Annotated in this window: 43 protein-coding genes, 1 other RNA gene and 1 pseudogene (1 of these 45 running past the window's edge); 21 read left to right on the top strand and 24 right to left on the bottom strand. The window is 71.8% G+C overall.

What is annotated here, in order from left to right; all coding sequences use genetic code 11:
* Window positions 1-164, bottom strand: the 5' end (the start) of a protein-coding gene (locus H0H10_RS01875; RefSeq protein ID WP_188179022.1) for a TetR family transcriptional regulator. It extends 466 nt beyond the left edge of the window; the window shows 164 of its 630 coding nt (coding positions 1-164); it begins with the start codon at window positions 162-164; its stop codon lies beyond the left edge, outside the window.
* A 182-nt stretch (window positions 165-346) separates the two neighbouring features.
* On the opposite strand from H0H10_RS01875, the gene H0H10_RS01870 reads away from it, so the two are divergent.
* The 3 genes from H0H10_RS01870 to H0H10_RS01860 are packed head-to-tail and all read left to right on the top strand — an operon-like array spanning window position 347 to window position 3,548.
* On the top strand, window positions 347-1,744 hold the full coding sequence (locus tag H0H10_RS01870; protein WP_188179011.1) for a glycosyltransferase family 4 protein: 1,398 nt from the start codon (window positions 347-349) through the stop codon (window positions 1,742-1,744).
* Window positions 1,738-2,472 (top strand): class I SAM-dependent methyltransferase, encoded by a 735-nt coding sequence (locus H0H10_RS01865; protein WP_188179010.1) that lies wholly within the window; start codon window positions 1,738-1,740, stop codon window positions 2,470-2,472. The genes H0H10_RS01870 and H0H10_RS01865 overlap by 7 nt, the downstream gene beginning before the upstream one ends.
* Window positions 2,469-3,548 carry a prenyltransferase/squalene oxidase repeat-containing protein gene (locus tag H0H10_RS01860; protein WP_188179009.1) on the top strand — a complete coding sequence of 360 codons (1,080 nt, stop codon included), beginning with the start codon at window positions 2,469-2,471 and terminating at the stop codon, window positions 3,546-3,548. Before H0H10_RS01865 ends, H0H10_RS01860 begins: the two co-directional genes overlap by 4 nt.
* An 18-nt stretch (window positions 3,549-3,566) precedes the next feature.
* Here the strand turns inward: H0H10_RS01860 and H0H10_RS01855 are convergent, their stop codons facing one another.
* The 5 genes from H0H10_RS01855 to H0H10_RS01835 form a co-directional block, all read right to left on the bottom strand.
* The gene (locus H0H10_RS01855) at window positions 3,567-3,860 is read right to left on the bottom strand and encodes a hypothetical protein (RefSeq protein ID WP_188179008.1); all 294 of its coding nucleotides are present in this window, start codon (window positions 3,858-3,860) and stop codon (window positions 3,567-3,569) included.
* Between the two features lie 100 nt (window positions 3,861-3,960).
* Window positions 3,961-4,797, bottom strand: a complete 837-nt coding sequence (locus H0H10_RS01850; RefSeq protein WP_188179007.1) for a DUF5336 domain-containing protein — start codon at window positions 4,795-4,797, stop codon at window positions 3,961-3,963.
* 158 nt (window positions 4,798-4,955) lie between these two features.
* On the bottom strand, window positions 4,956-5,939 hold the full coding sequence (locus H0H10_RS01845) for an N-acetylmuramoyl-L-alanine amidase (protein ID WP_188179006.1): 984 nt from the start codon (window positions 5,937-5,939) through the stop codon (window positions 4,956-4,958).
* 23 nt (window positions 5,940-5,962) lie between these two features.
* Window positions 5,963-6,613 (bottom strand): class I SAM-dependent methyltransferase, encoded by a 651-nt coding sequence (locus H0H10_RS01840; protein ID WP_188179005.1) that lies wholly within the window; start codon window positions 6,611-6,613, stop codon window positions 5,963-5,965.
* Between the two features lie 125 nt (window positions 6,614-6,738).
* Window positions 6,739-8,478 carry an MFS transporter gene (locus H0H10_RS01835; protein ID WP_188179004.1) on the bottom strand — a complete coding sequence of 580 codons (1,740 nt, stop codon included), beginning with the start codon at window positions 8,476-8,478 and terminating at the stop codon, window positions 6,739-6,741.
* Window positions 8,479-8,773: 295 nt separating this feature from the next.
* Here H0H10_RS01835 and chsH3 point away from each other — a divergent pair, with 295 nt between their 5' ends.
* Window positions 8,774-9,634: an enoyl-CoA hydratase ChsH3 gene (gene chsH3 / locus H0H10_RS01830; RefSeq protein WP_188179003.1), complete on the top strand. Its 861-nt coding sequence runs from the start codon at window positions 8,774-8,776 to the stop codon at window positions 9,632-9,634.
* 135 nt (window positions 9,635-9,769) lie between these two features.
* Here the strand turns inward: chsH3 and H0H10_RS01825 are convergent, their stop codons facing one another.
* Both H0H10_RS01825 and H0H10_RS01820 read right to left on the bottom strand, forming a co-directional pair.
* On the bottom strand, window positions 9,770-9,937 hold the full coding sequence (locus H0H10_RS01825) for a hypothetical protein (protein WP_188179002.1): 168 nt from the start codon (window positions 9,935-9,937) through the stop codon (window positions 9,770-9,772).
* Window positions 9,938-10,034: 97 nt separating this feature from the next.
* Entirely contained in the window at window positions 10,035-11,225 is a 1,191-nt protein-coding gene (locus H0H10_RS01820; protein ID WP_188179001.1) for a hypothetical protein, read from the bottom strand.
* A 187-nt stretch (window positions 11,226-11,412) separates the two neighbouring features.
* Here H0H10_RS01820 and H0H10_RS01815 point away from each other — a divergent pair, with 187 nt between their 5' ends.
* From H0H10_RS01815 to H0H10_RS01805, 3 genes are read left to right on the top strand one after another with little or no spacing between them, the layout of a single operon-like run.
* Window positions 11,413-12,264, top strand: a complete 852-nt coding sequence (locus H0H10_RS01815; RefSeq protein ID WP_188179000.1) for a Nif3-like dinuclear metal center hexameric protein — start codon at window positions 11,413-11,415, stop codon at window positions 12,262-12,264.
* Window positions 12,261-13,004 (top strand): zinc ribbon domain-containing protein, encoded by a 744-nt coding sequence (locus H0H10_RS01810; protein WP_188179021.1) that lies wholly within the window; start codon window positions 12,261-12,263, stop codon window positions 13,002-13,004. The genes H0H10_RS01815 and H0H10_RS01810 overlap by 4 nt, the downstream gene beginning before the upstream one ends.
* A 12-nt stretch (window positions 13,005-13,016) precedes the next feature.
* Complete coding sequence (locus H0H10_RS01805) at window positions 13,017-14,387, top strand: bifunctional RNase H/acid phosphatase (RefSeq protein ID WP_188178999.1); 1,371 nt, start codon at window positions 13,017-13,019, stop codon at window positions 14,385-14,387.
* Here H0H10_RS01805 and eda read toward each other — a convergent pair.
* Both eda and yaaA read right to left on the bottom strand, forming a co-directional pair.
* A complete protein-coding gene (gene eda, locus H0H10_RS01800) occupies window positions 14,362-15,021 on the bottom strand; it encodes a bifunctional 4-hydroxy-2-oxoglutarate aldolase/2-dehydro-3-deoxy-phosphogluconate aldolase (protein WP_188178998.1) in 660 nt (219 codons plus the stop codon). The two genes, H0H10_RS01805 and eda, sit on opposite strands and share 26 nt — an antisense overlap.
* 75 nt (window positions 15,022-15,096) lie before the next feature.
* Window positions 15,097-15,879, bottom strand: a complete 783-nt coding sequence (gene yaaA, locus H0H10_RS01795) for a peroxide stress protein YaaA (protein WP_188178997.1) — start codon at window positions 15,877-15,879, stop codon at window positions 15,097-15,099.
* Between the two features lie 192 nt (window positions 15,880-16,071).
* Between yaaA and H0H10_RS01790 the strand changes: the two genes are divergently transcribed.
* From H0H10_RS01790 to rnpB, 4 genes and pseudogenes are all read left to right on the top strand, one after another.
* A complete protein-coding gene (locus H0H10_RS01790) occupies window positions 16,072-16,647 on the top strand; it encodes a Uma2 family endonuclease (protein ID WP_188178996.1) in 576 nt (191 codons plus the stop codon).
* A 28-nt stretch (window positions 16,648-16,675) separates the two neighbouring features.
* Window positions 16,676-17,503, top strand: a complete 828-nt coding sequence (locus tag H0H10_RS01785; RefSeq protein ID WP_188178995.1) for an AraC family transcriptional regulator — start codon at window positions 16,676-16,678, stop codon at window positions 17,501-17,503.
* 19 nt (window positions 17,504-17,522) lie between these two features.
* A pseudogene (locus H0H10_RS41075) lies at window positions 17,523-18,302 on the top strand (DMT family transporter); the annotation flags it as partial.
* Window positions 18,303-18,420: 118 nt separating this feature from the next.
* Window positions 18,421-18,823, top strand: an RNA gene (gene rnpB, locus H0H10_RS01775) — RNase P RNA component class A.
* Between the two features lie 24 nt (window positions 18,824-18,847).
* Here the strand turns inward: rnpB and H0H10_RS01770 are convergent.
* Together H0H10_RS01770 and H0H10_RS01765 are read right to left on the bottom strand one after the other, a co-directional pair.
* Window positions 18,848-21,130, bottom strand: a complete 2,283-nt coding sequence (locus H0H10_RS01770) for a UvrD-helicase domain-containing protein (protein WP_188178994.1) — start codon at window positions 21,128-21,130, stop codon at window positions 18,848-18,850.
* Window positions 21,127-28,137: a DEAD/DEAH box helicase gene (locus H0H10_RS01765; protein ID WP_188178993.1), complete on the bottom strand. Its 7,011-nt coding sequence runs from the start codon at window positions 28,135-28,137 to the stop codon at window positions 21,127-21,129. The genes H0H10_RS01770 and H0H10_RS01765 overlap by 4 nt, the downstream gene beginning before the upstream one ends.
* 281 nt (window positions 28,138-28,418) lie before the next feature.
* On the opposite strand from H0H10_RS01765, the gene H0H10_RS01760 reads away from it, so the two are divergent.
* Window positions 28,419-29,483 carry a beta family protein gene (locus H0H10_RS01760; RefSeq protein ID WP_188178992.1) on the top strand — a complete coding sequence of 355 codons (1,065 nt, stop codon included), beginning with the start codon at window positions 28,419-28,421 and terminating at the stop codon, window positions 29,481-29,483.
* Between the two features lie 384 nt (window positions 29,484-29,867).
* Here the strand turns inward: H0H10_RS01760 and H0H10_RS01755 are convergent, their stop codons facing one another.
* From H0H10_RS01755 to H0H10_RS01740, 4 genes are all read right to left on the bottom strand, one after another.
* Window positions 29,868-30,323 (bottom strand): ATP-binding protein, encoded by a 456-nt coding sequence (locus H0H10_RS01755; protein WP_223179235.1) that lies wholly within the window; start codon window positions 30,321-30,323, stop codon window positions 29,868-29,870.
* Between the two features lie 209 nt (window positions 30,324-30,532).
* Window positions 30,533-31,465, bottom strand: a complete 933-nt coding sequence (locus H0H10_RS01750; protein ID WP_188178991.1) for a hypothetical protein — start codon at window positions 31,463-31,465, stop codon at window positions 30,533-30,535.
* Between the two features lie 80 nt (window positions 31,466-31,545).
* Entirely contained in the window at window positions 31,546-32,676 is a 1,131-nt protein-coding gene (locus H0H10_RS01745) for an AAA family ATPase (RefSeq protein ID WP_188178990.1), read from the bottom strand.
* Entirely contained in the window at window positions 32,669-33,820 is a 1,152-nt protein-coding gene (locus H0H10_RS01740) for a DUF262 domain-containing protein (RefSeq protein WP_188178989.1), read from the bottom strand. The genes H0H10_RS01745 and H0H10_RS01740 overlap by 8 nt, the downstream gene beginning before the upstream one ends.
* A 226-nt stretch (window positions 33,821-34,046) precedes the next feature.
* Here H0H10_RS01740 and H0H10_RS01735 point away from each other — a divergent pair, with 226 nt between their 5' ends.
* A complete protein-coding gene (locus tag H0H10_RS01735; protein WP_188178988.1) occupies window positions 34,047-34,778 on the top strand; it encodes a DUF7873 family protein in 732 nt (243 codons plus the stop codon).
* 517 nt (window positions 34,779-35,295) lie between these two features.
* Window positions 35,296-36,360, top strand: a complete 1,065-nt coding sequence (locus H0H10_RS01730) for a hypothetical protein (RefSeq protein ID WP_188178987.1) — start codon at window positions 35,296-35,298, stop codon at window positions 36,358-36,360.
* A gap of 72 nt (window positions 36,361-36,432) precedes the next feature.
* Here H0H10_RS01730 and H0H10_RS01725 read toward each other — a convergent pair whose 3' ends face one another.
* Window positions 36,433-37,515: a PASTA domain-containing protein gene (locus tag H0H10_RS01725; protein WP_188178986.1), complete on the bottom strand. Its 1,083-nt coding sequence runs from the start codon at window positions 37,513-37,515 to the stop codon at window positions 36,433-36,435.
* Window positions 37,516-37,821: 306 nt separating this feature from the next.
* Between H0H10_RS01725 and H0H10_RS01720 the strand changes: the two genes are divergently transcribed.
* Together H0H10_RS01720 and H0H10_RS01715 are read left to right on the top strand one after the other, a co-directional pair.
* The gene (locus H0H10_RS01720) at window positions 37,822-38,691 is read left to right on the top strand and encodes a helix-turn-helix domain-containing protein (RefSeq protein ID WP_188178985.1); all 870 of its coding nucleotides are present in this window, start codon (window positions 37,822-37,824) and stop codon (window positions 38,689-38,691) included.
* On the top strand, window positions 38,688-38,882 hold the full coding sequence (locus H0H10_RS01715; RefSeq protein WP_188178984.1) for a DUF397 domain-containing protein: 195 nt from the start codon (window positions 38,688-38,690) through the stop codon (window positions 38,880-38,882). Before H0H10_RS01720 ends, H0H10_RS01715 begins: the two co-directional genes overlap by 4 nt.
* 76 nt (window positions 38,883-38,958) lie before the next feature.
* Here H0H10_RS01715 and H0H10_RS01710 read toward each other — a convergent pair whose 3' ends face one another.
* The 5 genes from H0H10_RS01710 to H0H10_RS01690 form a co-directional block, all read right to left on the bottom strand.
* Entirely contained in the window at window positions 38,959-44,154 is a 5,196-nt protein-coding gene (locus H0H10_RS01710) for a class I SAM-dependent DNA methyltransferase (RefSeq protein WP_188178983.1), read from the bottom strand.
* Between the two features lie 13 nt (window positions 44,155-44,167).
* Window positions 44,168-47,068 carry a DEAD/DEAH box helicase gene (locus H0H10_RS01705; RefSeq protein WP_188178982.1) on the bottom strand — a complete coding sequence of 967 codons (2,901 nt, stop codon included), beginning with the start codon at window positions 47,066-47,068 and terminating at the stop codon, window positions 44,168-44,170.
* Between the two features lie 167 nt (window positions 47,069-47,235).
* A complete protein-coding gene (locus H0H10_RS01700; RefSeq protein WP_188178981.1) occupies window positions 47,236-48,462 on the bottom strand; it encodes a serine/threonine-protein kinase in 1,227 nt (408 codons plus the stop codon).
* Window positions 48,463-48,592: 130 nt separating this feature from the next.
* Complete coding sequence (locus H0H10_RS01695; protein ID WP_188178980.1) at window positions 48,593-48,949, bottom strand: MazG-like family protein; 357 nt, start codon at window positions 48,947-48,949, stop codon at window positions 48,593-48,595.
* Between the two features lie 50 nt (window positions 48,950-48,999).
* On the bottom strand, window positions 49,000-49,542 hold the full coding sequence (locus H0H10_RS01690) for a DoxX family protein (RefSeq protein ID WP_188178979.1): 543 nt from the start codon (window positions 49,540-49,542) through the stop codon (window positions 49,000-49,002).
* Window positions 49,543-49,664: 122 nt separating this feature from the next.
* On the opposite strand from H0H10_RS01690, the gene H0H10_RS01685 reads away from it, so the two are divergent.
* Both H0H10_RS01685 and H0H10_RS01680 read left to right on the top strand, forming a co-directional pair.
* The gene (locus H0H10_RS01685) at window positions 49,665-49,991 is read left to right on the top strand and encodes a nuclear transport factor 2 family protein (RefSeq protein ID WP_188178978.1); all 327 of its coding nucleotides are present in this window, start codon (window positions 49,665-49,667) and stop codon (window positions 49,989-49,991) included.
* A 52-nt stretch (window positions 49,992-50,043) separates the two neighbouring features.
* Entirely contained in the window at window positions 50,044-51,054 is a 1,011-nt protein-coding gene (locus H0H10_RS01680; RefSeq protein ID WP_188178977.1) for an aldo/keto reductase, read from the top strand.
* A gap of 319 nt (window positions 51,055-51,373) precedes the next feature.
* Here the strand turns inward: H0H10_RS01680 and H0H10_RS01675 are convergent, their stop codons facing one another.
* Window positions 51,374-52,159: an SDR family oxidoreductase gene (locus H0H10_RS01675; protein ID WP_188178976.1), complete on the bottom strand. Its 786-nt coding sequence runs from the start codon at window positions 52,157-52,159 to the stop codon at window positions 51,374-51,376.
* 132 nt (window positions 52,160-52,291) lie between these two features.
* Here H0H10_RS01675 and H0H10_RS01670 point away from each other — a divergent pair, with 132 nt between their 5' ends.
* Window positions 52,292-53,932: an alkaline phosphatase D family protein gene (locus H0H10_RS01670; protein ID WP_188178975.1), complete on the top strand. Its 1,641-nt coding sequence runs from the start codon at window positions 52,292-52,294 to the stop codon at window positions 53,930-53,932.
* Here H0H10_RS01670 and H0H10_RS01665 read toward each other — a convergent pair.
* Window positions 53,919-54,962: a Gfo/Idh/MocA family protein gene (locus tag H0H10_RS01665; protein WP_188178974.1), complete on the bottom strand. Its 1,044-nt coding sequence runs from the start codon at window positions 54,960-54,962 to the stop codon at window positions 53,919-53,921. The two genes, H0H10_RS01670 and H0H10_RS01665, sit on opposite strands and share 14 nt — an antisense overlap.
* Window positions 54,963-55,059: 97 nt before the next feature.
* Here H0H10_RS01665 and H0H10_RS01660 point away from each other — a divergent pair, with 97 nt between their 5' ends.
* Window positions 55,060-56,469 (top strand): multidrug effflux MFS transporter, encoded by a 1,410-nt coding sequence (locus tag H0H10_RS01660; RefSeq protein WP_223179234.1) that lies wholly within the window; start codon window positions 55,060-55,062, stop codon window positions 56,467-56,469.
* A complete protein-coding gene (locus H0H10_RS01655) occupies window positions 56,397-57,596 on the top strand; it encodes a serine hydrolase domain-containing protein (RefSeq protein WP_373566787.1) in 1,200 nt (399 codons plus the stop codon). The genes H0H10_RS01660 and H0H10_RS01655 overlap by 73 nt, the downstream gene beginning before the upstream one ends.
* The last annotated feature ends 75 nt before the right edge of the window (window positions 57,597-57,671 follow it).

Genomic DNA, 57,671 nt, shown 5'->3' with positions numbered 1-57,671 from the left:
GAGGACTCCGCGACCTCGCGCATCTGCACGGCCTCGAAGCCGCCCCGGCAGGCCAGCCGGGCGGTCGCGTGCAGGATGCGGCGGCGGCGGGCCTCCTGCCGCTCGGTGAGGGGCGGGGCGGGGCGGCGCACGGAACCGGCTTCCGGCTTGTCCACCTTGGTCACCTTCTCCCCCTGGTCCGGCCCGGCGGGGTGCCGCGTCGTGGCGTGAATCACCTGATCCACTCGTCACAGCACCCCTACCTGCCGGTAGATTCGGAGCCTCTGAACGATCAAGTCTGTAACTTGTTCTAGATTATCGTCCCGGCGTAGTCTCGCGGGGCAGCGCAGTGAGAAGGGGGCCCAGAGTGACCGCTGAGGCCAGTCAGGCGGGTCCCCGTCAGGAACCCGCCGCCGACGGCTTGCGACCGCTCCGCATCGCACTCCTCACCTACAAGGGAAACCCGTTCTGCGGCGGCCAGGGCGTCTACGTCCGCCACCTCTCGCGCGAACTGGCCCGCCTCGGCCACCGGGTCGAGGTCATCGGCGCCCAGCCCTACCCGGTCCTCGACGTCGTCGGCCCCGCCGACGGAGCCGCCCTCGGCGGCCCGGCCCTCACCGAGCTGCCCAGCCTCGACCTCTACCGCCAGCCCGACCCGTTCCGCACCCCGGGGCGCGACGAGTACCGCGACTGGATCGACGCGCTGGAGGTCGCCACCATGTGGACCGGCGGCTTCCCCGAGCCGCTGACGTTCTCGCTGCGCGCCCGCCGCCATCTGCGCGCCCGCCGCGGCGACTTCGACGTCGTCCACGACAACCAGACCCTCGGCTACGGGCTGTTGGGCGACGTCGGCGCTCCCCTGGTCACCACCATCCACCACCCCATCACCGTGGACCGGCAGTTGGAGCTGGACGCCGCCGAGACCTGGCAGCGGCGCTACTCCGTGCGCCGCTGGTACGCGTTCACGCGCATGCAGAAGCGCGTCGCGCGCCGCCTGCCGTCCGTGCTCACCGTCTCCGGCACCTCGCGCCAGGAGATCGTCGACCACCTCGGCGTCCGGCCGGACCGCATCCACGTCGTCCACATCGGCGCCGACACCGACCTGTTCTCACCCGACGCGTCGGTTCCGCAGGTGCCGGGCCGGATCGTGACGACCTCCAGCGCCGACGTGCCGCTCAAGGGCCTGGTCTTCCTCGTCGAGGCGCTGGCGAAGGTGCGCACCGAGCACCCCGACGCCCACCTCGTCGTCGTCGGCAAGCGCCCCTCCGAGGGTCCCGTCGCCCAGGCGATGGAGCGCTACGGCCTCGAAGGCGCCGTCGAGTTCGTCAAGGGCATCTCGGACGCCGAACTGGTCGACCTCGTGCGCTCGGCCGAGGTCGCCTGTGTGCCGTCGCTGTACGAGGGGTTCTCGCTGCCGGCCGCCGAGGCCATGGCGACCGGCACGCCGCTGCTGGCCACCACCGGCGGGGCGATCCCGGAGGTCGCCGGACGCGACGGGGAGACGTGCCTGGCCGTGCCGCCGGGCGACGCCGGGGCGCTGGCCGCCGGACTCGGACGGCTGCTCGGCGACCCGGAGCTGCGGGCGAGACTCGGGGCGGCCGGACGCGAACGGGTGCTGCGGCACTTCACCTGGGCCCGCGCCGCCGAGGGAACCGTGGCCCGCTACCGCGAGGCCGTCGGCCACCCGGCGACCGCCCCGAGAGCCGTCCTCCCGACCCCGACCAGTGACACCGGCGTCTACCCCGAAAGCAGGGCCACGTGCTGACCGTCGACTTCTCCCGGTTCCCGCTCGCCCCGGGCGACCGCGTCCTGGACCTCGGCTGCGGCGCCGGCCGGCACGCCTTCGAGTGCTACCGGCGCGGCGCGCAGGTCGTGGCGCTGGACCAGAACGGGGAGGAGATCCGCGAGGTCGCGAAGTGGTTCGCGGCGATGAAGGAGGCCGGCGAGGCACCGGCCGGCGCCACCGCCACCGCCATGGAGGGCGACGCCCTCGCCCTGCCCTTCCCCGACGAGTCCTTCGACGTCGTCATCATCTCCGAGGTGATGGAGCACATCCCCGACGACAAGGGCGTGCTCGCCGAGATGGTCCGCGTCCTCAAGCCCGGCGGGCGCATCGCGATCACCGTGCCGCGCTACGGCCCGGAGAAGGTCTGCTGGGCCCTGTCCGACGCCTACCACGAGGTCGAGGGCGGGCACATCCGCATCTACAAGGCCGACGAACTGCTCGCGAAGATCCGCGAGGCGGGCCTCAGGCCGTACGGCACCCACCACGCGCACGCCCTGCACTCGCCGTACTGGTGGCTGAAGTGCGCCTTCGGCGTCGACAACGACAAGGCGCTGCCGGTACGGGCGTACCACAAGCTGCTGGTCTGGGACATCATGAAGAAGCCGCTGGCGACCAGGGTTGCCGAGCAGGCCCTGAACCCGCTGATCGGCAAGAGCTTCGTGGCGTACGCGACCAAGCCGCACCTGCCGCCGGTGGACGCCGCGTGACCACGTCCCGCACTCCCCGCACGGAACACCTGGTCCTGCCCGGGGTCCTCACCGCCGGGCAGGCCGCCGCGACCGTCCGCGGCATCCTCGCCGTGCAGCGCCAGGACGGCGCGATCCCCTGGTTCCGGGGGCACCACCTCGACCCCTGGGACCACGTCGAGGCCGCGATGGCCCTGGACGCGGCCGGCGAGCACGAGGCCGCCGAGCGTGCCTACGCCTGGCTGGCCCGGCACCAGAACCCGGACGGCTCCTGGTACGCGGCCTACGCCGACGGCGCCTACGACGACGTCACCGACCGCGGCCGGGAGACCAACTTCGTCGCCTACGTGGCCGTGGGCGTCTGGCACCACTACCTCGCCACCGGCGACGACACGTTCCTGGACCGCATGTGGCCGGTCGTCGTCGGCGCGATCGAGTTCGTGCTGCGCCTGCAGCAGCCCGGCGGCCAGATCGGCTGGCGGCAGGGCGACGACGGCACCCGCACCACCGACGCGCTGCTGACCGGCAGTTCCTCCGTCCACCACGCGCTGCGCTGCGCCCTCGCCATCGCCGAGCAGCGCGAGGAGCCGCAGCCGGACTGGGAGCTGGCGGCCGGCGCGCTGCGGCACGCCATCCGGCGCCACCCGGAGCGGTTCCTGGACAAGGGCCGCTACTCGATGGACTGGTACTACCCGGTGCTGGGCGGCGCGCTGACCGGCACGGAGGCCAGGTCCCGCATCGAGGAGAGCTGGGACCGCTTCGTGGTCCCCGGCCTCGGCGTGCGCTGCGTCGTGCCCAACCCGTGGGTGACGGGCGGCGAGTCGGCCGAACTGGCGCTCACCCTGTGGGCGGTGGGCGAGTCCGACCGCGCGCTGGACGTCCTGCAGTCGATCCAGCACCTGCGGGACGCCGACAGCGGCCTGTACTGGACGGGTTACGTCTTCGACGACGACGCCGTCTGGCCGCGCGAGCTGACCACCTGGACGGCCGGCTCCCTGCTCCTCGCCGTCGCCGCGCTCGGCGGTCACGAGGCGACCTGCCAGGTCTTCGGCGGCGACCGCCTGCCGAGGGGACTCGACCCCGACTGCTGCGTCTGAACGCGTCCGGCGCGCCGCTCAGTGCCGGTGCAGGCGGCCCGCGATGGCGTGGCCGACGAACAGGTAGACGACCGCCGCCAGTCCGTAGCCGGCCACGACGCGGGCCCATGCCTCGTCGAACGTGAACAGGTCACGCGACCAGCCGGCCAGCCAGTCGGCCGCGTCGTGGACGAACCGCACCAGGTCGTTGGCCCGGTTGGCTTCCAGCAGGTACATGAGGATCCACAGTCCGAGGATGACGGCCGCGATGTCCGCGATCACCGCGACGACCGTCCCGGCGGAGTGGGAACCAGTGCGATATCGAGGGGACATGCTTACCGTCTGGCCCCGGAAACCGGCTTGAAACCACGACGGCCCCTCGCCCGCGGGACCGAAGTCCTTGGGGCGAGGGGCCGTTGGCAGGCGAGCGCGGTCAGCCGCGCTGGATGCCCGAGGTGTCCTGGAGCACACCGCGGCGGCCGTCCTGCGTCTGCGCGACCAGGGCGGCACCGCGCTGCTCGACGGCCAGGTACCAGGTGCCCGGCGCGAGTTCGGCGATCGGCGTGGGCGAGCCGTCCTCCGCGAACAGCGGACGCGGCACCGGCACGGCGAACCAGAACGGCGAGAAGTCCCCGGCCGGCTGCGCCTGCGCCTGCGGCTGGGGCTGCTGGGCCGGCTGCGGCTGGCCCCCGTACGGCTGACCGGGCTGACCGGGCTGGCCGGGCTGACCGCCGTACGACGGCTGCTGCGCGCCCGGGTAGCCGTAACCGCCCTGCGGCTGGGCGCCGTAGGGCTGCGGAGCGGCCGGACGGGGAGCGGGGAGCAGCGCGCCCTTGAGCGCCGGGACCAGGGGCGTGGCGACGGCGGCGGCGGCCATGACCAGCGTGGCGATGAGGGCGAGGATCAGGCCCGTGCCGGCGCCGAAGTTGTCGAGGCCGCCGTCGTTGTCGAATGCACCGGCCGGGTCGAAGATGTTGCCGAGCGCGCACCAGGCGGCGAAGACCGTGAAGGCGACGCCGAACTGGCCGAGGTCGAGACCGGCGACCTTGCGCGGCTGCGGCAGCCCCCGGGCCACGACGACGAGCGCGGCGCCGATGATGCCCGCCAGCACGACACCGAGCACGACCGGCCCGCTGCCCCACAGGCTGGGGATGTCGGCGCTGTCCGAGGCACCGTCGATCGAGTAGATGTCGAGGAACGACGCGATGAACAGCAACACCGCTGCTCCGATCACCGCGCCGTCGCCTCGAGTGAGGGAGCGGATATTCACTTCAGGTCCTTCGTAGGTCGTCTCGTCGTCGGTAGAGGCGTCGCTGTCACCATGTCGCCGTCAGGCCCCGGTGTGAAGCGCGGGGGTGGCCCCTCATCGTACGGACGACAGTACCGTCCGTACGATCAGGCTGTCCGCCGGGATCAGCACGCCGATCGCTACCCGCGCAGGAAACTCACGATTCCCTCAGAGATCCCTTGCGCCGCTTTCTGCCGCCAGGCGCCGCTGGTCAGCAGCGCCGCGTCCTTGCTATCGCGCATGTTCCCGCACTCGATGAACACCTTGGGAACCGTTGACAGATTGAGACCGCCCAGGTCCTCGCGTGTGACGAGACCGGTGCCGCCGCCGATGTAGTTCGAGGGCGCGCTGCCGGTCACGCGGACGAAGTTGCCGGCGATGCGCTCGCCGAGGTCGGCGGAGGGGGCGACGATGGCCCGGGTGTCCGCGGCGCCGGCGTGCACCGCGCCCGGCAGGATGACGTGGAAGCCCCGGTTGCCGGCCCCCGAGCCGTCGGCGTGGATCGAGACCGCGGCGTCCGCGCGCGCCTCGTTGCCGATCCGCGCGCGCTCGTCCACGCAGGGCCCGTAGGGCCGGTCGCCGTCCTGCGTCAGCTTCACCGTGGCGCCCTGCCGCTCCAGGAGGGTGCGCAGCCGGTGGGCCACGTCCAGGGTGAACTTCGCCTCGGGCCAGCCCGCGTTGGTGGACGTGCCCGTGGTGTCGCACTCCTTCCAGTTCGTCCCGATGTTCACCCTGCGGTTGATCTGGGAGGGGTGCTGGAAGTTGCCGGGATTGTGCCCCGGGTCGATGACGACGACCTTCCCCTTGAGGGGGCCCGAGGCGGCGGGCGCGGACGTCGACGGGGACGCGGACGGCTTCCCGGCGGTGGCCGAAGGCGACGCGCCGGTGGGCGTCTTGGCGTCGTCGGCGGAGGCGGCGGGACGGCTGGAGGACGGCACCGGCGAAGGCCGCGCACCGCCCGCCCGGTCCGGGCCGTCACCGTCACCCGGGCCGCCGACCGCCGCGTAGACCCCCCACCCGAGCAGCGCCCCGGGCACGAGCGCGGCCAGCGCCACGGTCAGCACGCGGCGCGACCGGGGGCGGTGGGACTGCGGCGGATCGAACTCCGGGCCTGTGTACGACACGTCTGCGACTCTAACCGCGCCCCTCAGATCCCCGCGTCCGTTCGCCGCAGGACGCGCAGCGAGTCGGTCACCGAGACCTCGGTGAACGCGCCGGACGCGAGGGCCCGGAGGTAGACGCGGTACGGGGCCTGGCCCGTGAACTCGTCCGCCGGGTCCGGGAAGACGTCGTGGATGACCAGCAGGCCGCCCTCGGCGACGTGCGGGGCCCAGCCCTCGTAGTCGGCGTTCGCGTGCTCGTCGGTGTGGCCGCCGTCGACGAAGACCAGGGCCAGCGGGGAGTTCCAGACCGCCGCCACCTGCGGTGAGCGGCCGACCAGCGCCACCACGTGCTCCTCCAGGCCGGCCCGGTGCAGGGTGCGGCGGAAGGCGGGGAGGGTGTCCATCACGCCGAGTTCGGGGTCGACGGTCTCCGGGTCGTGGTAGTCCCAGCCGGGCTGCTGCTCCTCGCTGCCCCGGTGGTGGTCGACGGTGAGCGCGGTGACGCCGGCCCGGCGGGCCGCGTCGGCGAGCAGGAGCGTGGAGCGCCCGCAGTAGCTGCCGACCTCCAGGAGCGGCAGCCCGAGCCCGCCCGCCTCCACCGCCGCCGCGTACAGGGCCAGGCCCTCGTGCGTGGGCATGAACCCCTTCGCGGCCTCGAAGGCGGCAAGGATCTCGGGCGGGGGCGCCGCGGTCATGGAGGTCCCTTCGGTGGTACGTGCTGGTGCTTCGTGCTGGGTGGTACGTCCGTGCAGGCGCCCATGCTGCCGCACCCCCTGCCGCGTCGTGCGACAGGGGGTGCGGGCTGGCTGACGCCGGGGGGTCAGGCCGAGACCGTCTCGCCCGGCAGGGCCAGGTCCACGTCGACCGGGCGGTCGTCGCCCGCGTGCGTCGCCGCGTGGGCGAGCGGGCCGTGGCCCGGCGCGCGGGCGGCCAGGACGTACGCACCCTCGGCGGGGACGGCGAGGGCGTAGGAGCCGTCGTCCGCGGAGAGGGTCGCGCCCGCCTGCCGACCGTGGCGGTCGATCAGGGTGACCTTGGCACGGGCCACGGGAGCGCCGTCGGCGGACAGCACCCGGCCCCTGAAGCCGCGCAGCGCCTCCTCGGCACGGGCCAGGTTCGCGTCCTCCTCGCTGCTCGCGCGCAGCTGCGTGGTCGCCCGGGGGCGCCGGCTCGGGAGGAAGAAGGCCAGGAGCAGGCCGACGGCGACCGCGGCGGTGGCGATCAGGAAGGAGACGCGGAAGCCGTGCATGGTGGGGACGGCCACCCCGCCGACGTCGTTCGCCGTGTTCGCCAGCACCATGCCGATGACGGCGCTCGACACCGACGTCCCGATGGACCGCATCAGGGTGTTGAGGCCGTTGGCCGCGCCCGTCTCCGAGGCCGGCACCGCACCGACGATCAGCGCGGGCAGGGAGGAGTACGCGAGGCCGATGCCGGCGCCGAGCATCACCGAGGTGATGACGGTCTGCCAGGCGGCGTCCATCAGGCCGAGCCCGCCGGCGTAGCCGACCGCGATGACCAGCAGCCCGATGATCAGGGTCGTCCGGGGTCCGTAGCGGGCCGACAGACGGGCGTACACGGGGGCCGTGAACATCATCGTCAGACCCAGCGGGGCCACGCACAGGCCGGCGACCACCATCGACTGGCCGAGGCCGTAGCCGGTGGCGGAGGGCAGCTGGAGGAGCTGGGGCAGGACGAGGGAGACGACGTAGAAGGAGACGCCGACCATGATCGAGGCCAGGTTGGTGAGGAGGACCTCGCGGCGGGCCGTGGTGCGCAGGTCGACCAGCGGGGCCTTCAGGCGCAGCTCCATCAGGCCCCACAGGACGAGGACCACGACGGCCGCGGCGAACAGGCCGAGGGTGGTGGCCGACGACCAGCCCCAGTCACTGCCCTTGGTGATCGGCAGCAGGAAGAGGACCAGGCCCGCCGACAGGCCGAGGGCGCCCGGCAGGTCGAAGGAGCCCTTCGCGCGCAGCGGTGACTCCGGTACGACGAGGAGGGTCAGGGCGATCGCCACGACGCCGAGACCGGCGGCACCGTAGAACAGGGCGTGCCAGTCGGTGTGCTGGGCGACCAGTGCGGCGGCGGGCAGCGCGAGGCCGCCGCCGACGCCGATCGAGGAGCTCATCAGCGCCATCGCCGAGCCGAGCCGTTCGCGGGGCAGCATGTCACGCATCAGGCCGATGCCGAGCGGTATCGCGCCCATCGCGAAGCCCTGGAGGGTACGGCCGACGATCATGGGGAGCAGGGCGTCGGTGAACGCGCTCACCAGCGCGCCGGCCACCATCACGGCCAGGCTGGATATCAGCATGCGCCGCTTGCCGTAGAGGTCGCCGAGGCGGCCCATGATCGGCGTGGCCACGGCTCCCGACAGGAGGGTGGAGGTCAGGACCCAGGTGGCGTTGCTGGGTGTGGTGTCCAGGAGTTGGGGCAGGTCCTTGATGACCGGGACGAGCAGGGTCTGCATCACCGCGACGACGATGCCCGCGAAGGCGAGCACCGGGACGGTGGCCCCGCTCGCACTCCGGGTGGGTTCGTCGGTCGTCGTGTGGGTCATTGCGTGGGGCCTCCGGGCCGGGGAGTCAGCGAGTCGGTACGGATGCATGGATGCGGGAGTACGTGATGCATGGATGCCGGATACGTGCAGGCTGAACCCCGTGTGCCGGGGCAACTATTCCGTTGTTTCGAGTCCCTAACGAAAACGTGACCTTCTCTTGGGGAGAACAAGAGCCTTCGGCCTACGGTGCGGGCGACGGAACCCCGACGCAAGGGCGCGACCGGGCCGAGAGCACGACGTTCGGCGCACGGGCTCCGAGCGGCCGCGCCCCCCACCGCCCCCGACAGGAGAAGCCATGCCCATCGACGCAGCCGAGGCGCTCGCCGCCGCGCCCCGCTCCCGTGAGATCGCCTGGGACCGGAAGGACGTGCTCCTCTACCACCTCGGCATCGGCGCCGGCGTGCCCGCCACCGATCCCCGGGAGCTGCGCTACACCTTGGAGTCCCGGCTGCACGTCCTGCCGAGCTTCGCCACCGTCGCGGGCGGCGGCGCCCCGGGGGTGATCGGCGCCCTGGACAGCCCCGGGGTCGACGTCGACCTGGCCCGCGTCCTGCACGGAGGGCAGCGGCTGCGGGTGCACCGGCCCGTCCCGGTGTCGGGCCGGGCGACCGCTCTCTCGCGCGTCGTCGCCGTGTACGACAAGGGCAAGGCGGCCGTCCTCGTGCTGCGCACCGAGGTCACCGACGCCGACGGCCCGCTGTGGACCGACGACGCCGAGATCTACGTACGGGGGGAGGGCGGCTGGGGCGGGGAGCGCGGGCCGTCCGGCCGCGCCGCGGACCCGGAGGGCGAGCCCGACGCCGTCGTCGAGCGGGCCGTCCGGGAGGACCAGGCGCTGCTGTACCGGCTCTGCGGCGACTGGAACCCGCTGCACGCGGACCCCGACTTCGCCGCCCGCGCCGGGTTCGACCGGCCCGTCCTGCACGGGCTGTGCACCTACGGCAGCACGCTCAAGGCGGTCGTCGACACGCTGCTCGACGGCGAGGTGGGCCGGGTGCGCGACTACCGCGCCCGTTTCGCCGGGGTCGTGTACCCGGGGGAGACCCTGCGGGTGTGCATGTGGCGGCCGGAGGCCGGGACCGTGCGGGTGACCGTCGGCGCCGTCGAGCGCGCGGACGCCGCCGTGCTCGCCGACACCGTCGTCCGGTACGGGTGAACGACAACGGGTGGACGGCAACGCGTGAACGACGACGGATGGACGGCAACGCCTGAACGACGACGGGTGAACGACAACGGCCCCGCTCATCGGTGTGACGAACGGGGCCGGAGCCGCTTGCTTCTTGATGGGCCGTCAGGCCGCCGTTTCGGCCTCCTCGGCCGGCTTGCGGTGGCGGCCGCGCGGTACGGCCGCGCCGTCCTGGGTGGAGACCGGGCCGCGGTGCCGGCCGTGGCCGGTGGCGGTCTCCTGAACGTCGGCACCGTCGGCCTGCATCGGCTGGGTCGTGCTGGCGTCGCTCATCGGAAGGAATTCACCCCGTCAACATGATCTTTCCTACAGCCGGGCGAGTGTAACCGGCACACCTCGGGCCGAATCCAGGCGGCCACGCCAACCGGCACTAGTTCGTTACAAGCCGTGCCAATGGCGCCTCCTGCAGCGGCACCGGGCGCGGCGCGGCGGGCGCCGGAGGGGCCGCAGGGGCCGGCGGCTCCAGGGGGACCCGCGGGGCCCGCTGTGCCGGTCCGTCCGGTGACCCCCCCTTCGCCGCCCTCGTCTCCTCGTCCATGGCGGGTGCCGTCAGCCGCGCCAGTCCGCACGGCGACTCGGCGGTGGCGTACGGCAGACGCAGCTCCCCGTCCACCGTCCACAGCCCGGCGCCCGCCAGCCACCCCTCGGGCGCCGGGAGATGGTGCACCTGCCGCTCGGCGGGCCGCCACACACCGATCCAGCTTCCGAAGGAACCGTCGAAGCGCAGCGCCACCGCACAGCGCTCGGGCGTCAGCACCTGGCCGGGCTGGATCGCGAACGGCGTGACGGTGCACTCCGGCAGCCGCAGGCACTCCGGGAAACGCACCGGCAGCGTGCTGCCCAGCACCCCCCAGCCCAGCCGGTCCCGGCCCGGCGACGGCGCGTCCGAGCGGATCAGCAGCAGCCCGCTGTCCGGGTCGGCGAGCAGCACCCGGTCGTCGCTGTCGGCGGCGATCTGCAGCAGCGGCGACACCTCGCCGCCCCGCTCCAGGTCCACCACGATCGCCTTGGTGCGCCCGCCGGTCTCCCGGTCCACGGCCAGCATCCGTCCCGCGCGGTCCAGCCAGACCCCGCCCGAGCAGCGGCCGGGGATCTCCGCGAGGTACTCGGGCCCGAAGGCGCCGCCCGCCACCTGCCACAGGGTCGTCGAGCGCGGGCCGACGGCCAGGGCGTACGCCCGCTCGCCGCCCGGGGCCGGCGGCAGCAGCCGCAGCCGGGTGGCGCCGTCCGGGCACTCGACCGCGCCGAGCGGCAGCTCGCCGGTGCCGGGACCGGTCGGGTAGAGGAGGGAGAACAGGTGGCGTCCGGCCGCGACCCGGTGGACGAGGACCCGTCCGTCGCCCATGGGATGCACCTCGGTTCCGGGCTGCTCGGGCTGGTTGCCGGGCAGCGGCACCGCGTACGGCTCGGGGCCGTCCAGGGTCCAGCGCTCGGGGTACCGGCAGTCGCCGCTGAGGGCGAGGCGCGCGGCGTAGGCGCCCTCCGCGGCGATGGTGCAGCCCGCCCGCGGCGTCCCGTCGTCCGCGTGGTCCGCCGAAGGTTCGATGGCACAGACCGTCATCGTTCGGTCACCTCCGGTGACGAAGCTAGTTTTCGTACGCCCGGGCGGCGGAGCGGCGGCGGTCCCCATCACACGTATGAGTGGCACAGGAACGATTCGCCTGAGGGAAGGGAGGGGATTGTGCTGCGCGGGACCGGGACGGCCGCGGCGGTACAACGGCGCAGAACAGCCAGGTAGCCTTGCATCCGTGCCCCGTCTGTCAGAAGTCATCGCCGCGCTGGAGAACCTGTGGCCCGCCGAGCGGGCCGAGTCCTGGGACGCGGTCGGCACCGTCGTGGGCGACCCCGGCCAGGAGGTCTCCCGGGTCCTGTTCGCCGTCGACCCCGTGCAGGAGATCGTCGACGAGGCCGTGAAGCTCGGCGCCGACCTGCTCGTGACCCACCACCCGCTCTACCTGCGGGGGACGACGACGGTCGCCGCCTCCACCTTCAAGGGCCGCGTGGTGCACACGCTCATCAAGAACGACATCGCGCTGCACGTCGCCCACACCAACGCCGACACCGCCGACCCCGGCGTCAGCGACGCCCTGGCCGGCGCGCTCGACCTGCGGGTCGTACGGCCCCTCGTACCGGACCCCGCGGACCCCGACGGGCGCCGCGGCCTCGGCCGCGTGTGCGAGCTGGACCACCCGCTGACCGTCCGCGAGTTCGCCGCCCGCGCCGCCGAGCGGCTGCCCGCCACCGCGCAGGGCATCCGTGTGGCCGGCGACCCCGAGGCGTCCGTCCGCACGGTCGCCGTCAGCGGCGGCTCCGGCGACGGCCTCTTCGACCACGTACGGGCGGCCGGCGTCGACGCCTTCCTCACCGCGGACCTGCGCCACCACCCCGCCTCCGAGGCCCGCGCCCACAGCCCCCTCGCGCTGCTCGACGCGGCGCACTGGGCCACCGAATGGCCCTGGTGCGAGCTGGCCGCAGCCCAGCTCGACGAGATCTCCGACCGCAACGGATGGGACCTCAGGGTCCACGTCTCGAAGACGGTCACCGACCCCTGGACCGCCCACGCGGCGTCCCCCGACACGACCGCAGGAGCCCCCAACTGAACGCCGCGCCCGCCGACCAGATCCGCCTCCTCGACGTCCAGGACCTCGACGTCCGCCTGCAGCAGCTCGCGCACCGGCGGAAGTCCCTGCCCGAGCACGCCGAGATCGAGTCGCTGACCAAGGACCACACGCAGCTGCGCGACCTCCTGGTGGCCGCGCAGACCGAGGAGAGCGACTGCGCCCGCGAGCAGACCAAGGCCGAGCAGGACGTGGACCAGGTGCGCCAGCGGGCGGCCCGCGACCAGCAGCGCCTGGACTCCGGCGCCGTCACCTCCCCGAAGGACCTGGAGAACCTCCAGCGCGAGATCGCCTCCCTCGCCAAGCGGCAGGGCGACCTGGAGGACGTCGTCCTGGAGGTGATGGAGCGCCGCGAGTCCGCGCAGGAGCGGGTCGGCGAGCTGACCGAGCGGGTCGCCTCCGTGCAGGCGAAGATCGACGACGCCACCGCGCGCCGGAACGCGGCCTTCGAGGAGATCGACGCCGAGACGGCGTCGGTCACCAAGGAGCGCGAGGTCGTCGCCGCCTCGGTCCCCGCCGACCTGCTGAAGCTCTACGACAAGCTGCGCGAGCAGCAGGGCGGCATCGGCGCCGCCAAGCTGTACCAGCGGACCTGCCAGGGGTGCCGCCAGGAGCTGGCGATCACCGAGCTGAGCGAGATCCGCTCGGCGGCGCCGGACACCGTGGTGCGGTGCGAGAACTGCCGCCGCATCCTGGTGCGCACCTCCGACTCCGGGCTGTAGGGGGTCCCTGCGGTGCGGGAGTTCGTCGTCGAGGCCGACGGCGGGTCGCGGGGCAACCCCGGGCCCGCCGGCTACGGGGCGGTGGTGCTGGACGCGGCGACCGGGGAGACCCTGGTCGAGACCGCCGAGTACCTGGGCGTCGTCACGAACAACGTGGCCGAGTACCGGGGCCTGCTCGCCGGCCTGCGCGCGGCGCACGAGCTGGATCCGTCGGCGACCGTCCGCGTCCGGATGGACTCCAAGCTCGTCGTCGAGCAGATGTCGGGCCGCTGGAAGATCAAGCACCCCGACATGAAGCCGCTCGCGGCCGAGGCGGGGCGCGTCTTCCCCCCGGACCGGGTGACGTACGAGTGGATCCCGCGCGCCGACAACAAGCACGCCGACCGGCTGGCCAACGAGGCGATGGACGCGGGGAGCCGGGGCGAGCCGTGGTCGCCGTCGTCGTCGACGGCGGAACTGGACGCCGGGGTGCGCTCCGCGGGGGTCGGCAGCCGGGCGTCCGCGTCCGCGGGCGAGGCCGCCGGGTCGGTCGGTGACGCCGCCGGTGCCGTGGGGCCGTCCGCCGGTGCCGCCGGGCGGACTGCTGCCGGTGCCGCCGGGCAGACCGCCGCCCGTGCCGCCGCACCCGCTTCCGGGACCGCACCCGCTTCCGGGACCGCAACTGCATCCGGGACCGCCACCACCCCGCCCGCCCGTGCCGAAGCCGATGTCCGGGCCGCGAAGGCCGTGGCCTCGCCCGGATGGGGGCCGCCGGACATGGGCGCCCCGGCCACCTTCGTACTGCTCCGGCACGGGGAGACGCCGCTGACCCCGCAGAAGCGGTTCTCCGGGAGCGGCGGCAGCGACCCGGCGCTGTCGGCCGTCGGCCGGGAGCAGGCCGAGAAGGTCGCCGCGAGCCTCGCCCGGCGCGGCACCATCCAGGCGATCGTGTCCTCGCCCCTGGCCCGTACCCGCGAGACCGCCGCCGTCGTCGCCGCCCGCCTGGGCCTGGAGGTGACGGTCGAGGACGGCCTGCGCGAGACGGACTTCGGCGCGTGGGAAGGGCTCACCTTCGCCGAGGTGCGCGAGCGCTACCCCGACGACCTGAACGCCTGGCTGGCCTCCCCGGACGCCGAGCCGACGGGCGGAGGCGAGAGCTTCACGGCGACCGGCGCCCGCATCGCCGCCACCCGCGACAAGCTGGTCGCGGCCCACGCGGGCCGTACCGTCCTGCTGGTGTCCCACGTGACGCCGATCAAGACGTTCATACAGCTCGCCCTCGGCGCCCCGCCCGAGTCGCTGTTCCGCATGGAGCTGTCGGCGGCGTCGCTGTCGGCGGTGGCGTACTACGCGGACGGCGGCGCGAGCGTCCGGCTGTTCAACGACACGTCGCACCTGCGCTGAGCGCGGCCGCCTCACGGGCCAGCGCCTCCACGCGCCCCCAGTCGCGGTCGGCGACGGCGTCCTTCGGCAGCATCCAGCTGCCGCCGACACAGCCGACGTTGGGCAGGGCCAGGTACTCCGGTGCGGAGGCCGGGCCGATGCCGCCGGTCGGGCAGAAACGGGCCTGCGGCAGCGGGGCGGCCAGGGCCTTGAGGTAGGCGGTGCCGCCCGCGGCCTCGGCCGGGAAGAACTTCATCTCGCGCACCCCGCGCTCCAGCAGCGCCACGACCTCCGACGTGGTCGACACCCCCGGCAGGAACGGCACCCCGGACGCCCGCATCGCCGCCAGCAGCGCGTCCGTCCACCCCGGGCTGACCAGGAACCGCGCCCCGGCCGCGACGACCTCGGTGACCTGCTCCGGCGTGATCAGCGTCCCCGCGCCGACCACCGCGTCCGGCACCTCGCGGGCGACGGCCCGGATCGCGTCGACCGCGGCCGGCGTCCGCAGGGTCACCTCGATCGCGGGCAGCCCGCCGGCGGCGAGCGCCCGGGCGAGCGGTACGGCGTCGGCGGCGTCCTCGACGACCACGACGGGCACGACGGGCGCGAGATCCAGTACCGAGGCAGGGGTGGGGGAGGGCAGCGGTGAGGTCATGACCTCATCGTGCCCACGGAAAGCAGCATGCGCAAAGCCCATTGCACATACTGCAATGGCATGACTGGGGATGGGTCAGTGAATCTCCTCCACCAGCACATCCAGCGACCAGGGCTTCCCCGCCTTGCCGGGCGCCTCCGCCTCCACCACGTACCCGAGATCGCGCAGCGCCTCGACCAGCTCGGCCGGGCCCTCGGGGGTGCTCCCGGACGCCAGCAGGCTCCGGACGATCCGCCCCTTCGTCGCCTTGTTGAAGTGGCTGACCACCTTCCGGGTCGGCGCGTGCAGCACCCGCACGGTCGCCGTCCGCCCGGCGACCTCCCCCTTCGGCTTCCACGCCGCCGCGTACGCCGACGAACGCAGGTCCAGCACCAGCCGGTCCCCGGCCGACTCCGGCAGCACCTCGGCCATCGGCGCCCGCCAGAACGCGCCCAGCGCCCCGAGCCCCGGCAGCTTCACGCCCATCGAACAGCGGTAGGAGGGGATCCGGTCGGTCACCCGCACCGCGCCCCACAGCCCGGAGAACACCAGCAGCGAACGGGCGGCGCGCCGCTTGGCGGCCGGATCGAGGGAGGCCAGGTCCAGGGCGTCGTACAGCACACCGGTGTAGATCTCCCCGGCGGGCCGCGCCCCGGCCGTCCGCAGCTCCGCGTTCTTGGCGACCTCGCCGCGCAGCCCCTCGCTCAGGCCCAGCACCTCGCGCGCCTTCTCCTCGTCACCCGAGCACAGCTCGACCAGCTCGTCGAGGACGGCCTCACGGGCGGCCATGAGCCCCGGCAGCGACAGCGACTCCGGCTTCAGCGGGGCACCCCGGCCGGACGACGCCTTCCCCTCGGACGGCGGCAACAGGACAAGCACACGTACTCCTTCGATCGAGCTCCCGGCCAGGGTACGGCGTGCGGTCCCGCCTCGGACGCCCCGGAGGAGGCCGCCCCGTGACGGGACGGTGGGCGTCGTCGTGTGCCACGATCGAGGGAACGGTTCCCGATCTCTCGGACAGGTGATCAGCCGATGTCCCAGTCTGGCGAGCGACCGAAGGAGGGGCGTGACATGACTGCCATGGCACACGAACCGTTCACGCAGGAGCTCCTGCTGGATTGGTTTCTCGCCCTGGACACACCGGAGGGTTTCCGGGCCGAGCTGATCGAGGGGGAGATCGTCGTGACGCCGCCGCCGGACGGGGAGCACGAGCACTACATCAGCAGGATCGTGACGCAGGTGATCAGGCGGTCTCGTACCGGTATGGACTTCTCGGGGAACAAGGGGCTGAAACTGCGGAACGCCGACGGCTGCCCCAAGGACCACGTCATTCCGGACGGTACATTCGCCCCCGCCGACCTGGATCTCTACCGGAGCGCCGAACCTTGGATGCCTTGCCGAGGAGTGGCCATGGTGTTGGAGGTGACGTCCTCGAAACCCAGAGCGGATCGCGAGATCAAGCGTCGTTGTTATGCCCGCGGCGGCATCCCCCTCTACCTGCTCGTCGATCGCAGTGCCTCGTCGGTGACGCTGTTCAGCGACCCGGAGGGGGACGACTACCGCATGCTGAGCACCCTTGCCTTCGGCAAGCCGCTGAACCTTTCCGCCCCCTTCGCCTTCGAACTGGACACCGCCGACTTCCTCTGATGCCGTTGGGGGCAGGGGGTGGCGCGAGGTGGACGTACGCGAACAGGCACGGTGGACCAGGGCACGACTCGGCCACCACGGCCCACCCCTCGACCTCCTCACCGCCCGCTTCGACCGCCACGTCTACGCCCCCCACGCCCACGACGAGTACACCGTCGGCGTCACGATCGGCGGTCTGGAGGTCATCGCCTACCGAGGGGGCCGCATCCACTCCGGCCCCGGCTCGATCGTCGTGCTCGAACCCGGCGAGATGCACACCGGCGGCCCCGCCGCACCCGAGGGCTACGCCTACCGGGCCCTGTACGCCGACCCCGCCCTGCTCACCGACGGCAACCTCGGCGGCCTCCCGCACTTCCGCGAACCCGTCCTCGACGACCCGGAACTCGCCCACGCCCTGCGCGCCGCGCACACGGACCTGACCCACTGCCCGGACCCCCTGGAGGCCGAGTCCCGCCTCCCCTGGCTGCTGACGGCGCTGGCCCGCCGCCACTCCACGGCCCGCGCGGCCGACGACACCGTGCCCGGCGCCGACCGCCTCGCCCGCGTCGTACGCGACCGCCTCGCCGACGAACTGCTCGCCCCGCCCTCCCTCGCCTCGCTCGCCACGGACCTGGGCCTGTCCCGCTACCAGTTGCTGCGCGCCTTCCGTACGACGATGGGGATACCGCCGTACGCCTGGCTGGCCCAGTACCGGGTGACCAGGGCCCGCAGGCTGCTGGAGGCGGGCCTGCGCCCCGCCGAGGTCGCGTCCCTCGTCGGCTTCGCCGACCAGGCGCACCTGACCCGCTGGTTCCGGCGAGTCCTCGGCGTGACCCCGGCGGCGTACCGCAACAGCGTTCAAGACGGAGCCCGCTGACCCGGCCGAGACTCGGCGCATGACTGCACGTGGCTGGTTCCTGTTCTCCCTGATGGGAGTGGTGTGGGGCATCCCCTACCTGATGATCAAGGTGGCGGTGGACGAGGTGTCCCCGTCCGTGGTCGTGTTCACCCGGTGCGCGCTGGGCGCCGCGCTCCTGCTACCCTTCGCCCTGCGCCGAGGCGGCCTGACCGGCACCGTACGGGCGCACTGGAAGCCCCTGCTGGCCTTCGCCGCCATCGAGATCATCGGCCCGTGGTGGACCCTGACCGACGCCGAGCGCCACCTGTCCAGCTCCACCGCCGGGCTGCTGATCGCCGGCGTGCCGATCGTCGGCGTGGTCCTGGCCCGCTTCTTCGGTGACACCGAACGCCTCGGCATACGCCGGCTGACCGGCCTCGGCCTGGGCCTGGCGGGCGTCGCCGTCCTCACCGTCCCGCACCTCACCGGCGGCGACGCCCGCTCGCTGGCCGAGGTGCTGCTGACGGTGCTGGGCTACGCCACGGCCCCGCTCATCGCGGCCCGCCACCTCAAGGACGTGCCCTCCCTGCACCTGACGGCGTCCTGCCTGACGCTGGCGGCCCTCGTCTACGCCCCCGCCGCTGTCCTCACCCGCCCCGACACCCTGCCCTCCACCGATGTGCTCGCCGCCCTCGCCGGCCTGGGCGTGATCTGCACGGCGATCGCCTTCGTGGCGTTCCTGGAGCTGATCAAGGAGGCCGGCCCGACCCGGGCGACGGTCATCACGTACGTCAACCCGGCGGTCGCGGTCGCGGCCGGCGCGCTCTTCCTGGACGAACGGCTGACGCCCGGCGTCGCCGCCGCCTTCGCCCTGATCCTGACGGGCTCGGTCCTGGCGACGGCCGCCGCCGGTCCGAGGCGGGGCACACGCCCGGTACCATGGTCGGCACGGCAGACGAGCCGGGCGGACGGCCGCGTGGAGTCCCCTTAGGGGGCTTCCCGAGGAACGTCCGGGCTCCACAGGGCAGGGTGGTGGCTAACGGCCACCCGGGGTGACCCGCGGGACAGTGCCACAGAAAGCAGACCGCCGGGGACCTCGGTCCTCGGTAAGGGTGAAACGGTGGTGTAAGAGACCACCAGCGCCTGGGGTGACTCAGGCGGCTAGGTAAACCCCACCCGGAGCAAGGTCAAGAGGGGGCACCCCGGTGCCCCTGCGCGGACGTTCGAGGGCTGCCCGCCCGAGTCCGCGGGTAGACCGCTGGAGGCCGGCGGCAACGCCGGCCCTAGATGGATGGCCGTCGCCGAGAGGACCGCGAGGTCCCCTCGGAACAGAACCCGGCGTACAGCCCGACTCGTCTGCCTCTGCCCGCGGTGACTGGACAGTCACCCGCGCAGCGGCACCGGCGCGGAGTCGGCTCGGTCCAGGAGCGGGCGAAGGAATGGGCTCGGCGTGCCGTGCCAGAAGAGGTCCAGGCTGTCCCGCGCTCGTGTGGTGGCCACGAACAGCAGGGACCGCGCCCGCTGAACCTCCCGGCGGTGGCGGGCGGGGTCGACACGCCGCAGCTGTTCCACCGACGCCCGGGGGATCAGCCCGTCACTCACTCCCGCGATGATCATGCGCTGGTACTCCAGCCCCTTGAACCGGAACATCGTCCCGATGTGGACTCCGTCGTCGCCACGAGGGCCTTCGGGACCGATCTCCACGGCTCGGACCCCGTGCTCCGCCAGTGTGTACGCCAGTTGGCTCGCCATCTGGTTCGTGGGGACGCAGATGGCGATCTGCTTGTGCGCGATCCGTTCGTCCGGCTGCGCGTCCCACGCCTTGATGTGCTCAGCGATCGCCTCCCGCTCTGCCTCCCAGTCGGTACACGGGTGCGTGCCGGGAATCCCGCCGCTGAGCACGGAGTGGTATCCGGCGAGCGTCTCCGTGCTTCCGTCGAGGTCGTCGTACGTCTCCTCGCCGAGGACTTCGAGCGCGGACCGCAGGATCTGCCGCGTGGTCCGGTAGCTCAGGCTGAGCTTCGCGGACCGGCCCCGGATGTTGATGCCGAGACTGCCGAGCGTCACCTGGTTCTTGTAGATCCGCTGGTGGGTGTCGCCGACCAGGAACATGTCGTCGGCGTCTCGGGCCGTCATGGCGCGCAGCATCTTCCAGTGGGCGGGACGCAGGTCCTGGGCCTCGTCGACGACGATGTGACGGTACCGGTAGCGGAGCCAGCCGCCGGAGCCGTCCGCCACATGGATGTTGGCCAGTCCGCCGGCTTCCTCCCGCTGTCTTTCGATGGCGTGGATGCGCTGCTCGCGTCCCATTTCGAGACGGGCTGCGCGCTCTGCGACCTGGTCCCAGGTCTGGCGTCCGAGCCGGTCGAGCCGCTGGACGAAGCGCTCGGTGAGCTGCCAGATGGCGGCGCGCTCCGCCCGGCCGATGTTCCTGCCGCGACCGGCCCTGCGAGCGCGGAAGTAGTCGGTGCGTGTGCCGACCGCCTGCCCGAGGATGACCTGGGTCCACTCGTTGTGGAGGAACTCGGCGTCCCAGCCGGTCTCACCGAGTTCGTCGAGCATCTGTCGCCATTCCCGAACGGCCTGGCTGTCGTCGATGGTCTGCTTCCGGCTGCCGGGCTCGGCCTCGCGCACGATCCGCAGGGCGAGCTGGTCCACATGACTCACGTCGACGCGTGACAGCAGCGGTTCACCGCCGAGTTCGAGGAGTCGGGAGCGCAGATCGGCGGACAGGTTCTTGTTGTAGGTGGTCAGCAGCACCGGCTTGGTGTTCCCGGGCGGGAGCTGTGCCACCAGGTGACGGACCCGGTGCAGGGCGACGATGGTCTTCCCGGTGCCGGGGCCCCCGCCGACGCGAGCGGGACCGGAGTAACGACGCTCGACCAGCCTGGTCTGGGTGGGATGGAGAAAGACCTTCCAACGGCCGAAGTCACCGGCCTCCAAGGCCTCCCGCAGTGCGTCGTCGGAGGTGGTGACCACGGTGGCCGGCCGTTCGGCGGCTGCCTGGAAGTCCTCGGTGTCGACGGGCTCGGCTGCGGTGAGAGGCCCGGTGATCTCGTCACGCACCTCTTCGAAGGACTTGCCGTCGAAGAGAGCGACCAGCACCTCACCCGTGAGCTGAGGGGCGTACTCGACCAGCCCGAGGAGCTGTTCCTCGGTAGTGAGGGTGCGGATGACCGGCACCAGCGGCTCGGCGACACCCAGCTCGGCCAGTTGTGCGTCGGACCACGCCGCGAACAGTGGTGCGTCCTTGGCCAGTTCGGGTTCCGGCGGAGCGACGGGTTCGGCGGGGGACGGCTCTCGCGGCGGGAGGCGCCGCAGCACGCTGTCCTCCACCACCTGGAGGTCGACGTACTCGATGCCACCGGTGACGTGGTTGATTCCGTACGACAGGCGGTCGTAGACGTCCTTGCGATGCTTGACCGAGACGATGAGCCAGTTGTCTTCCGCCAGCCGCAGGAGCAGGGCACGGTATTCGTCGTTGACCCTGGCCGACCAGAGTCTGCCGTCGCCCTTGAGCTGCTTCAGCCTGAGGCCGGGTGTCTCCGGGTTCTCCTTGAACTTGTGCTGGAAGTCGAACAGCGCGCCTTTGACCGTGCGGGGGAGTCGCAGGATCTCCTTGTCGGCCTTGTCGAGCAGGCGCAGCGTCACTCTCGCCGTCTTCATCGTCGCGGCTCCCCGTTCTCCTCGGTCTCGTTCGTGCTCGTGCCCGGCGGAACCGGGTCCTGCCCGCCCGCCGTCCGTGGTGCGGCGGTCACGCCGAGCCGGCCGGCGAGCTCCTCGGCCGTCCAGCCGACCGCCGGCCGCACGTCCCACTGCGCGAGGGCGAAGGCGCGGTCGCGGTCCCGAGCCTCGAAGTCCGGCTCCTCGTCAGTGCCGCGCGGCGCCAGGACCACACCGACGCGCGCATCCGGCCAGGCCAGTTCGGCCTGCCAGCCGTTGTCGTCGAGCTCGAACCCGTCCCGCGGCGCGGGAACGCCCGCGTCCGCCAGCGTACGGGCCAGGCCGGCCAGGCCCGGCTCTTCGGGGTCCAGATACTCCAGCACCTGGTCCCAGGCGCCGTCCCGCCCCGGCGGCACGGCCGAGTGCGGCGCCTCCTCGGTGTCCCCGGCCGGCACGGCCGGCAACCCCGCCGTCATCGCGACCGTGGGCGGAGCACTCCGGTCACGGTCCGGTTCGTCGGCGGCGGCCACCGGGACAAGCGTGGAGGACAGCCAGCCCTCACCACCGGCCACCGCGAGCATGTCCGCCGAGAAGCCGTCCAGCAGCGTGGTGGTCAGTTGCGCGCTGTCGCCGCCGCCGTGCTCCAGGAACTGCAGCAGGTTGCTCCAGTACAGCCACGCCTGCCAGCGCCGCTTGTGGCGCGTCTCGTCCGCCACGGCGTGCGCGCGATCATCGATGACCGTCAGGGCCGTCCACGTCGGTGGCCTGTGCCGGACATCGGCCGCGACGGCCAGTCGGCAGCCGGAGGCGTCCGTGGCCGCCAGTACGCGCACCGGCCCCTCGGGGCCGCCGGGCGCCTCCCCGTGCAGCGCCGCACCCAGGGCCGGCGCGACGGCACCGGGCTGGACGGCCGCGTCCCGCACACCCGGCGTTCCGACCAGGCCGGCCACGGCTGCCTCGGCCCGCCGGTGCCACAGCTGCGCGTCGGGAGTGCGGAGATACGCCAGCAGCAGCTCGGCCGGGTTGATCCACACGGTCTCCGGCAATTCGCCGGGCATTCCGCCGCGCATGTTGGCGTAGTAGGCCCGAGCCCGGTCCTGCGCGGCTCGGTCGTACGGCATCCACACCGGGTCAGCGGGCTCGGCGCCCGCGTAGCCGGTGTCGTGGACGCGGAGGCGCCACTCCTTCACGTCCGGGTACGTCACCTGGAACACGCGCAGGCCGTCCGCTCGGAGCCGGGTCCGCTTCGTGGCGTCGTCCGCCAGCCGGTTGTGTTCGGGGCTCGCGTGGTAGGCGTATCCGTCCAGGTACAGTGCGAGCCGCGGGCCGGGGGCGTCCAGGCGCTCGAACAGCACGTCCGGCCGGGTGCCGTCGAGAACCCGCTGCTGCGAGACCCGCCAGCTCACGGTGGCTCCGTCGCCGGTCGTCAGCCGGAGATCCAGCGCCCGGGTGCCCGCCGAGGTGGTGTACGTGTCCGCGGATGCCCGCGACTCCGGGCGGCGAGCCCAGTCCTGCAACGTGTCCAGGAACAGGATCTCCAGATCGCTCTCCGCCTGCCGTTCCAACGGAATGTGACGGGTCGTGGCGACGGGCGAGGTGCTCCAGCGCTCGGCCTCGGCGCCCAGCAACTCGTCGAGCATGGACAGCGCTTCCCGGCGGGAGACGCGGTCGTAGTCCGACGGGGGAACCCTGCGCAGCAGACACTGGTGACAGCCGTCCAGCTCCTTGCCCCGGCACGGGCAGGTCTGGATGACTTCTCGGGCCTTGAGCAGGACGTCTCGGAATCCGTCCGACGACGCCAGGCGGTGGAGGTAGCCGGTGCCGCCAGGCAGCCGGTCGTACACGACGAGGAAGCGCCGGGGGAAGTCGGCTCCCGACTGGTCCGGGTTGTCCGGCATCGATGCGGCGGCGATGCCGATATGGTCGGGATCCCCGCCGTAGCGGGCCGCGATGCCGGCGAACAGGGCGGCGGTGAAGGAAGCGAGCCTTTCGCGTGCACGGGTCACCGAGGCGGGCAGCAGGATCCGCACGGCCTCCGTCGTCAGCTCGTGCGCGAGCAGCAGCGGAAGGTCCTGCCCCGGGCCCTGCTCGTCCCCGCCGTCCGAGCTCCGGACACGGCGGCGCGGGCACCACAGCAGGTGGTGCGCGCTGGCCCTCGTCGCGGCGGCGCCCGAGTCGGTCAGCGCGTGCTGCGGCTGGTCCACGACGGGCCGTCCGTCCGCCGTCGCGCCACCACAGCTGGTGCACACGTAGAACGGGTTGATGCGCACGTCCTCGCCGGCCAGCGCCACCGTGGAGCTGCCGTCCTGCCGGTCGAGCCCCAGGTTCAGCGTCCTGATGACGGCCCGCCGGGAGAAGTCCAACCCGAACGTGGCCGTGTCGTGCCGCCAGGACCCGGGCGCCAGATGGTCCGGGTCGATGTCCACGACGGTGAGCGTCGCATACTGTCGGCGGTGACGTTCGTCACGGTCGTCGCGGACCCGGGCATCGTCCCGTTTGTCGCGGGAGACGACCCGGCGCGGCTGGAGTACGTACTGGACACAGCCGGCGTCGGCGATCTCCCGGCCGCCGCAGCGCGGGCAGGGCGAGGTGTCGCTCTGCGCCCGCTCGGTCCTGACGTAGCCGCAGGACGGGCACAGGCGCCACACCGACCAGGCACGGCGCTCGGCGCTGCCGATGTCGAGGGCGCGCACCACGTGGCGGTAGCCGTTGACGTAGAAGCTGTTGCCCGGCGCCAGCTCGGTCAGGGCGAGCTTGCGGGACCGCTCGTAGTCGCGGGTCTCACTGCGGTGCACACGGTCCGTGCCTCCCTGGGCCATCCGCTCCTGCGGCCGTCCGGCCTGCGACGGTTCGTCCGCCTCGCTGTCCGCCGGCGCCTCGGACCAGTACAGCGTGGCCTCGAGCCGGGTGGTGGTGTCCGCCAGGCTGTAGTTCGGCAGGAGGCCCAGCTCGACCAGGGTGCCGTGAGCACTGGTGCGGCTCAGGTCGCGCAGCAGGTCACCGGTGCTCCGGCGCTCCGCGAGCAGTTCGCGGCGCTCCCGGTTCTGCACGTCGTCGGACTGCGCCAGCGAGTCGACGGCCTCGTCGATCGCGGCGATCCGCCGGCGCAGTTCCTCCCGCCGGCCCGTCCAGTCCTCCTCCGCCTCCTGGAGTGCGCGCACGATGCCCGAGGTCGCGTAGGCGCGGAGCTCGTCGGCGGCGTGCGCGGAGACCCCGGAGTCGTCGACGTCGGGCTTCTCGTCACGGGGGAAGAGTGCCAGGAACTCCTCGACGAGCCTGGCACCGTGTGTCTGTGCGGCATCCGCCAGGTCCTGGCACCAGCCGGCCGGGCCGAAGAGGGCGGAAGCCAGGCGAGGTACCGGCTGCAGCCGCTCGCCGTCCGCCGTCCCGAGCTCGCCCCGGGCCGCCAGGTCGAGCAGCCAGGCGGTGTACTGGCGGCGCAGGATCTCCACCGCCGAGAGGTAGCACCCGGGAGGCACGATGTCCCCGGCGATCATCTCGCGTGGCTGGTCCAGGTAGTACAGGTCCCGGGCGCGACGCCCACCGAAGGCTACGACCAGCGCGTTTCCGGTCTTGCGTCCCGCGCGTCCGGACTGCTGCACGTAGTTCGCGGGCCCCTTCGGCAGCGAGCCGATGAGCACGGCCGACAAGTCGCCGATGTCGATGCCGAGTTCCAGGGTGGGAGTGCAGGAGAGCACGTTCGGATCGGTGTAGTGCGTTCCCGCCTTGAAGGACCGCTCGACCCGCTCCCGCTGGGCGCGGGTCAGCATGCCGGTGTGCTCGGCGGTGACTACGCGGAACGTGCCGCCGGTCAGATAGAGCCGCCGGTAGTAGTCGTTGGTGTAGTCGCGTTCGTGCCGACCGCCGGCGATCGAACTCCCGAAGCCCGGAGAGTCCGGCTGCGAACCACTGTTGCCCGGCCGTGACGAGTCGGGCTGTGGCGCGGTCAGACGGCCCTTGCACCGGTAACGCGGGCAGGGATGCCCGTACCAGCGGGTGCGCCGCTCGGGCGGTACCACCTGCTGCCAGCCGCAGTCCTCGCAGGAGACGAACGCCTTGTTGACGATCGCGTCGTCCAGCAGCCGGACCTGGATGTGCCCGGGTTGCAGGCCGTACACCCGGCTCGTGCGGTCCCTGGCGGTCCGCGTGCTCAGCACCCGCTCGTCCGCGAGGGCAGGCAGCAGCCTGCGCAGATACTCGGTGGCCCCGGCCGCGTCCAGTCCCAGACACCGCCGGGTCCAGTCCTGGTACCAGCCGAGCCGGCCCGACACCACGTCGAACTCCGACCGGTCCTTCTGCCCGTCCAGCAGGAACCGCGGCGGAGCGACGCCTTCGGGGAAGGCCGGCATGCCCTCCGGGCGCCTGCCGCTGATCAGGAAGCGGTTCGCACCGGCCTCCCGGATCCACTGTTCCAGCCACCGGTGCCGTACGGCGCCCCGCAGTCGCAGTCGCTCCAACAGGCCCCGCACATACGCCAGGTAGCGATCGGGAGCGGGCAGCCCCGCGTCCGTCACCAACTGCCCGGGCAGAGTCAGATGCAGATCCCGGGCGAGATCGGTGACGCGCCGCGGATTCTCGATCACGACCTCGGCGGCGGCGGTCCGCGTCAGCTCCAGTGTGCGTCCGAGCCGCGACCGCAGGCCGAACTCCATGATCGCCGCGAAGGCCAGCCGCTCACCGATCAGTCGCCAGGTGCGGGCGTCCCCCGTTCCGCGCCCCGAGAGCACCCGGTCGACGCCGGGCTCGTCGTGCAGGTCCGGCGGCACGACGGCGGCCAGCGCCTCGGGGTCGTCCACCGAGTCGAGGACATTGCCGATCAGCTCGTTGAGCGCGGTCGGTGCCCCGGACTCGTCGAGGTTGTGCGCGAGCAGCGAGCGCAGCGAGAACTTGTACGAGGCATTGGCGACGTAACCCGCCCGATGCGCGGCGTCCTGGGTGGAGTCGTTGAACAGGAGCGTCTTGCGTTCCTCGGGGACCAACGCGATGTCCCCGCCGGTGAACAACTGGGTGACCGTCGCCGACGCCAGCGCGGCCTGCGCCGTACCGAGGAAGCGGATGCTGTTGTCCGTACCGCACGCGGGGCAGCGGTCGTCCCTGGCCGCCCGGTCGGCGGTCTTCTTGTCGAGCACGGCCAGGGCGAACCACGCGTCCACCAGTTCGCCGTCGTCCTCGGCGGTCGGCAGCCGGTACCTGCCCTGTGAGCCGTCGAGTACGACGACGGCCAGCGGGTCGACCCCGCCGTCGGCCGAGGGCCGACGACCGGAGAGCGCGTCGAGCGCCTGTCGGCGCTCCGCCTCGGTGGCGGCGATGAAGTAGCGGATGCGTCGCTTGTCGCGCCCGACTCCGGCCCGCCAGATCCGGTCCTGGGCCATCACCAGGTGCTGCGGGTCCGCTTCCGGGGACAGGGCGGCCCAGCCCGAGCGCCCGCAGGCCCGACAGTAGACCGCGGGAAGATGCACCTCGGCGGGGCGCACGGCCGTGTCGGTGCCGGGCAGGGGCTGAGGCCTGCTCGATCCGCTCGACGGCCACCCGCCCGACGGGCCGTCCGCCTCGTCCGACGCCGGACCGGTGGCCGGCGCCGCACGCCGCGCCTGTGCCCGGTCGTCCTCGTACCAGCGGAACTCCGGGCGCTGGCCGACACCGCGCAGGACACGCGTGACCGGCCGAACCCACAGATGCGCCTCTACGTGGAGCAGCGGGCGCGGACGCCGCTCGTCGGAGTCAGGGTCGCGGGCCGCCGACAGCAGCGCCACGAAGCGGGACAGCGCCTGCAGCACCAGCCGGGGGTTGTCCCGGGCGGTGCGTCCCCAGCTGTACCCGAAGCGCGCCAGCCGGTCCCGCAGCGTCCACTCGTCCAGCGGCTCACCGTTCAGCAGTGCCAGCACGCCATGCGTGAAGTCGTGCCGCTTCAGCAGGCGTCCGACACGGAACGCGTCGAGGCCGGTCTGCCCCAGCAGGCGGGCGGCCAGCCCGTTCAGGTCCAGCAGATGCGGGTTGGCCTCCACACCGGGGCCGCCGGACGCCGCGACCACCTCCTGGGGCGTGGGCGGCTCGGGAAGCGTGTAGTCGACGACACCGGTGAACTCCTCGGCGGTCATCCGCTCCTCGCCGATCACCGCCGACTCGGGGAAGGGCATGCCGAACACCTGCTCGGCCACATCGAGGATGCCCCGCGCGGACGCGTCGCCCGACCGGCCCTCACCCAGGGTCGCGGACGTCGCCACCGGGCAGATCCGCCCGAGCGGACGGCCCGGACGCGCCGCCCCGACCGCGGTGGCGAGCCGGCGCAGCAGCATCGCCACGTCGGTGCCCTGCGCCCCGTCGTAGGTGTGGAACTCGTCGAGCACCACGTACGTGACGTCCGCACCCTGCCACAGCGCCCGGTCCTCGCCGCGTTGCAGCAGCAGGTCGAGCATCTTGTAGTTGGTGATCAGTACGTCCGGAGGCGCGGCGCGCATCTCCTCCCGCCGGGTCATCACCCGCTGGAAATCCGTGTCGGGCCGGTCCCCGATGTACAGACCCGCGGTCACCTGTGCGAGGTCCGGCGCCGACAGGAAGTCGCTGATACGGCCCGCCTGGTCCGTGGCGAGCGCGTTCATCGGATACAGCAGTACGGCTTTCACGCCCCGCCGCCCGAGCGCCTTCTGCCGCCGGCAGTGGTCGAGCACCGGCACCAGGAACGACTCCGTCTTGCCGGACCCCGTACCCGTCGTGACGAGCGTCGGCTCGGCGTCCTTGCCGCCCAGTGTGCTGAGCCGCTGCCAGGCCCGCGCCTGATGCCGCCACGGGGTGAAGCCGGGCCGCCACTCCACGGACCGTTCCCACTCACCGTCCGCCTGGTGGAAGGGCGTTCGGATCCGCAGGTAGGGGCCACGGAAGATCCCCGACTCCGGGTCGCCCAGGAACCGCTCGAGGGCGTGCCGGGTGTCGTCGTCGGCGAGGGCGTACGTCGTCGTGAGGTACTGCGTGAGACTGCCCCGCAGTTGCGCGGCGGCCAGAGTGGGCTTCACGACGCTCCCCTCGTCGGTGGATCCCGAGACGGGCTGCTGCCGCAGTCGCCTCGTGTGATGCGGATCAACCGTATAGGGCAGGTCGGACAGTGTGTGCCGGGGTTCCGAAGATCGGAAACCCCGGACGCGTTCGTCGCTGCCGGGGGGGCCGGCAGACGCAGCCCGGCGCGAACGGCGGCGTCGGACCGCTGTGGCCGATTGGCGCCCTTTCCGGGCCGGGAACCCCATTTCACGCTGGAAGGCGGGGAGACGACACGGACCGTGCCGAGGGGGGAGCCGCCATGCCGGGACCGCTCTACGTTCCCGTCCTGCCGACGAGGCCGCACGCCCTGGCCGCCTACCGGGCCCTCCGCCCGGACGTGCAGGCCCAGGTGGTGCCGCTGTGGACCCTGCCACCGCACCCGGGCATGCGACCGCAGCCGCTGGCCCAGGCGCTGCGCAAGGACGCGGGCCGGGTGGCAGCCGCACACCGTCACGGGCCGGCATGGCTGGACGCGCCGTTCGCCGACGAAGGCGAGGCCGCGGTCCTGGCCGGTGTCCTGCCGCCCGACTGGTGGGCCGAGCGGCGCACGCCGCGCCCCGTCACCGGCCCCGACCGGCCCACCGCTCAGCGGTCCTGGGCGCTGGCCGCGGCCCAGCAGCAGGGCTGCGGCCTGGGCATCCGAGTATCTGTCCCCGGCGAGTGGAACGACCGGACCACCACCTCGGCCCGCCGCCTGCTCGAGCGGACCGACCCGACGCTGCCGGTCCACCTCCTCCTCGACCTCGGTGCCGTACTCCCTTCCCGGCCGGACGCCTCCAAGGAGGCGCTGCGCGCCCTCGACGCCCTGGTCCCGCTCGCCTCGTGGCGAACCGTGGCCGTCGCATCGGGCGGTTTTCCCGAACCGCCGGAAGACTTCCGGGAGGGCACCCTGTACGAGGCTCCGCGACCGGACTGGGAAACCTGGCACGAGATCCGTCACAGCGGCCGCTCGTACCTGCCCCTGCTCCGCTACGGCGACTACGGCATTCTGCCCGCCGCCTATACGGCCAGGACTCCGGCCTCGGGCAACGGCGGCCCCGCGTGGGGCGTCCTCCGCTACACCACTCCGCGCTCGTACCTGCTGGCCATGGCGCTGCAGCGCGGCACGCACCGCGACGCCGTCAATCGCGCGGCGGCCCGGAGCCTCACCGGCCTGCCCGACTTCCGTGGCCCGTCGGCCGGAGCGGGAGAGGGCTGGTTGCGTGACTGCGCTCAGGGCTCCGTCACGACCGGCAACCACTCGGTGTGGAACCGCGTGGGGAACATGCAGCACATGACGTTCGTGGTCAGCAGCCTCACCGCTCGTTCAGACAACGAGCCGTAGGCTCCAGCGCGAACGGGAAGGCGCGATCCTTCCGCAGGCGGCTGTTCGCGGAAGAATGCCCAGGAGGCAGCACACGGTATGGCTCAGGCGCGATACGACCAGCGGGTCCGGGTCTTCGTCGAGGTCTGTGGTGGCGCCCACGACTGGCAAGAAGCCGAGAAGTGCTTCGGCCAGCGCGGCTGGCCCGTGCGCGGCGCTCACCCCTCGGGCCAGGGCCCGCTGGGCCCGGCGCTGGAGACCGACCCCGAGACCCGCGTGTACGAGACAGAGGTCCGCCTCTTCGGCGCGGTGAAGGGAAGTGACCAGGTGTGGCCGGCTCCCGCGGTGTCGGGGGACGTGTCCTGTGCGGTGGAGAGGGAAGGCGATGCGGAGCGAGGCGGGCGGTCAGGTAGTCGTCGTCGGACAGTCGACTTCGGCCCACACCACCTTGCCGGGGGCGGCGTGGCGGGGTACGACGCCCCAGCGGCTCGCGAGGGCGTCGACCAGGAGCAGCCCTCGGCCCGACTCCTTGTCGGGCCCGAATGCCGGGTCGAGGTGTGGTTGCCGTTCCGTGCGGGTGTCCGACACCTCCACCGTGATGGTGCCGGGCACGAGCGACAGCCGCAGGTGGAAGTCGCGGCCGGGGACCCTGCCGTGGGTGACGGCGTTGGCGGTGAGCTCCGCCGTGATGAGCGTGACGGTCTCATTGGCGGGTGTTCCCCAGGAGTGGCCCCATTCGTGCAGCCGGTGCGACACGAGGTGCCGGGCGAGGCGGGCGCCGCGCGGGGTGGAGGTGAAGTGCATGGCGAAGTCGCGTGATACAGCGGCCGAGGCCGCGGCGGGGAAGGGCTTGCCGTTCATGGCGCCAAGGCTGTCGGGTTCGCCGGCCTCCGGACCAGGTGTGATCCGCTTACAAGCGGGTGCCGTCGGCGGAGGGACGGCCGGTGTCGGCCAGGTGTCGGCGGCCACGGGCCAGCGGCGGTGCGGTGACGGGGCCTCGGGCCGGAGGGCCCGCACCCGGACGGGAGGACGCGGGCCTGTGCACCGGACGCCTCCGGGCTATTCCCCGTTCAAAGATGCCGTCCGATGTGTGCGATGCGGATCGTCTTCTCCTCGTGCACCAGCCGGAAGTAGATACGGCCGGCATTCCGGTTGAGGTTCCCGTGGAGCTCGAAGCAGCGGCTCTGGCCGTCCAGGTCGTCCCAGTAACGGTCCCTCCGGGCATTCTCGTGCTCCGGCCGGATGTTGGGGGCTTCCCAGTGCGGCCCTGTGGGAGAGGAGACCGGGTCCCAGCCGGCGGCGGTCTCCTGGAGCTGCCGCAGCAGCCTGCGGGCCCCCTTGAACCACTTCGGGTCCAGGTTCTCCAGGTCCTCCTGGACCCGGGGGAGGAACTGGAGGTTGGGGAAGAAGTCCTCGCGCCCGGCCCACAGTTCCGCACCGCTCGAGATGGCGCCGAGCCCCTCCTCTCGCCCCCACGCCTCGTGCTCGCCGAGGTGTGCGACCCGTGACGCGTGCCGGACCCTGTCCGTGTACTCGTCGGCGGAGATGTCCCCGGACTCGGGATCCTCCGACAGTTCCTCGACCGCGAGCTCCAGCCAGCAGGCGTCCCAGGCCGGGTCGAGCGGCAGACTGACGGCCATCCCGTCCGTCATGCGTGCCGCCCCGAGCCCCTGCACGTCCACGCCCTGGTGCCGATGCCAGACACCGGAACGGTCGGTCGCGGCGGACGCGTGGAGGGCCGCCTGGAAGGTCGTACAGCGGTTGCGCATCGCCTGGATGTAGCGGTGCTGGTCCTTGTTCCGCGTGTCATTGCGCCACTGGGCGTAGTAGTAGCCACGGGCGAGTTCGGCCTGGTCGAGCGGGCTCCGCGTGGCCAGGCTGATGTCACGCCAGCGCCGTAACTCCCGCAGTACGTCCACGAAGGTCCGCATCCCCGCGGCGACCTCGTCCGGTCCGCAGTCCGATGCGCAGGACCGCTCATTGAGAAACACAAGCAGCGGCACGCCCCACCCCATTCTCGATCGCGCCGTGACCGCGCCGTGGCGCGGGTCCGTCCGTGTGCGGTGCTTGAAGACCCGGTGGATCAGTCGAGCAACTGGTCCAGGGAGTTCTCCCACTCGTCGAAGAACCCTTCGGGCCACTCGGAGAGCGTTCCCTCCGGCCCGATGACCGGGCTGACGACCTCCGTGGTCTGTCCCTTGCGGCGGAAGTAGTGAACGGCCGTCCCGTCGGCGGCCAGCCGGTCGTTCTTCACCTGGAGCCGCAGGCCGTTGAGCACGTGGTCGCTGTGCGTCTCCATGACGATCTGCGCTCCGCTCGCGGCCGCCGCGCACGCCAGGTACGCCATCCAGGTCTGCCCCTGCGGGTGGAGGTGCGCCTCGGGGTTCTCCAGCAGGACGAGTGACCCGGGCCTGGCCGCCAGGCACGCCACGACGATCGGCAGGACGTACGTCAGCCCGAACCCGACGTTGGTGGGCCGGTACTGGTTGGACTCGGAGAAGCCGCTGCCGAAGTGGTAGCCGAGCCGGACGGCGTCGGTGCCGTGGATGTCCTCCGCCACCAGGCGCACCCCGGGACACAGCCGTTGCATCCACGCCTCGGTCTGGGCGAGCAGCGTGGCGGAGGCGGCATCCGGGAGACGCAGTGCCTCGCCCACGACGGGCTCGTCCTGGTGAGTGCGCAGGTAGTTCACGGTGTGCTCCCCGTGCGCGCCGAGGAACCCGCGCGTGGTGACCGCGTGGTGGGACCGCGGGTAGCTCACCTGGGGTGAGACCCGGTCGGCCTTGAGGTACTGGAATCCCGGGCCGAAGAGGCTCGGCAGCAGCTCGGAGGGGTCGCGGGGGTCCTGGGCCTCGGAGGGAAGCAGTTCGAGGTGGTCCGCCTCGCGTTCGTAGACGGCCGTCCAGCGTGCCGTCGCTCCATCGCCCTCCACGGCGAGTCCGATGTGCGGGCCGGTGCTGTCGTTGTACGCCTCGTGCCGGACGTCCTGGCCCGTACCGAGCTGCACCAGCTCCTCGTTGAGCAGCAGCCCGGCGACCCTGCCGCCCACCGGGGCGAGGTCACCGGACTCGTAGGACTGCCGGAGCAGCGCGAGCGCCTGGAGCACGGAGCTCTTGCCGGAGGAGTTCAGCCCCGTCAGCAGGGTGAAGGGGGCCAGGCGGAGCTCCTGCTGGGCGAACGCCTTGAAATTGGTGAGGGTGAGCAGGTCAAGCATTCAGTACCTCGCGGAACAGGTCCTTCATGGACTGGAAGCGGTAGTTGACCTTGTTGGCGTCGCCGGTGCCGGCGGAGATGGAGTCGTGGAACGCCGGGTCGTCCATCAAGTCCTTGAACTTCTCCTCCAACAGCGATCTCCGGTCGTACAAGATGTCGAGCTCGGCGGCGCTGCACCCGGCCACCGTCACCGCCTGCACCTCGAAGAGTGCCTTGTTGATGGGATAGCGGCGGGTGACACCGTGGAACTGCTTCCGGAAGGCCTGATCACCGAAGACGTACATGCTGCCGGCCATGGCGAGCTGGAAGCGCAGTTCCAGCTTGTCCAGCTCCACTGCCGGCAGGACGTTGACGGCGTGCATGGTCTTGCGGAGGAACCCGTCGAAGTCCTGCGTGACGTACCGCTCCGGTGGGGTCATCCAGAAGGCCAGGAAGCGCAGGCACAGCTCGCGCTCCGCCATGCGGGCGGGGGAGACGCTGTGATCCGTGGCGTCCAGGAAGTGATCACTCTCGGCGAGTTTGGCGAGGAACGTGCGCGCCTGTCCGGGGATCAGGGCATGCCGCAGTTCCTGCCGGGTGAGAGGCTGGCCGCCGGTGTTGATGCGGGCGAAGATGTTGAACTTGGCTTCCTCCGGCGTCCCCTTGCGGATCAGCAGCAGGGACAGCTCGGTCTCCAGGATGCGGGTCTGCATCCGCCCGGGAAGGTCGTCGAAGCCCGCACCCTCGTACTGGGTCAGGTACTCCAGATTCTCCAGCCGCAACGGTTTGAGCCCGGCAGTCTCCGGCTTGACGAAGCGGACGATGCTGGTGAGCCGCTGGACACCGTCGACGACCGACCAGGACTCGTCCGCCTCCTCCGCCACGTAGAGGGTTGGCAGCGCGATCCGCAGCAGCAGCGATTCGATCAGTCGGCTCTGCGCGGTGTCGTTCCAGATGCCGGAGCGCCGCTGGAAGTCGGGCTGGAGGTCGATGAGACCGCGCTTGAGCCGCTGGAGGATGAGATCGATCGTCGGGTTGCGGGGGACGACGTCGATGAGTTCGGGATCGAACGGGGTCCGGCCTGCTTCGCCGATGTCCTCGGCCTCGATACCGGTGCTGATGCCGGTGTCGGTGAACTCGACGGCGGGCTCGCTCGGCCGGGGCACCGTACCCTCGGCGGATTCCGGCCCTGACGGCTCCTGTGGACCGGGCTGCGGCGCGGACGCACCACCGACCATGACGTGCCCCTCCACGATGCCGATCACGAGCCGAACGCCCCCGTACAGTAGCCGATGCGTGACTGACCGCACCTCTGCGGGACGGGTCGATAAAGAGAGTGCGGCCGTTCGAGCCGGTGGGATACGTTCCTGTCTGTTCGAAGGGGGGTCCGACATGGCGAAGTTGAACCAGATCATCGCCGTCGAAAAGGGTGTCAAGAGCAAGTCGCTGCAGGACATCACCGCGGCGCACCACAAGGTGCAGAAGCCGGCGCTGCTGGCCGGTATCTCGCGCACGTACCAGCCGAAGGACGAGGAGGGCGAGCAGCTGCCGCCCGAGTCCACGCGGGTGCAGGTACAGGCCGAGGACGTGCTGCGCGAGATGTCCGTGTCGCTGACCCGGCTGTTCGACGTGACCGCCACCAAGGACTGGGCGAACTGCACGGCCCGAGCCGATGTCACGGTCGACGGGCGGACGATCCTCGCCGACGTCCCGGTCAGCTACCTGCTGTTCCTGGAGAAGCAGCTCACGGACCTGCACACCTTCGTCAAGAAGCTTCCCACCCTCGACGCCGCCGAGTCCTGGTCCCACGACCCGTCCACGGACTGGTGGAAGACGGACCCGGTGCGCACGATCCGTACGAAGAAGGTCCCGCGCAACCACGTCAAGGCGGAGGCGACCGACAAGCACCCGGCACAGGTCGAGGTGTACTACGAGGACGTGCCCATCGGGTACTGGACGACCGTGAAGTTCTCCGGTGCGCTGCCCGCGCGGCGGGTGAACGAGCTGGTGGAGCGCGTCGAGAAGCTGCAGCAGGCCGTGAAGTTCGCCCGTGAGGAGGCCAACGGCGCCGAGGTCTCCGACCAGCGGGTGGGGGACGCGGTGTTCGGCTACCTGTTCGGCTGACGTCGGCCGCAGGTGGCATCCACGATCGCCCCCGCGTGCGAGCGCGGGGGTGCGCGACAGGCGCGGGCCGGATTGAGGACCGGTTCGCGCGATGAGCGCAAGCTGACACTGAAGTTCAGCCTGAAAGCAGCGGTGACAGTGAAGGTTCGAGTCCTTCCCCCGGCACAACAGCACCACCGACGTGCCGGGGTGGCCCAACATGGCAGAGGCAGCCGCGGTCAATCTCAGACTCTCGCTCCAGTCTCAGCATCGCCGCCGATCGCCGGATCGACCGGGGACGGACGAACGCCGTCGGATGCGAGTTCGACTCTCGCCTGCACCTCTCACGCGGTGCGGTAGTTCAAAGGAAGAACACGACGGCATGATGACTGATCCGTCCTCTTAAACGCCGCCGGCGTGCGCAATTGGGTGGCATCCCCAGGGGCCCGGGAGCTGGATACGACTCCCGGGCTCCGCCACGTTCGCCCGGCTGCTCGACGTCGGCCGCGTTGTCGGAGGTGTCCGATACCTTCGGACCATGTCGATCACCGCACAACTGCTCGACTCGGTGAGGCTGCCGGGTGGAGGCGCGCTGGTTCACGGCTTCGCGCTGGAAAGCCGCGGGGACGGTGCGCGCCGCGCCCTGCTCCGGAACGGGCACGAGCTGGAGGTCCACGACCTGCACGAGGTGTTCGCGGGGGAGCGTGCGCCGACGGCCGTCTTCCCCCTTGCCTGGCCGGGGTGGGACCGCGGCGTCCACTCGGTGAGTCCCCACGGCACGTTCGCGGTGTTCTCGGGTCAGCGCGCGGTACGGGCCGTGGGTGCGGGAGGGGAGACGCTGTGGGAGTACAGGCACGGCTGCTGGGGGCCCGAGCTGGATCACCCGCACACGGGGGACGAGCAGGAGGTGTGCCCCGGTCTCGAACACGGTTCCTGCCGGATCTCGGACGACGGCCGGTTCGTGTGGGCGCATGTCGTTGCCCAGCCGGAGCCGGACGCCTGGGAGGAACGCTGGGTGGTCCTGGACGCCCGGGACGGGCGAGAGCTGGCCCGGATGCCGCTGGACAGCGCTGCGTCGGGCTCGCATCACCTCTCCCACCCGGACGGTGTCCACATGGGGCTGTGCATCGGCATGGGCCAGGACGGCATCCTGCTGCACTGGGCGCGCTGGGACGGCGACAAGCTGACCGGCTGGGACCTGAACGAGGGTATGGACCGCATCCTGACGGACGTCCATGCGGGGCATCCGGGATTCCTGACGGTCGAGCACTACGGAGCGGACCTGCAGCTGCACGCCCTGGACGGCACCGTGCTCGCCCAGGGCGAGCCGGATGGGGCCGACGACGAGGACCCGCCCTACTGGGACTACGGCTGCGGCTTCGTCGACGCCGACACCGTCATCGCCTCGACGGCCGAATTCGACGAGGACCCGGAGCAGGCGCGCCACTGGCTGCTCGACGCCCGCACCCTGCGGACACGCGGGACGGTCGCGTACCCCACGGGCCCCGTCCACAGTGGCGCACGCCCGCTCGGCGACGGGACCTGGCTCACGTACGACGACAAGAGCGAGACACTCAACCGCTGGGCTCGGGCGACGCCTTGAAGACGCGAGGCGCGCAGGCCGGCCGTGTGGTCGCGGACGGGTCTCGGCGCCACCTGAGCCTTCGAGCCCGCGTCAGCACCAACGGGTGCCCGGGCAGTTCCAGCCGCCTCCGCCGCCTCCGCCGGAGGAGCCACCGGAGCTGCCCGAGCTGTCCGGCAGACCGTTGGGGAAAGTGCTGTTGCGGTTCCGGTCACCGGGGAAGGGGTCGTGGTAGTCGGGGTCGCCGTCGTCGTCCCGGTCGGGGAGGTTCGGCGTGTCGTCGTCTCCCGCGCCGGGCTCCGGGCAGCCGTTGTCCGGGTGGGTCAGTTCCAGGGTCACCCATGTGTCGATGGTGATGTCCGCACCCTCGGCGGGGTCGGTCACGCACACGCGCCAGTGGTCGTACTCGCCCTCGTCCGGCAGCGTGTCGTTGAGATACGCCGTGTCCGCCCGCAGGTGGTGGTCCGGGACGACGCCGAGGTCCACGACCTCCTTGTGCGCCGTCTCCCAGGTCTTCCAGACCAGGTCCGGCATCTTCGGCCACGGGATGGCTCCGCCGTCCGCCTCGGGGCAGGGGGCGCCGGTCCGGACGGCGCCGAAGTCGATCGTCTTCGTGTCCGACGACCAGCCGGTCTCCTGGAAGCAAACGGTCCAGTTGGAGGACATCCAGATGCTCTTGTCGTCGTCGGAGGCGTTGTGGTCACCCACGACGAACCCGGCGGCCTCGGCCTTGTCCCGGGCCTTGTCCAGCCGCAGGCCCCGGTAGTCGGCGGCCTCCGGCCGGGGCTTGGAGGACGGCGACGGGGAGCCCTGGAACGCGGAGGGCGACGGCGAGGACAGAGCGTCGGCCGTGCGCCCCGTCGCGGTGCCCTTCCCGTCCTCCTGTGCCACGGTGGTGGACACCCCCTCCTCGGGCGGGTCCGGGAGGACCGCGCCGAGCAGGGCCATCGCACCAATGGTGGCGGCCACCTTCACGCCCTTCTGCCAGGGGCTGTCCTTCCAGATCAGGATGATCGCCGCAATCAGGACCAGGAAGCCCAGGTACTCGTTGACCAGGCCGAGCAGAGGCACGGCGAGAACGAAGCCGACGCGGGCCGGGGTGGTCAGCCACCAGCGGGTGCCGGGGGTTGCAGGGCCGGACGGTGGCGGTGCCGGAGAGGCGGGCGGGCGGTGCATGGGCAGTGTCTTTTCTGGAGCAGGGTGCGAAGGGCTCTCCGAGGCCACTCCGGGCCCCTGTCGAGCGACGGCATCGTACAGAGTGCGGACGAAGCCCCCAACAGGGGAGCAGTGGATGCCGACCGCCCACACGCGCAGGTCCCACCTGATGTGGGTAACTTTCGGGCTTCTCAGGATCGTTGACGTCAGCGGCTCCTAGCGTTGACGCCGGGTCATGTGCCGATGGGAAACGCTGCACGGGGCCGGGCGGGTTTCGCAGGCCGGGCTGAGCCGTGTCCCTCGGCGGGCGGTGGAGGTGAATGGGCGATGAGCGAGCTGGTGCGGGAGCCGGCGGAAGAGGCCGCCGAGAGGGGAGAGCCGGGGGCGGCTTCTCCCGAGCCGGGGACCGGGATTCTGCGGGTGTTCGGGCGGCAGTTGAAGCGGTTCCGGCTGCGGTCTGGGCTGGACCGGGCGGAGTTCGGCGGGCGGACGGGGTACTCGACGGCGACCATCGCGGCGTATGAGCAGGGGCGGAGGGTGCCGCCGGCGAAGTTCATCGACGTGGCGGACGAACTGCTGGACGCGGGCGGGGTCCTCCAGGAGATGAAGGGGGAGGTCGCGCGGGCCCAGTACCCGGCGTTCTTCCGGGACGCGGCTCGGCTGGAGGCGGAGGCGGTTGAGTTGCATGTCTATGACACCCACGTGGTGAACGGGCTGCTGCAGACGGAGGAGTACGCCCGTGCGGTGTTCACTATGCGGCGCCCCCTCTTGAACGAGGAGACCATTGAGCAGCGGGTGGCTGCCCGGATGCTCAGGCAGGAGATCTTTTCGCGTTGGCCAGCGCCCCTCATGAGCTTCGTTATCGAGGAGGCGGTACTTCGGCGCCCAGTTGGTGGAGCAAGCGTGCGACGTGGGCAACTGGAACAGATCTTGCTCATCGGGCAGTATCGGAACGTGGAGATCCAGGTCATGCCCCTGCAACGCGAGGACCACGCGGGGCTGGCGGGGCCGTTCACCTTGATCGAGACCACAGCCGGGCAGCGCATCGCTTACGCGGAGGTTCAGAAGAGCAGCCAGTTGTACACCGAGCGGACGTCCGTTCGGGAGCTGGAGGCGCAGTATGGAATCATCCGGGCTCAGGCTCTCACTCCGCGAGAGTCGATGACCTTCATTGAGGCGTTGCTGGGAGAGTCATGAAGAACGCGGCGGAACTGGCATGGTTCAAAAGCACTTATAGCAGCGGGGAAGGCGGTCAGTGCGTGGAGGTGGCCACCTGCCCGCACACCGTGCACGTGCGGGACTCGAAGGACACGGACCGCCCTGGACTGGCGGTCGGTTCGGAGGCGTGGGCCGCGTTCGTCGGGTTCGCCGCCGACCGGATCGGCTGAGTCGTTGCCGTAAGGCTGTGCCCTGTGGCTCTGAGGCGAGTCACAGGGCACAGGCATGCCCGGGGCGGCCCGACGGTCAGGCGTCCACGGGCGCAGGCTCGGGCGGCGTCCAGCGGCCCGCGGCGATCTCGGCGTCCAGCCGCTCCTGGAAGTGCGCGTGCGCGGCCCGCATCTCGGCCTCGCGGTCCGCCTTGTAGAAGGGGGCCTGGTAGCCGGCCGGGGGCGGGGTGTGGTCCGGGTCTTCCAGGTGGGCGAGGAGATCGAGGTAGTCCTGCTTGGTCTGGCCGTGCCCGTAGGTGTTGAAGTCGCCCGCGATCTTACGGCCGTTGGCGTCGAACCAGGTCGCTGACTCGTAGTCGTACAGCTGCGGGTAACGGGACTTGAAGATCGCCGCGAGCTGATCAGCGGTGATGCCGAGCCAGACAGCAACGAGGGCGTCGAGTTCGACGAGAGCAGCGCGGCGTTCGTGCTCGGTGCGGAGGGGGGTGCTGTACTCCCAGGTCGGCTTGAGGCCGGCGGCGAGGGGCCTCAGGTATGGCCAGTTGGGATAGGCCCAGTCTTCATAGCCCGCCCACTGCGGATCGAACAGTTCCCGCCAGAGTGGGGCGTAATGGGAAGTGAGGGCATTTAGACGAAGAGTACGGAGGAGCAGAGCGGAGGCAAGGGGATGGGCTGGATCAGGAGCTGGCATCTTACGCGCCTCGGAGACCTGAAGGTGCGGACGACCGGTGATGCGCAGGAGGTAGTCGAGCGGTAGTGAGGCCCAAAAGCCTGCGTTGAGAGTGGTGAGGTGATTACTTTCCAGGGACGCCGAGTGCACAGTGTGGACATGGGCGGGTCCAGGCGGTACCAAAGCTGCTTGCAAGCAACGGCTGCTGTCGAAAGGAATCATGACTCGCCAGGCCAGCCGGAAGTAAGCGGTGTACGGCTTTCCGAGCCAGGAATCTTGTGCCACGAGGTACGATTTCCCATCAGTCGCCCGCGCGTAGTTGGTCACAGGGACGAATTCCTCGGACAAGTTCGTTGGTGCGAGCAAATCCCAGTCCCTATTGCTGCGGCACGGGATTCTCGGCTCCTTTGAGAAGGGAAGCGCCGATGCGAAATGAGGCCCTTGAAGGACGACATCTGTGAGGGCAGGCACAGCCTTGTTGGCCCAGCTGATTAGCCCAGCCTTCTTGGCGCCTGCTTCGTCGTATCCCCTTGTGATCGTCGGCCGGTAGTCGGCCAGGCTGTGGTGGTAAGTGGCCAGCGCCTCGATCGCTCCTTGCTCACTGACTAGAACCGGATACAGCAACGGGGCTTCTGCTGTTCCACCCGTTGAACCTGTCAAGGCCTGCCAACTGGCCAGCAAGTCCGAGTCCACATGCACCACGCGCTCGCGGTGTGGACGGATGTCCCAGGAACCGTTGTGCTTGATACCGGGCGTCGGGCCTTGTCCGTCATGGACCAGTGAATCGAGCAAAACCTCAGCACCACGAAGTTCGCTGAGGTGCAGGAAGTTGGGCCCTTGTGGTGTGCCGTAAATGTGCATCCCGAACTCTGCGGAACGGTTCAGGTCTTCGAACGCCCAGTTCGCCGAGTTAACGAAGTGTGCGTGGGCCCGGAGGTGCCGATACGCCGCAGCCCGAATGACACCCTCGCGGACACCTCCGAAGTGTGTGTCCGGGTGAATCATTCCCACGCTGCCATGCGGGGCAATGTGCTGCCACACCTGAGTCATGAAAGCCCGGTACAGGTCGCCCTGCGTACCAACAAGGAGCGGGTACGTGGCCGGGCTGCCCAGCGTGGCGACGGCGCCCGCGTGAGTAGCCAGTTCGCGAAGAAGGAAGTCCTTGCCGCGTACATGTGTGGCCAGCACGTCTTCCCTACGGAGACGCCATTCCTCCGCGCTCGGCTTGTCGGCCAGCATGAACCACGGCTCAAGCTCTGCCAAAAGCGGGTTCTCCTGCCACCTCGGCCGTACCCAAGGCGGATTCCCCACCTGCAAATCAAACCCACCCCGCACAAACACATGCGCGAAGTCCAGCTCCCAGTGGAAGAACCCCTGTGCCTTCGCCACGTCCCCCGCAACCGCAGCCCACGGAAACCGCGACTCCAGCTCGTAGAAGTGCTCCATGCCCATCAGCCCGGGCAACGCATCCTCATACGGCTCCAGCTCCGCCAGTGACCCGAACTCCGCCACCAGCGAGTCCGCCGGCACGTCCTGCGTGCCCACCAGGGCCTCCGCGAACTCAAGCCAGTCGTCCAGCCCCGCCAGCGGCACCGCCGCCCGCTTCCGCCTGCCGCCGATGGCCTCCTTGCGGCGGCCCGCCCGCCGACGCTCCACCGACCCCGTCGTCAGCTCACCGCTGCCCGTGATCTCGCCGAAGAGGTCCGCCGTCTCCCAGGACAGCAGCACCTCGGACGCGTCGGGGCCGAGGCCCGGTACCTCCGTCCCTGCCTCCGCCTGGGCGTACACCTCATGCGTGCCGTCGAGCAGCGCAGCTTCCTGCACCGGCCAGAACCACAGCGCACACCACGCGTCCATCAGCGTCTTCAGCCGCCAGTACGGTGTGTCCGGCGCCGTCAGGTCCGCGACGACCTTCTCACGCTGCACCGCCTCCTCCGGCGACCGCAGCCAGCCGTCCTCGGCGCCCCACACCGGGATCCTCCGTGAGATGTCCCGCTCGGAGATCTCCAGACGCCGGACGACCAGTCCCCACAAGAACTCGACCCGCCGCGCCAGGGCCTGAAGCCGTTCCGCCTGCTTGGCGGTCGGCGTCCGTGTGATCACCTTGCGCCAGTTGGCCAGCGTCCGGGCGGCCTCCGGTGCCAGCGCCTTCGCCTCCTTCTCGGCGGCGACCGCGCCCCACTCCTTCGCGGGCAGCAGGAAGTGGTGCACGGCGTTCTCCGCGACCCGCTGCACCGACCCACTTCGCGTCGTGCGCTCGGTCACCGTCACCGGGAGACCGCCGTCCGCCTCCGTCAGCGGGAAGCGCTCCGGGGTCGTGCCCAGCCACGCCGCCTTCTTCAGCTTCTCCGGCGCATAGACCTCACGCCGCCCGCCGATCAGCGAGTTGCCGCGCCGCAGGTGCAGGCCGAACCAGGGGGCCTCCATTCCGGGGTGCATGGTGTTGAGCCACAGGGAGACCTCCGCCAGCTCGACCGCCGTCTCGTTGAGGTCGACGCCGTAGGAGTTGTGCAGGGCGACGTACGCCTTCACCTTCTGCAGCTCGACCGCGTACTTCTCGGTGTCGATCGGCGTGCCCAGCTCCTCCTGCCTCCGCCGGAGGTACTCCGCCGCGACCTGGTTGATGGCCTCGTTGAGGAACGCCCCGGAACCGAGCGCCGGCTCGCAGATCTTCCAGTCCAGCAGCTCGCGCGCGGGCGTCACCGTCCCGTCCTGGTCCAGGCGGTGCTGGAGGGCCAGCTGCACGGTGACCCTGGTCAGCGACTCCGGGGTGTAGTACGACGCCGAGGTCTGGCGGTCGCGGCCGGAGAGGCGGTACACGAACTGGCCGGGAAGGTAGCGGACCCGGACGTTCTCACCGGTGTCCTCGTCCCGGCGGTGCACGAAGACACTGCTCGGGTAGTCGTCGACCTTCGACTTGGGGATGAGCCAGGAGCCGTCCTTCGGGTCGCCGCCCTTGGCGACCTCGTACCGCGCCTCCTCCGCCTCGCCCACGATGAAGCCGCTGTACGACATCAGGCCCTCGTACACGGCGCCGAGCTGGTTGATGCCGAGCTGGGCGTAGGAGATGAAGCCGCCCCGCTCGCCCTTCTTGCCGCGCGTGATCATCAGCAGGCGCAGGACCTTGTAGAGGGTGGCGTTGCGCAGGCGGGTGTCCAGGTAGCGGGGGCCTTCCTCGTCGGCGTCGACGCGGGGGTCCGGTACCGAGTCCTTGCCGATCAGCTTGATGGAGTCCGGCTCGAACAGCTTGGAGTGCAGCGGCTCGAAGCGCAGGCCGATGTCCTCGCTCCTCCCCGCCGACGCGACGGAGTCGTCCGCATCCGTGCCGTGCGTGCGCCTCGGGCGGTAGCCCTCCTGGACCTTGCGGAAGAGCAGGTCCAGGGACTCGTAGAGGTAGTAGCCCCGGCGGGACTTCTCGTCCACCAGGTCCCGGTCCGCAACGAGTTCGCCCAGGCGGCCCAGACCGTAGCCCTGCTGGTACTCGGGATAGTCGGCGGGCAGGATGCCCAGCTCGGGGCGGGCCTCCGCGTACAGCAGGAACAGGATGCGGTAGAGGTAGCGCAGCGACTCGCGGGTCAGCCGGCGGCCCAGTTCCGGCAGCTCACCGATGTCCTCGGGGCGTACGCCCTGGTCCCGCAGCTGCGCCAGGACCTCGTTGGCGATGAACTCCACGCTCACCCGCAGGCCGTCGCGCAGTTCGCTGGAGACGCCCACCGCGTGCTTGGCGGACTTGTCGACCAGTTCGGCGAGGGGGTTCTCGCCGCCCTCCTCCGGGGTGCGCAGCGAGTCCGCGCCGAACAGCGCGGCGATGGTGTCGAGTTCACCACCGGCCCTGGTGTCGTTGCGCTGGAGGGCCGCGTCGAGGGAGACGGCGAGGTAGCGGCCCTCGCCCCAGGTCATGCGGTCGGCGAGGACGACCACGCCGCCGACGAGCAACAGCGCGTAGCGCGGGGCGTCCTCGCAGGCGAACAGGAAGGAGGCGAGCTTTGAGCCGGTCGGAACCGGGTCGCGGCCGTCGAGCGGGACGGGGTCGAGGAGGCGGCCGGGGCCCTGCGGGTCGAGGGCGGCGTCGGGCTCGGCGGCCCAGCCGCAGTCGACCGCGACCAGCCCCTTCTCGGCGTGCGCGACCCGCACCTCGTACGGCTGGTCGGCGCGCGTCACCGTCAGCGTGCGCGGCTTGGCGTCGTAGCCGAGGGCCTGCAGCACCTCGGCGTTGAGGGCGCGGACCCGCTCACGCCAGACGGGGGAGCCGTAGGTCGCCGAGTCGTCCTCGGTGTCCTGGGCGGCTGCGGTTCCGTCCTCGTCCTCGGGCAGGGCGAAGAAGGAGCGGGCACGGAAGTAGCGGCGGCGCAGGTCCCGCAGGCCGAGGCGCGGAGTGACGGGCAGCGGCTGCGTACCGGTGCCACCCTCCTCGGTGGCAGTGACGGCCTCGTCGTCCTGCTCGGCGGTCCGCCTCGCCTCGGCCTCCGCCCTGGCTTTCGCCTCCTCCTCACGCTGCTTCCACGTGTTCAGCAGCCCTGCCTTGAGGTCCTTGGGCAGCACCTCGGCGAGGTAGTGCGCCGAGAAGTAGTCTCCGCGGTTGACCAGGGAGTCGTACGTCATGTCCCGTCTCTTCTCAAGGAGTCACAGGTCGAGGGGCGTCAGGGTCCGGGACCAGGACGGCCAGCACGCGCAGCAGCGGGCGGCCGGTCGTCAGCAGCGAGTCGGCGAGCGTGGCGAGGGACTGCTTCGTGCGCTCATCGGTCAGCGTGGGCTGCTCCCAGGCGCCGAGCCGGCGCTTGTAGTCCTCGATCGGCCCCCGCAGCGGCTCGTCCCAGGCGTCCCGGTGACGGTCCAGGAAGCCCTCGGCTGCGGCCAAGGCGTCCGGAATGCCCGACTCCAGAGTCTTCCGGTCGGGGTCGCGCTGCGGGTTGGCCATGGTGGGGCCTACGCCGGAGCGGCGCAGCAGGCCCACCATGTCGTCCTCGACCGTGCCGCCCCGCGTCACGCCCATCCACTTCACCACCGTCGGGCGGCCCAGCGCGTTGGAGTACACGCCCTGGATCAGATACGTCGGCTCGGGCACGTCCGCCGTGACGATCAGGGCCTCCTGGCGTCCGAGGCGGACCAGGACCTTGTCCGTGAGCCACTCCACCACCGGGTGGAGCTCGGTGAGCAGGGAGATCTCCGGCCAGCTGGAGGAGGACGACTCCCGGGCCCGCTGGAGCGACTGCTCGGCGAGGCGGCGGTTGAAGGTGACCAGCAGCCGCTCGCGCAGGCGCTGTTCGCGGACGTAGTCCAGGGGGAGGGCTTTCAGGCGGTGGACCAGGTCGGAGGGAGGGCGGAAGGACAGCAGTCCGGACTCGGGGTCGCGGTCCAGGTCCAGGCTCGTGGCCGCGTCGGGGAACACCTCGCGCAGCGCCTCGTCGACGAACTCGGCGGTCGACGTGAACAGCCGCGGCACCACCGCGTGCCCCTGGATCCGCGCGCCCCCCACCGGAACCGGCGCGGAGCCCCCGGCAGCATCGTCCTCCACCGCGGGTCCGGCGTCGACCGAGCCGAAGAAGTCCGCGAGGAAGTCGTCCATGCCGGCGTTCGCGTCCGAATCCGCCTCTGCCCTGCGCGCGTCCAGGGACTCGTCGACGGTACGGCCGCGCAGCAGGTCCTGGATGAGGGACTTCTCCTCGGCCTCCGCCCGGTACAGGCCCGTCACGGCCTCCGCCGTGCCCAGCTTGTTGTGCGCCTCCGCCTCGCGTTCCAGCAGTCGCTCGGCGACGAGCGTGTCGTCCTTCGCGCCCTCGACCTGGCTGGTGAGGATCAGCGCACGGAACTCCGGCGGCTCGGACTGGCCGTAGCGGTCGATGCGGCCGTTGCGCTGCTCGATGCGGATCAGCGACCAGGGCACGTCGTAGTGGACGAGCTGGTGGCACTGGCGGTGCAGGTTGACGCCCTCGGAGGCCACGTCGCCGGTCAGCAGGATCCGCACGGGCGTGTCCGCGAGGCCGAAGTCCTCCACACACTGCATCTGCTGCTCGTCCGACAGGCCGCCGTGCATCACCCGCGTCGACTGCTCGGCGGCCCTGCCCCGGAAGCCGAGGGCGGCCGGGAGCACCGTACGCAGCCACTCCAGGGTCTGCACGCGTTCGGAGAAGACCACGACCCGGGTGTCCGAGCCGGGGCCGACCCCGATCTGCTTCAGCCGCTCCACCAGCTTCGCGAACTTCGCCGAGTCCGCCTCCGTCATCGGTTCCACCAGCTCGCGCAGGGTGCGGAGCGCGGCGAGTTCCGCGCGGGTGGCCGTGGGGTCGTTCTTCTTCTCCAGCGTCCTGACGCGCGCGTCCACCGTGGCCTTGAGGGCGGCGTGGGAGGACAGGAAGGACTTCAGCAGCGTGTACGGGAAGAGCGGGACGCCGCTCACGGACGTGCCGTGGTCGCCGGGCAGCCAGACCGCCGCCAGCTCCTCGAAGATCTTCTCCTCGGCCGGTGTGGCCGCGCAGCGCAGTGACTTCGAGGGGCCGCGGTCCTTCCACTGGCCCTTCATCTGCTCCCGGACCTCGTGGCTGATCTTGGTACGGCGGATGAAGAGGTGCTCGATGTCCTCGGCCCGGTAGTGCTCCGCGTCGCGGATCGCGGCCGGGTCGAGCAGGCCGATCAGCTCCGCGAACGACTTCGCGTCACCGTTGTGCGGGGTCGCCGAGGCGAGGATCAGGGCGTCGGTGCGGGGAGCGAGGACGCGGGCGAGCTGGTTGCGCAGGGAGCCCCGGTTGATGAGGTTGTGCGATTCGTCGATCACCACCGCGTCCCAGGTGATCCGCTCCAGGTGGTGCTTGTACTGGTCGGTGTTCTTCAGGGTGTCGATGGAGACGATGACCCGCTTGAAGTACGTGAACGGGTTCCGGCCCGCCGGGATCTCCCGCTGGATCCGCTCGATGCCCACCGAGTCCAGCCGCACCAGTGGGATGGAGAACCGCGTCCACAGCTCGTGCTGGAACTGCTCCAGGACGTGCTGCGGCGTCACCACCAGGATCCGCTCGCCCCGGCCCCGGCGGATCAGCTCGGCCAGCGTCAGGCCGATCTCCAGCGTCTTGCCCAGGCCCACGACGTCCGCGATCAGCAGGCGGGGGCGAAGGTTGCGGCCGGACAGGGCCAGCTCCGCCGGACGCCGCTGGTAGGGAAGGGGGTCGAGCAGGAACGAGTCGGCGAGGGCCAGTCGCCGCTCCGACTGCGGCAGCGCGGTCTTGCGCAGGACCGCCTCCAGGAAGAGCCGGGAGCGGCGGAAGTTCGACGACTCGTCCCGTACGAGCCGGGTGCGCCGCGGGTCGATCAGCTCGACGTCGTCCAGGCCGGTGAAGAACACGGCCTCCTGATCCCGTACGAACTCGGAGACGCCGACGACGTCGACCTTGGTGCCGTCGTGTTCGGTACGCGACGAGTTCCGGACCAGCCACACCTCGTCGCGTACGAGGACCTGGGCACCCGCCGGAAACTGGTCCTCCCCGTGGCCGTCCGGTGCGGTGCCGGTCTGCTGGACGGTCACCCGCTGCCTCCCCTGCCCGTTGTGTGCGCTCTTGTCGCTTTGTTTCGCCGACGCTGTTGTACCGCTCCACTTTGCCCTACGTACGGCACATCGCGTGAACCACCGTCACGGGGGCAGACCCGCAGGTCAAGGGCTGACGAGAGGTGGGGACGGTGCCCTGGGCGGGGTCAGAAGGGGGCTCGGGCCGCGTACGCATCGCGCAGTTGTTGCGCGGTGCGGCGGGCCTGCGCGGAATGACGCAGGGAGCGGGTGCCGGGGCGCGGGGGACGTGCTTCGGGCTGCTGGGGTGCCGAGGGAGCCGGCCCGTCGCCCGGAAACGGATCCGAGGGCAGGGGCGGAGGTTGGAGCCGCGTGGTCGGGGCGGGCTCGGTCGGGGCGGAGGGCACGGCGGGTGCTTCGCCCGGGGGCGGCGTGGCCGGCATCGTCTCCACCGCCGCCGGATCCCGGTCTATCACTGTGGGGACGTGCGTCGGGGTGGCGCCGGCTGCGGGAGGTGCGAGCAGGAAGTCCTGCGGCGGCGTGGAGGTGTAGGTGGTGAGCCGGCGCCGTGCCTGGGCCAGCTTGAGCCCCTGGGCCTCGACGAGAGCGCGGCACTGCCGGACGACATCGGTGAGTGCGGGCCGGTCCTCCGCCCGATGGGCGAGCATGGTCGTCAGCAGGGGGAGGAGCTCGGTGGGCGCGCCCGTCAGGTCGGGGCGCGTCGCTGGGTCGGTGACCATGTGGAACAGCGCGTGGATGTTGTTGGCGTGGTACGGCAGGTGCCCCGTCGCGGCGTACAGCAGGACGGTTCCCAGTGCGTACACGTCGACCGCGCCGGTCAGCGGCTTCTCACCGTTGGCCTGCTCCGGCGGCATACAGGAAGGGGTGCCGACGACGGTGTTGGCCGCTGTGAGGGAGACGTTCGACTCGGCGAAGACCGCCAGACCGAAGTCGATGATCTTCGGACCGTTCGGGCCGAGCAGGATGTTCGCGGGCTTCAGGTCCCGGTGCAGCAGTCCCTGCCGGTGTACGTACGCCAGCCCTTCGGCGAGCGTCGCCCCGAGCGCGGGGACGAGCAGCGCGGGCAGCGGGCCGTGCGTCGTCACGAACCTGCCCAGGTCCGGTCCCTCCACGTACTCGGTGGCCAGCCAGGGCTGCTCCGCCTCCGCGTCCGCGTCGAGGAACTGCGCGACGCGAGCACCCCAGACCGTCTTCAGGATGTCGATCTCCTGTGCGAAGCGCAGGCGCGCGGTCGAGTCGACGACCATGGGCTTGATCACCTTGACGGCCGCCGCTTCCCCGCCCGGGGACTCGCCCAGGTACACCTGGCCCATCCCGCCCTGGCCGATCCGGCCGAGCAACTCGAAGCCGCCGATCTCGGTGGGGTCGTCGGGGCTCAGCGGAGTCGTCTGCACGTCCCTGTCCTTCGGTCACATCCATCGGGCCCCAGGGCCCGGTCCCGGTGCCGGGGAACCACGAAGAGGCTCGGCACACGTTAGTCGAGTGTCAGGGGCGCGGGCAGCGCCTGGCCGGCACCGGATCCGTCTACCTCGTCAGGCCCCGCGTCCCCAGCGACCGCTGCCTCACCCGCGCCAGATGCCGCCCGAACACCTCCCCCGCCTCCGGCGTCAGCGTGCGCAGGGCCACCAGGGCCGTGAGGGCGACGTCGCACAGTTCCGCCTGGACGTCGTCCCACGTGTGGGTGACGCCCTTGCGCGGGTTCTGGCCGGTCGCGCCGATCACCGCCTCCGCGACCTCGCCGACCTCCTCCGTGAGCTTCAGCATGCGCAGGAGCAGGCCCTCCCTGCCGCCGGTGGGCTCGTCCGCCTCCAGCCACTTCCACAGGTCGTCGATGGAGTCCCAGAGGCCGGCGGGGGCGGCGGTGCCGTGTTCGTCGATCATGCGGGCAGCCTGCCACGGACGGTCGGGCGGCCGGACGGAACGCAGGTGCGTCACTCGAACAGGGGTTGCTGCTCGCCCTCCGCCGCCTTCCGCACCCGCCGGTTCCGCGCCCCGACCACCAGGGCCGTCGCGGCGGCCGTCGCCGCGAACGCCGCCGGGACCATCCAGCTCCGGTTGACGGCGTGCCCGAGCACCTGGTCCAGGGACAGGCGGCCGGGGCCGGTGACCGCGAGGCCGGCGGCCGTCAGGCCCAGGGACGCCGCGTACTCGTAGCCGCCGGACTGCGCGAAGAAGCCGTTCGGGGCGTGCACCGCCGCGGCGCCCGCCATCGCGCCGGCCGCCGCCGCACCCGCGGCCGGGGTGGCCAGGCCCAGGGCCAGTAGCATCCCGCCTCCGGCCTCCGTGAGTCCCGCGGCGGTGGCGCTCGCCTTGCCGGGGACATAGCCGACGGACTCCATGAACTGGCCGGTTCCCTCGATCCCGTGGCCGCCGAACCAGCCGAACAGCTTCTGCGCGCCGTGCGCGGCCAGGACGCCGCCCGTACCCAGACGGAGCAGCAGCAGACCGAGATCGCGTCGGTCGTAACAGGTCACGTCGGCTCCTTCGAAGGCAGCGGTGGCTCGCCTTCCCACCGTCGCACCGGACGCCTTCCGGCGGCCCGTCACGGACGCCGTTCGGGTGGCGGGGCCGGTGAGCCGGTGTGACGCTGAGCGGCATGACGATTCAGACGACCCGACTCAGCGACCCGGCCGTCCGCGCCTTCGTCGCCGCCGTCAACGCCCACGACCGCGAGGCGTTCATGGAACTCCTCGCCCCCGGCGCCACCATGGCCGACGACGGCTCCGACCGCGACCTCGACGACTGGATCGACCGGGAGATCTTCTCCACCCACGGCCACATGGAGGTCGACCGCGAGTCGAACGGCGGCCGCGCCCTCATCGCCCGCTACAGCAACGACACCTGGGGCGAGATGCGCACCCGGTGGACGTTCACCGTGGAGGACGACGGGAAGATCTCGCGATTCGAGACCGAGCAGGCCTGAACGCACCGCCGGGCTTGTCCTCGCGTGCGCTCCAAGTCCTAGCGTCCCGGGCATGGAGAACACCGGGACCGACAGCACGGGTACTACCAGGACACTCGGCCGCAGCGGAATCGACGTCAGCGCCCTCGGCTTCGGCTGCTGGGCGATCGGCGGCGAGTGGCAGTCCGCCGACGGGCAGCCGCTCGGCTGGGGCCGGGTCGACGACGAGGAGTGCGTGCGGGCCGTGCGGCGCGCCCTCGACCTGGGCGTCACCTTCTTCGACACGGCCGACGTCTACGGCACCGGACACAGCGAACGCCTGCTGGGCCGCGCCCTCGGCAGGCGTCGCGATGACGTGGTCCTCGCCACCAAATGGGGCAACGTCTTCGACGCGGAGACCCGCACCCTCACCGGCAGCGACGACTCGCCCGCGTACGCCCGCCGCGCGCTGACCGCCTCGCTCCGGCGCCTGGGCACCGACCACGTCGATCTCTACCAGCTCCACCTCGCCGACGCCGACGTCGAACGCGCCGCCGAACTCCGGGAAGAGTGCGAGGAGTTCGTACGGGAAGGGATGGTGCGGGCGTACGCATGGAGCACCGACGACCCCGGACGGGCCGCCGTGTTCGCCGCCGGGGAGCACTGCGCGGCCGTGCAGCACCGGGCCAATGTGCTCCAGGACGCGCCGGAGATGATCGCCCTGTGCGAGGAGGCGGGCCTCGCGAGCGTCAACCGCAGCCCGCTCGCCATGGGGCTGCTCACCGGCGGGCACGCGGGCGGCCGGGCCCTGGAGGCCGGGGACATCCGGAGCAGGCCGCCGGCCTGGCTGCCGGGCTTCGGCGAGGGGGGCGGCGCCGACCCCCGGTGGCTGGCCCGCGTCGAGGCGCTCAGGGACGTCCTCACCGCGGACGGCCGTACGCTCGCCCAGGGCGCCCTCGGCTGGCTGTGGGCCCGCAGTCCGCGCACCGTGCCGATCCCCGGGTTCCGTTCGGTGGCGCAGGCCGAGGAGAACGCGGGGGCGCTGGCGAAGGGGCCGCTGACGGCCGGGCAGATGGCCGAGGTCGACCGGATCCTCGGGCGGTAGGCGTCCGGCGCGGGGCGCACGCAGCGCAGGAGGCGGGCGTACCGCGGTACGCGGCGGCCGTTCCGCCCGCCGGTGCGCACCCCGCGTCCCCGCGCGAGGTCCACCCCCGCCCGGTGCGGCGGAACGGCCGCCGCCCTCCCCCCTCGGTATGGCTCGGGACGGTTACGGAAGGCCGGGGCTCCAAGTGTGAAGCTCTGGTGAAGGAGAGTTGAGCATAAGTCCGTTGCCGGCCGCAATAGTTCGGAATCACTAATTCCGTTTGTGTATATCGGTTCCAGCGCACCGGCTTGTGCATCGGCTGTGCGTCCCGGCCCGCCCCTCAGCCGCGCCCCACGTACGGCATCGCCGTCGCCATGACCGTCGCGAACTGCACGTTGGCCTCCAGCGGCAGCTCCGCCATGTGCCGCACCGTGCGCGCCACGTCGGCGACGTCCATCACCGGCTCGGGGGCGATCTCCCCGTTGGCCTGCAGCGCGCCGGTCTGCATACGGGCCGTCATGTCCGTCGCCGCGTTGCCGATGTCGATCTGGCCGACCGCGATCCCGTAGGGGCGGCCGTCCAGCGACAGCGACTTGGTCAGGCCCGTCAGCGCGTGCTTCGTCGCCGTGTACGCCACCGAGTGCGGGCGGGGGGTGTGCGCGGAGATCGAGCCGTTGTTGATGATCCGGCCGCCCTGCGGGTCCTGCTCCTTCATCTGCCGGTACGCCGCCTGCGCGCACAGGAACGCCCCGTTGAGGTTGGTGTCCACCACGTGCCGCCACGCGTCGTAGGGCAGGTCCTCGACCGGCACGCCGCCGGGGCCGAACGTCCCCGCGTTGTTGAACAGCAGGTCCAGCCGCCCGAAGCGGTCGCGCACGGCGGCGAACAGCGCCGTCACGTCCTCGGGCCGCGACACGTCGGCCCGGACGCAGAGCGCGTCGCCGCCGGGTACGAGCGCGGCCGTCTCCTCCAGGGTCCCGGTGCGCCGGCCGGCGAGCGCCAGTGACCAGCCGGCGCGCAGCAGTTCGACGGCGACCGCGCGGCCGATGCCGGAGCCGGCGCCTGTGACCACGGCGATCCTCGCGGGGCCGGCCGTTTCCTTGTCGGTGGTTCTCACGGTGTTCATGGGTCGGCAGCGTACGCGTGGGTCATCAGGCGGAACTCATCCGTCCGCCATGCGTCCGTCATGTTCGCGCCAAGCGGCGGTCGTCCCCGGCCCTTCGAATGCCCCTTGCATCTACCGCAAGGGGAGGAACGGATGTCACCCGCGAACCACCAGCCCCACCACGCGCCCGAACTCCGCGCCGCCGCCCGGAACCTGGGCCGCCGTCGCTTCCTGACCGTCACCGGCGCCGCCGCCGCACTCGCCTTCTCCGTGAACCTGCCGGCCGCCGGCACCGCGAGCGCCGCCGAACTCGACCCGGCCCAGCTCACCGACGACCCGTTCACCCTCGGCGTCGCCTCCGGCGACCCGCTGCCCGACTCCGTCCTGCTCTGGACGCGCCTGGCCCCCGCCCCGTACCAGGCCGACAGCGGACTGCCCGCCCAGCGCGTCTCCGTGAGCTGGGAGGTCGCCCTCGACGAGCGGTTCCGACGCGTCGTCAGACGCGGTACGGCCACCGCGCACCCCGAGTTCCACCACACCGTGCACGTGGACGTCGACCACCTCGCCCCCGGCCACGTCTACTACTACCGCTTCCGCGCCGGCCGCTGGGTCAGCCCGGCCGGCCGCACCCGCACCGCGCCCCCGCGCCAGAGCCGCACCGGCGGCCTCACCTTCGGACTGGTCTCCTGCCAGCGCTACGACCAGGGCTACTACACCGCCTACCGGCACCTGGCCCAGGAGGACGTCGACGTCGTCTTCCACCTCGGCGACTACCTCTACGAGTACGCCGTCAACTCCGCCGGCGGCGCCCGCGCCTACCCCACCGGCACCCTGCCCGCGCTGTTCAACCGCGAGACCGTGACGTTGGAGGACTACCGGCTGCGGTACGCCCTCTACAAGTCGGACGCCGACCTGCGGGCCGCGCACGCCGCACACCCCTTCGTCGTCACCTGGGACGACCACGAGACCGAGAACAACTACGCGGACGACACCCCGGAGAACAGCGTCCCGCCGGAGGAGTTCCTGCTCCGCCGGGCCGCCGCCTACCGCGCCTACTGGGAGAACATGCCGCTGCGCCGCCCGCAGCTGCCCGAGGGCCCCGACCTCCAGCTCTACCGCCGCCTGCACTGGGGCCGGCTGGCCCAGTTCGACGTGCTCGACACCCGCCAGTACCGCTCCAACCAGGCATACGGCGACGGCTGGCAGTTCTCCGGCCCCGAGTCCGAGGACCCGGCGCGCACCCTGACCGGCGACGCCCAGGAGCGCTGGCTGATCAACGGCTGGCACCGGTCCAACGCCGTGTGGAACGTCGTGCCGCAGCAGGTCACCTTCTCGCAGCGGTACAACTCCACCACCCTGCCCTCCAAGGTCTCCATGGACTCCTGGGACGGCTACCCGGCCTCCCGCGAGCGGGTGCTGGCCGGTGCGCAGGCCGCCGGCATCGAGAACCTCATGGTCCTCACCGGCGACGTGCACGTGCACTACGGCTTCGACATCAAGCGCGACTTCTCCGACCCCGGGTCGAAGACCATGGGCACGGAGATCGTCACCACGTCCATCACCAGTGGCGGCAACGGCTCCGAGAAGCCCTCCAACTGGGACACCCTCATGACCGCCAACCCGCACCTGAAGTTCTTCAACGGGCAGCGCGGCTACGCCACGGTGACGCTGGGCCGCGAGCTGGCGCGCGCCGACTTCAAGACGGTGTCCCACGTGACCACCGAGGGCGCGCCGCTCACGACCGCCGCGTCCTTCGTGACGGAGGTGGGGGAGCAGGGCCTCAAGCCGGCGTGACCTGGAGGTCCTTCTCCTTCTCGTCCGGCTCGTCCGTCTCGCCGGGGTAGCGGACGCCGACGCGGTCCCGGATCGCGTCGAGCGTCCGCATCACGGCCAGCGTGCCGTCGAGCGGGACCAGCGGGGACTCGGTCTCGCCGGCCCGCAGGGCCCGCATCACCTCCCGGGCCTCGTGCTTGAGGCTGGCCCGGGGCCCGTCCGCCGGGTCGGCCGCGAACTCCTCCGGGTCGCGGCCGTCCCGGTGCAGCACCAGCCGGTCCGGGAAGAAGAAGCCGTACGGCACGTCGATGCGGCCCTTGGAGCCGGTGACCGAGGCGGAGTTCGGCGTACCGCCGATGATGGAGCAGTGCACCGACGCCAGGGCGCCGCTGTCGTAGGAGAGCAGGGCGCCCGTCTGGAGGTCCACGCCCTCCTCGGAGAGCACCGCCCGCGCCACGATGTCCGACGGCTCACCGAGCAGCAGCTGCGCGAACGACACCGGGTAGACGCCCAGATCGAGCAGCGCGCCGCCGCCCTGCGCCGGGTCCCGCAGCCGGTGCGACGGAGGGAAGGGGCCGGCGAGCCCGAAGTCCGCCTGTATGCTGCGCACTTCGCCGATCGCGCCGTCGTCCACCAGCTTCTTCAGCCGCCGCACCAGCGGGTTGCAGTACATCCACATCGCTTCCATCAGGAAGCTCCCGCGCTCGCGGGCGAGGGCGACCAGCTCCTCGGCCTCGCGCACGTTCAGCGTGAACGGCTTCTCGCACAGCACGTTCCGGCCGGCCTCCAGGCACAGGCCGGCGGCCGCCCGGTGCGCCGAGTGCGGAGTGGCGACGTACACCACGTCCACGTCCTCGTCCCGGGCCAGCGACTCCCAGTCGCCGTACGCCCGCGGTATCCCGAACCGCTCCGCGAACGCCTTCGCCGACTCCTGTGACCGCGAGGCCACCGCCACGACCTCCGCCTCCGGCAGATCGACGAGATCCGCCGTGAACGTCGCCGCCATCCCGCCGGTCGCAAGGACCCCCCAGCGCACCCTCTGCCCGTTCACCCGTGCCCCACCCTCACTCACGTTCGTACCGGTCCGTCCGTTCGGGCCGTTCGAGCTGAGAGCATAGGTGCCGGATCTGTCGAACAGGGAGGGGCACATGCCCGAGCGCGGGCCGTCCATACCGCATACGTCACCGCACGCGTCATCGCACACGTCACCGAACGCGTCATCGAACGCGTCGTCCGACGTCGCACGGGACACATCACCGGGCATCACATCGAACGCACCGCAGGCGGCCGGACCGGACACGGAACCGGCCGTCTCCGCGCTGCGCGGCAACCGCCGCGCCGGCCTGCTCGTCACGCTCGTCCTCGGCGGCCTGACCGCCACCCCGCCGCTGGCCATGGACATGTACCTCCCCTCGCTCCCGGAGGTCACCAGGTCCCTGCACGCGCCCGCCGCGACCGTCCAGCTCACGCTCACCGCTTGCCTGGCCGGCATGGCCCTCGGCCAGCTCGTGGTCGGGCCGATGAGCGACAAGTGGGGCCGCAGGCGTCCGCTGCTGGCCGGCCTCGCCGTCTACGTCGTCGCCACCGCCCTGTGCGCGTTCGCGCCCACCGTCGAACTGCTGGTCGCCTTCCGGCTGGCGCAGGGGCTCGCGGGTGCCGCCGCGATCGTCATCGCACGGGCCGTCGTCCGTGACCTGTACGACGGCGTGGCCATGGCCCGCTTCTTCTCCACCCTCATGCTGATCTCCGGCGTCGCCCCCGTCGTCGCGCCGCTCATCGGCGGGCAGATCCTTCGCGTGACGGACTGGCGGGGCGTGTTCGTCGTGCTCACCGTCGTCGGCGTGCTGCTGGGCGCGGTGGTGTGGGCGAGGCTTCCCGAGACACTGCCCGCCGCCGAGCGCCACAGCGGTGGTGTGGGGGACGCCCTGCGCTCCATGCGGGCGCTGCTCGCCGATCGGGCCTTCAGCGGGTACATGCTCGCCGGCGGCTTCGCCTTCGCCTCGCTGTTCGCCTACATCTCGGCCTCCCCGTTCGTCGTCCAGGAGATCTACGGCGCCTCCCCGCAGACGTTCAGTCTGCTGTTCGGCCTCAACTCGATCGGCCTGGTCGTGGTCGGGCAGATCAACGGCAAGGTCCTGGTGGGGCGGGTGCGGCTGGACCGGGTGCTGGGCATCGGCCTCGCGGTCGTCATCGCCTCCGCGGTGGCCCTGCTGGTGATGGCCCTCGGCGTCTTCGGCGACGTGGGGCTCGCGCCCGTCGCCGCCGCGCTGTTCGTGCTGATGTCCGCGATGGGCATCACCCTGCCCAACACGCAGGCGCTCGCCCTGATGCGCGTCAAGCACTCGGCGGGCTCCGCCTCCGCGCTGCTCGGCACGTCCTCCTTCCTCATCGGCGCCGTGGCCTCCCCGCTCGTCGGCGTCGCCGGGGAGGACACCGCCGTGCCGATGGCCGTCGTCCAACTCGGCGCGGCGCTGGTGGCGCTGGGCTGCTTCGTGGGAATGTGCCGCACGGCGAGCGAGCGGAGCGAGCGTGCGAGCGCGGAGGGAGTGGAGAGCTGAGCGCACCGAGACTGCGCAGCGACACCCCTGAACGGGCCGGGCTCGACCCCGAGGAGCTGAGCCGGCTCGTGCGGGAGGTCCACGCCCTCACCACCGGGGAGCGCCCCTGGGCGCCGGGCGTCGTCGTGGCCGTCGGGCGTGGGCCCGTCCTCGCCGTCGAGGAGGCGGCGGGCTGGGCCGTGCGGTACGCGTCCTACGACCCGTCGACCGACACGGGGGTGGAGCTGCCCGCCGGGTCCCGGGTGCCGATGACCGTCGGCACGCCCTTCGACCTGGCGTCGCTGACGAAGCTGTTCACGGCGGTCGCCGCCGTGCAGCAGATCGAACGGGGCACGCTCGGCATCGACGCGGAGGTCGGCGCCCTGCTGCCGGACTTCCGGGGCGCGGCCACGGGCGGCGTCACGGTGCGGCAGCTGCTCACCCACACCTCCGGGCTGCGGCCCGAGCTGCCGCTGTACGACTGCGCGGACGACGAGGCGCGGCTGGCGCTGCTGCGCGCGGAGCCGCCGACGGTGCCGCCGGGCACGTACCGCTACTCCGACCTGAACATGCTGCTCCTCCAGCAGGTCCTGGAACGGATCACCGGCCGTACCCTCGACGTCCTCGTCCACGACGGGATCACCCGGCCGCTGGGGATGACGGCGACGCGGTTCGGGCCCTGTCCGGGCGCCGCGGCGACGGAGGACCAGCGGCGGCCGTGGGCCAAGGCGGACCGGGGGATGCTGCGGGGGGTCGTGCACGACGAGAACGCCTGGGCGCTGGGGGGCGTGGCCGGGCACGCCGGGCTGTTCTCCACCGCGCGGGACCTGGCGGTGTTCTGCCGTGCGCTGCTCGCCGGCGGCGCGTACGGGCCGGCCCGCATCCTCGGGCCCGACTTCGTGGACCTGCTGCTGGCCCCGCCGGGGCTGGGCTTCGCCCTCGACCAGCCGTGGTTCATGGGGCGGCTGGCGGGGCGGGGGGCGGCCGGGCACACGGGCTTCACGGGCACGATGCTGGTGCTGGACCGGGCGACGGACACGTTCGTGATCCTGCTGGCGAACACGGTCCACCCACGGCGACGGGCCCCGGACAGCGCACCACGGGCGGCGCTGGCGTCGCGGGTGGCGGGGGCGGTGCGGTCCATCTGAGCGGGGATGCCTGCGGGTGCCTGCGGCGCTTGGGCGGGGATGCCTGCGGCGGCCTGTGCTGCTTCGGTGGGGGTG

It is taken from the genome of Streptomyces griseicoloratus, from assembly GCF_014534645.1.
Taxonomy (GTDB): Bacteria; Actinomycetota; Actinomycetes; order Streptomycetales; family Streptomycetaceae; genus Streptomyces; species Streptomyces griseicoloratus.
The sequence above is the reverse complement of the archived record's forward strand: the minus strand, read 5'-3'. Positions and strand labels throughout refer to the sequence as shown.

Excerpts from the sequence above, each read along its gene's own strand:
- H0H10_RS01730 (WP_188178987.1), top strand. The coding sequence starts at position 35,296 with ATGTCGATCACCGCACAACTGCTCGACTCGGTGAGGCTGCCGGGTGGA.
- H0H10_RS01760 (WP_188178992.1), top strand. The coding sequence starts at position 28,419 with ATGCCGGGACCGCTCTACGTTCCCGTCCTGCCGACGAGGCCGCACGCC.
- H0H10_RS01720 (WP_188178985.1), top strand. The coding sequence starts at position 37,822 with ATGAGCGAGCTGGTGCGGGAGCCGGCGGAAGAGGCCGCCGAGAGGGGA.
- H0H10_RS01675 (WP_188178976.1), bottom strand. The coding sequence starts at position 52,159 with ATGAACACCGTGAGAACCACCGACAAGGAAACGGCCGGCCCCGCGAGG.
- H0H10_RS01825 (WP_188179002.1), bottom strand. The coding sequence starts at position 9,937 with ATGAGCGACGCCAGCACGACCCAGCCGATGCAGGCCGACGGTGCCGAC.
- H0H10_RS01755 (WP_223179235.1), bottom strand. The coding sequence starts at position 30,323 with ATGAACGGCAAGCCCTTCCCCGCCGCGGCCTCGGCCGCTGTATCACGC.
- H0H10_RS01670 (WP_188178975.1), top strand. The coding sequence starts at position 52,292 with ATGTCACCCGCGAACCACCAGCCCCACCACGCGCCCGAACTCCGCGCC.
- eda (WP_188178998.1), bottom strand. The coding sequence starts at position 15,021 with ATGACCTCACCGCTGCCCTCCCCCACCCCTGCCTCGGTACTGGATCTC.
- H0H10_RS01660 (WP_223179234.1), top strand. The coding sequence starts at position 55,060 with ATGCCCGAGCGCGGGCCGTCCATACCGCATACGTCACCGCACGCGTCA.
- H0H10_RS01725 (WP_188178986.1), bottom strand. The coding sequence starts at position 37,515 with ATGCACCGCCCGCCCGCCTCTCCGGCACCGCCACCGTCCGGCCCTGCA.
- H0H10_RS01820 (WP_188179001.1), bottom strand. The coding sequence starts at position 11,225 with ATGACGGTCTGTGCCATCGAACCTTCGGCGGACCACGCGGACGACGGG.
- chsH3 (WP_188179003.1), top strand. The coding sequence starts at position 8,774 with ATGCCCATCGACGCAGCCGAGGCGCTCGCCGCCGCGCCCCGCTCCCGT.
- H0H10_RS01835 (WP_188179004.1), bottom strand. The coding sequence starts at position 8,478 with ATGACCCACACGACGACCGACGAACCCACCCGGAGTGCGAGCGGGGCC.
- H0H10_RS01745 (WP_188178990.1), bottom strand. The coding sequence starts at position 32,676 with ATGCTTGACCTGCTCACCCTCACCAATTTCAAGGCGTTCGCCCAGCAG.
- H0H10_RS01680 (WP_188178977.1), top strand. The coding sequence starts at position 50,044 with ATGGAGAACACCGGGACCGACAGCACGGGTACTACCAGGACACTCGGC.
- H0H10_RS01695 (WP_188178980.1), bottom strand. The coding sequence starts at position 48,949 with ATGATCGACGAACACGGCACCGCCGCCCCCGCCGGCCTCTGGGACTCC.
- H0H10_RS01840 (WP_188179005.1), bottom strand. The coding sequence starts at position 6,613 with ATGACCGCGGCGCCCCCGCCCGAGATCCTTGCCGCCTTCGAGGCCGCG.
- H0H10_RS01855 (WP_188179008.1), bottom strand. The coding sequence starts at position 3,860 with ATGTCCCCTCGATATCGCACTGGTTCCCACTCCGCCGGGACGGTCGTC.
- H0H10_RS01770 (WP_188178994.1), bottom strand. The coding sequence starts at position 21,130 with ATGAAGACGGCGAGAGTGACGCTGCGCCTGCTCGACAAGGCCGACAAG.
- H0H10_RS01735 (WP_188178988.1), top strand. The coding sequence starts at position 34,047 with ATGGCGAAGTTGAACCAGATCATCGCCGTCGAAAAGGGTGTCAAGAGC.
- H0H10_RS01715 (WP_188178984.1), top strand. The coding sequence starts at position 38,688 with ATGAAGAACGCGGCGGAACTGGCATGGTTCAAAAGCACTTATAGCAGC.
- H0H10_RS01685 (WP_188178978.1), top strand. The coding sequence starts at position 49,665 with ATGACGATTCAGACGACCCGACTCAGCGACCCGGCCGTCCGCGCCTTC.
- H0H10_RS01710 (WP_188178983.1), bottom strand. The coding sequence starts at position 44,154 with ATGACGTACGACTCCCTGGTCAACCGCGGAGACTACTTCTCGGCGCAC.
- H0H10_RS01790 (WP_188178996.1), top strand. The coding sequence starts at position 16,072 with ATGACTGCCATGGCACACGAACCGTTCACGCAGGAGCTCCTGCTGGAT.